Here is a 57,217-nt window from a genome sequence, read left to right on the forward strand (position 1 = left end):
GAACAACAAGTTGGCCGCGCTCAACGCCGCCGCATCCACGCCCTTGACCGTGATCGTCTGGTCGGCACTGATGCTGAGCACGGCATTGCCGCTCGCGTCGTTGACGATACTCACATCCGCAAAATCGTTGACGCCCGTGAAGCCGATCAAGTCGATCTTGTCCGCCACCGCATCGAAGCTGTAAATGACGTTGTTGCCGATCGGCCGGGCGAACACGAAGGTGTCGGCACCGGACGAGCCGGTCAGGTTGTCGTCGGTGGACAAGGCGAAGACCGGTGCGCCTGGGGCATAGATTTCGACGTTGTTGAACACATAGGCGCTTGCGGTGCTGCCGTCGCTGTTGTTCCAGTACATGTTGACATCGAGCACCAACGCACCGGCGAATTCGCTTGGAGTTGTCACGGTCAATGCACCGGGATCACTGGTCTGCACGGTCCAGGTGCCATCGCCATTGTCGGTTCCTGCATTGAACACCCACCCCGAAGGAACACCGCTGATAGTCACCGTCACGGGGCCGCTAATATCGGCCAGTGGAACGTTGAGGGCCAGATTAACGGGTTCGCCGGCAACGCCTGCCGGAAGGTTTGCACTGCTCCCGGCCGCACCAGGATTGCCCGCCAGGTCGGTGTAGCTGTTCGCGGCAACGTCGACTTTTATGCTACCGCCCAGCGTTCTGGTCAGCGTTGCCGTGTAGGTATCGCCGTCAACCTGGGTAAAGTTACTGAAGGTTGCGCGTGGCGTTGCGCTCGTTGTCGTCACTGCTACATCAGACAGGTTGAAACCGCTCACCGTCTCACTGAACTGGAATGTGACCGTCGACGTTGAACCCATCGAACTCCCTAAGGCAGTCCCTGTCACTATCACCGTTGGCGCCACGGTATCAACTGGCGTCTCAACGACGTTCTGCACGTTCACCGTAATCGTCTGCGTGTCGGTTCCGCCATTGCCGTCGGCCACCTGAACGTCCACGACGTAGGCGTTGTCGCCGTCAGTACCACCGACATCCTGGGCATTCTCGTAATCGGGCGCTGAGTTGAACGTCAGCACCCCGCTCGAACTGATCGAGAACTTGCTGAAGTCCGTCCCGACCGTATTCAGGAGCGAGTAGCTCAGTGTTTGCGCCGGCAGATCAGCATCGGTCGCCGTCACTGTCGAGACCGCCGTGGTGTTCTCCGCCACATTGACCGACGCCGTCGTACCACCACCGTTGGAAGTGATCGTCGGTGAGTCGTTGCTGCCGGCGATATTCACGGTGACCGAAGTGAGGGTGCCATCGGCACTGCTCACCGCGAAGCTGTCGGTGTAGGTGGTGCCGGCGGCGAACTCGTTGTGGGCGGAGTTGGCGACGTTGGTGCCGAGGATATTCACGGTGACCGAAGTGAGGGTGCCATCGGCACTGCTCACCGCGAAGCTGTCGGTGTAGGTGGTGCCGGCGGCGAACTCGTTGTGGGCGGAGTTGGCGACATAGGTCCAGGCACCGCCGGTGCCGATGGAGAATTGGCCGTAGCTGCCGGCGGTGTTGGTTTGCGCGACGAAGGTTGCGGCRCTGTCGACGTCGCTGATGGTCAGGGTGCCGGTGGTGGAAATGTCGACGGCGGCATTGGTCTCGCTGAGGTTGGCGGTGTCGGCGGACAGCACGGCCGCATCCTGGCCGTAGCTGCCGRCGGTGTTGGTTTGCGCGACGAAGGTTGCGGCGCTGTCGACGTCGCTGATGGTCAGGGTGCCGGTGGTGGAAATGTCGACGGCGGCATTGGTCTCGCTGAGGTTGGCGRTGTCGGCGGACAGCACGGCCGCATCRTTGGTGCCGAGGATATTCACGGTGACCGAMGTGMGGGTGCCRTCSGCACTGCTCACCGCGAAGCTGTCGGTGTAGGTGGTACCGGCGGCGAACTCGTTGTGGGCGGAGTTGGCGACGTAGGTCCAGGCTCCGCCGGTGCCGATGGAGAACTGGCCGTAGCTGCCGRCGGTGTTGGTTTGCGCGACGAAGGTTGCGGCGCTGTCGACGTCGCTGATGGTCAGGGTGCCGGTGGTGGAAATGTCGACGGCGGCATTGGTCTCGCTGAGGTTGGCGATTGGTGCCGAGGATATTCACGGTGACCGAAGTGAGGGTGCCATCGGCACTGCTCACCGCGAAGCTGTCGGTGTAGGTGGTGCCGGCGGCGAACTCGTTGTGGGCGGAGTTGGCGACGTAGGTCCAGGCTCCGCCGGTGCCGATGGAGAACTGGCCGTAGCTGCCGGCGGTGTTGGACTGCGCCTGGAAGCTTTCCGGGCTGTCGATATCGCTGATGGTCAGACTGCCGCCGGTGGTCAGCGGAGCATTGGTTTCGCTCAGCGTAACGCTGGCCGAGGACAGCACGGCGGCGTCGTTGCTGCCGGTGACGGTGATAGTCACCAGTTGGGCGTCGACACCGCCGAGGCCGTCGCTGACCTGCACGCTGAACACTTCGTTGTGACTCTCGCCAGCCGCCAGCGATTGCACCGCACTGGCGACACCGTCGGTGCCGTTGGCCAGCGTGTACGTCCACTGGCCGGTAGTGTCCACGGCGATCGAGCCGTAGGTGCCTGTGGGCGAGCCATTGATGGTCCAGGTCGCCGTGGCGTCCACTGGCCGGTAGTGTCCACGGCGATCGAGCCGTAGGTGCCTGTGGGCGAGCCATTGATGGTCCAGGTCGCCGTGGCGTCGTGATCGATGTCGGCCGAGTTGAACTGGCCATTCACGCTGAGCGCGCTGTCTTCCTGCACCGCGCCGGCATCATGGCCGGTCGCGAAGCTGAGCACGGGCGCATCATTGCTGCCGGTGATGGTAACGGTCACCAGCTGGGTGTCCACGCCGCCCAGGCCGTCGCTGACCTGCACCGTAAACACGTCCTCATGGCTTTCGCCGGCCTTCAGCGACTGCACCGCACTGGCGACACCATCGGTGCCATTGGCCAGCGTGTACGTCCACTGGCCGGTAGTGTCCACGGCGATCGAGCCGTAGGTGCCTGTGGGCGAGCCATTGATGGTCCAGGTCGCCGTGGCGTAGATTGGCCAGCGTGTACGTCCACTGGCCGGTAGTGTCCACGGCGATCGAGCCGTAGGTGCCTGTGGGCGAGCCATTGATGGTCCAGGTCGCCGTGGCGTCGTGATCGATGTCGGCCGAGCTGAACTGGCCATTCACGCTGAGCGCGGTGTCCTCCTGCACCGCGCCGGCATCATGGCCGGTCGCGAAGCTGAGCACGGGCGCGTCGTTGCTGCCGGTCAGGGTGATCGTCACGTCCTTGGTCACCGTCGCCCCGAAGTCGTCGGTCAGCGTCACCGTGAACACTTCGGTCTTGGTCTGGCCCTCGGCGAGGTACTGCGCCGCGCTGTTGTCCAGCGTATAGGTCCAGCCCACGCTGCCCGCCACGTCGCCGGTGCTCTCGTCGCTGACGTTGGCCACCAGCGTACCCAGCGCACCGGCCGGCGCGCTCACGCTGGCCACATGGGCGTCATCGGCCAGGTCCACGTCGCCAAAGGCGAAGCTGCCGTTGGCCACCGTGGTGCCGTCTTCGGTCACTGCACCGCTTTCGATTTCTGCCGCCGTCACCGTTGGTGCGTCGTTGGTGCCGGTGATGGTGACGCTCACATTCTGCGTTACCGACGAACCATGACCATCGCTGATGGTGACCAGGTAAGTTTCGGTGACTGTCTGTCCCTGGGCCAGGTACTGCGCCGCCGTATTGCTCAGGTTGTACGTCCATTGCACCGAACCGTCGGCCGCGTTCGCGGCTTCGCTTACCGGCGAGAGTATGAATGTACCAAGCTGAGTGGCATTGCCCCCCGCCGGCGCGAACGTCGCCGTGTGCGTGTCGCTCAGGTCGATGTCATTGAAGGTTATCGTGCCGCTGGCCGCCAGCGAGTCGGTTGCGCTCGCAGTGGTGTCGGCGTCTTCGGTCACCGTGCCGGCCTGCGCGCCGAGACCGATCGTCACACCATCATTCTCGCCCGAAAACTGCACTGTCGCGGTGGCCCAGCTGAGCGTTCCGTTGCCCAGACGCATCGCATAGGTAAAGCTGTCCGTCAGGATCTCGCCAGTAGCAAGCGCCTGGAGTTGTGCCTTGAAAGCAGTGGTGAAAGTAGCGGCGTCGTAGCCGACCTTGCCATCCGGGGTGATCCAGATCCTTGCACCATTCAAGCTGGTGTCAGTACTCGTCGCCTCAGCCCTCGCCGTATCCTGGGTCAGCAGGTCGGCCGGAGCATAAACCTTGGTGGCAGTAGAAAGACTGTCCGCGTTGTCGAGTGACCAGAGTGTCTTCGCGTTGCCACCGAGGTCATTGGACATGACGTCCCAATACATGACCCCCAGCAGATTTTCAGTGGTGTTAAGGACGTCATCCTTCGCCTGCGGCGTGCTGGAGAACGAGGTAACGGTTCCGCCGCTGGTAGTTGTAGTGCTAGCCATGTTTTTCTCCCTAGAATGTTACCCTGAGAAAAAAACCGCTGTGGGCCGCTAACAGCCACAAGCCGATTCTTCCTCAACCCACGAACACTTCACTCCACCGGTACCAGCCGGCTGGCCAGCAGCTTCACACCCACCCCCGCCCTGCCATCCTGTTGCTCAACGCGCACGATTTGTCCTTGCGCCTTGAATTTCATCGGGCCGCCGGGAGTGTCGAGTTCGATCTCGAAGTCAATCAAGTTGCCCACCTGCTGCTCGCTATCGGTTTCGAAATACAATCCGGAGGCGCTGATGTCACGGGTGACACCGTTGCCCCCGCCGATCAGTTGCAGCGACAGGGTGACTTGTTCACGGGGCTCAATTCGGTGTGCGTCTTTCATGGCTGCAGTCTAAAAACGACCACTGTGTTTTACATGAGTGCTCTATCCCTTTTTTCTGGGAGTCAATCACCCGGAAAAACAGTGTTTTACGGGACAAATGTCATGGGAGGGGGTGCCTGAAGCGCTATGGAAAAAGCCAGGATCTGCAACGATTGCTATCATGATCAGCTAACACAACCCGCCTAAAGAGGCAGCGAGCCGCATGCCAATTCAAGTCCTGTTAGTTGCTCTACCGCTCGTGGCCTGGGGCCTTGAGCGTCTGGTGGAAAGCGCTCAACCGAAGTTGGCGCTGGCGGGTTCGACGGCGTCGGTGGCGCAATACCTGCTTTCGCTGCACCTGTACACACCAGATGTGGTGGTATTGGACCTGGACAGCGAGGACTGCATCGAGTCGCTGGCCGAACTGCACAGCCGGACCAAAGCCAGGATTCTGGTAGTGACAGGGTCGAGCGACGAGGCACTGCATGACCGTGCGGTGCTGGCGGGCGCACGTGGGGTGGTGGATAAGCGGGAGTCGGCATCCGCCTCAATTTTGCTCAAAGCCATAGAAAAAGTGCATGAAGGCGAACTCTGGATTGACCGCAATGCGACCAGCCGTATCTTCCTTGAACTGGCGCGCAAGAAAGCCGATCGCGATATAGACCCGGAGCAACACAAAATCGCCAGGCTGACACGCCGCGAGCAGCAAACCATTGCATCGCTGGCCAGCGATCCCTCAGCCCCTGGCAAGTTGGTGGCCGAGAAACTGCACATCAGCGAGCACACGCTGCGCAACCATTTGACATCGATCTACAGCAAGCTGGGCCTGACTAACCGCGTAGATCTGTACGCCTACGCACACAAGCATGGGCTTTCCACAGGCGATTGAGGACTCTTGACTGAATGCCTCTTAACCGCGCAGTAATGCGGGCTTTGCGCCGTTGGTATCTGTAGATCGTGGGATTGAAAAGCGAACCACACGTTCCAGTCGACCTGCTCCGACAGCTGTGAAAGCCAAAGCGCTGATAACGCCGGGGAGCAGCACAACGCTTCTGCGGCCCGGGTGAAATCCCGGTACTTGGCGGCAGCAACAAATGACCGCATGGCCTTGAACGATGGCATTTTCATGAGTGCCTGATCAGGCTGGGGAATTCTTGCCATAACAAAAAGTACCTGTTTTCTCAGAAAAAAAGTCGATTCTGCCCATGCTCCTGCGGCGCCCACACTCCACTCCACGAAGCCCTCGCAGCGCCGGTCAAAAGGAAACGAAATGCAGTATCGAACAGGAATGGAAGCTTTCATGCACGGCGTTCGAACGCTCATTCCATTGACTCCCGGAGTGATTCCATTCGGGCTGGTTACCGGAGTGATGGCCATCGAAATGGGAATGTCGCCTGGCATGACGATGGGCATGACGCTGCTGTTTTACTCTGGATCCGCACAGATGGTTGCACTCCAGCTGCTACATAACGGTGTCTTGCCGGTGGCGATTGTGGTTACAGCCTTGATCATCAACTTGCGCTTTATCATGTACAGCGCTTCGTTGGCACCTCGCCTGCATCACCTGCCCCGTCGCTGGACATGGCCAATGTCCTACCTGCTTTCCGATCAGTCTTTCGCGCTCTACAGTCTAAGGTTTTCCTCGGGAGAACCAGATCGATTCGGACATTACTTTTATGCCGGTACTGCTGTGGCCATGTGGCTAACCTGGCAGCTCTCGGTATTGGCCGGGGTCTTTCTGGGCGCAAGTATCCCCGAGTCGTGGTCACTGAGCTTTGCCATTCCCTTGTCTTTTCTGGCGCTTCTCGTTCCCAATCTGCGTAGTGCGGCGAGCCTGGGGGCCGCAGCGGTCGGCGGGTTGATCGCTGTGTTGGCAGTCAATATGCCCTACAACCTTGGATTGGTAATGGCTTCGATAGGTGGAGTCTTTACAGGGTTATTGATCGAGAACATTCGTAGAAGCCCGTTGAACACTATGAGCTCTGACGGCGTCGAGAAGGAGACACGATGAGTGACCTGGCTTTGTGGGGGATGTTTCTGGCAGTAGGCGTGGGAACCTTTGTGATGCGCCTTTCGTTTGTCGAGCTCTATGGTCGATGGCGAATTCCCGACCTGCTGAGTCGAGCCCTGCTCTACGTACCGGCAAGTGTGCTGGCGGCGTTGGTACTCCCCGCCGTGGTGTATCCCAACGGGCACAGTGAATTCGTGCTCGGCAACCCGCAAATCCCCGCCGCCATTGTTGCTGCCTGGGTCGCGTGGAAGACTCGAAATACTGTCCTGACACTGGCGGCAGGCATGGCGGCGCTTTGGGCTTTCAAGTTGATCGGATCATGAAGCGCTGACCCGCCACTCCATATAACCCTCAAAGTAACCTTTAAATGGCAGAATCTCCTTACTTGATCGTTTCGGAGACCAGCATGCTTCGCGCATTTGAACAAAGACTCGACCCCTTCCCGCCCGACGAGATACCACCGCCACCCGAAGGCCTGACTCGGTTCCTTTGGGCGTGCACACGGGGCGCCCGCGGCTATATTCTTGCGTTTGCGCTGCTCAGTGCCGGCGTGTCGATCTACGAAGCCTGGCTGTTTTCCTTCCTCGGCCAGGTCGTGGACCTGCTCTCGACCTGGCAGGCCGGTGGTGATGCGGCTGCGCAGGAGAGTCGCGTGTTGTGGGGCATGGGCATCGTAATGCTTGCCAGCATCGGGCTGGTGGCTCTGCGAACCATGGTTCAGCACCAGATATTGGCGATCAATCTGCCGTTGCGACTGCGTTGGGACTTCCACCGCCTGATGCTCCGGCAAAGCCTTTCGTTCTTTTCCGATGAGTTCTCCGGACGGGTCACCACCAAGGTGATGCAGACTGCACTGGCCGTGCGCGACGTGCTGTTCACCCTTATCGAGATCGCACCCGGAATCGGGGTGTACTTCATCGCGATCATCGCACTGGCCGGCGGCTTCGCACTGAAACTGATGCTGCCCTTCGTTGCCTGGATCGTGTTGTTCGGGCTGGCCATGCTCTACTTCGTCCCCCGCTTGGGGAAAGTCGGACAGGAACAAGCCCATGCGCGGTCGTCGATGACCGGACGTATCTCAGACGCCTACACCAACATCACGACAGTGAAACTGTTCTCCCACTCCAATCGTGAAGCGCACTTCGCGCGCGCGGCCATGGAGGATTTCAAGCAGACCGGCTTCCGCCAGATGCGCCTGGTCAGCCAATTCGAGATCGTCAACCAAGCGTTGGTGGTGGCTTTGATCATGGCAGCAGGCGGTTATGCGCTTTGGCTGTGGCACCTGGGCGAAGTCGGCACAGGTGCCGTGGCGGCGATTACCGCCATGGCGTTGCGTATCAACGGCATGTCGCACTGGATCATGTGGCAGATGGCCTCGCTGTTCGAAGGCATCGGCACCGTACAGGATGGCATGGCAACCCTTACCCGCGGCCCAAAGGTGCAGGATGCGCCAGGCGCGGGAGTCCTGGTGACCTCCGGCGGAGCGGTAACCTTCGACAACGTGAGCTTCAACTACAATGGCGAACGCCAAGTGCTCGATGGCCTGAGCCTGAGCATTCGTCCTGGCGAAAAAATCGGCCTGGTGGGCCGCTCCGGCGCGGGCAAATCCACACTCATCAACTTGCTGCTGCGCTTCTATGACGTCGACAGCGGGCAGATTCGCATTGACGGGCAAGACATTGCGCACGTGACGCAAGACAGCCTGCGCAGCGCCATCGGCATGGTCACCCAGGATACTTCCCTGCTGCACCGTTCCATTGGCGACAACATCGCCTACGGTCGACCCGATGCAAGCGACGCACAAATCCGCAGTGCCGCGGCCAATGCCCAGGCCGATGAGTTCATCAGCCAACTGAGCGACCGGCAAGGGCACACCGGCTACGACACCTTGGTGGGCGAGCGCGGCATCAAGCTTTCGGGCGGCCAGCGCCAGCGCGTCGCCATAGCCCGAGTGATGCTCAAGAACGCCCCTATCCTGCTACTTGACGAAGCGACCAGCGCGCTGGATTCGGAAGTCGAAGTGGCCATTCAGGAAAGCCTCGATGAAATGATGGAGGGAAAAACCGTAATCGCCATCGCCCATCGGTTGTCCACGATTGCGGCAATGGATCGACTTGTTGTCATGGACGATGGACGCATCATCGAACAGGGCACCCACACCGAGTTGCTCGCCAGGAACGGCATCTATGCGCGGCTGTGGCACCATCAGAGTGGCGGGTTCCTGGGTGAAGATCGGGGGATGACCGAGGCTATGGATCAGGTATGAGCGTGAACGGCCGGGGATGATCTCCAAGCGGCAGCTTTGTGTTGTGGATTCAACCGGTCGATGCAAAACAACTAAATTCCGTGCAAGCAGAAGGAGTGTTGCAGATCATTGAGCAGCTGCGACAGACTCACACGACATCACAATGCTTTCACCGCCAAGCCCGAGAGAGCCGCCGCATAACTTCGGAGTTATGCGACATGACTCCTTAATGCTTATTGTATGGTTGATTGCCCTATAAGTACTTTTCCGGTACTCAACTCGTAATGGCTGGCAGAGCGGTTAAGTACTATGCCGCGTATCAGTGCGACGAATATGCCGAGCACACCGCCCCCGAATATCCCGAGAATCAGAATCAGCAACTTATTGGGCTTGATCGGTTGGTTTGGCTTGATAGCCTGCTGATCAACCTTTACCAAAACCAGTTCACTCAGGTCGCGATTGATATGTTCCAGCCGTGTTTTTTCTGCCCTCATATCAACCAGCGTGTTGAGGAATAGATCGTCGTTTTTACGCGATTTAAGTCGTTCAATCTGCCGATTTTGATCCAGAAGCTGAAGCTCTTTTTTGATCTCGGAGATCCGAGGGCTGGCATGGTCATCAGACTTTCGTGCCAACAGGGCATTTCGCTCGGCACCAAGAGCTTCAGTACCCATGAAGTGCAGCGGGAACTGCTCGTTGAAAACTTCCGCACGAAAAACATTGCCCTGACTTACGCCGTTACCTTGCCCCATCGCCGTAGGGGTAGTCGGCTTCACGATCCCCAACTCACGAGCTATGTGAATGGACTCGTTCAGCTGGGTGATACGACTTTCCCGACGGTCGCGCAGCTCTGTACGAACTGCACGCAACTCATCCTGCAGCTGCGCGCGCTTGAGAACGTCACTTTCACTGATTTTAGCAATCGTTGAGTCCTTATCGGCCTCATAACTAGCGCGGGCAATGCCCATCTTGCGTTCCAGGGTGTTGAGACTGTTGTCAATCACACTGTTCAAGTCGTCCTGAATCTGCTTGCGCTCGCTGTTGATGGCTTCTTGCACGATCCCATTAAGAATGAGATGACCTTCGACGGTTTCCGGATAAGTGATTTCCAGTCCGACGAATGTTGTGAGGTTGTCGCCGATCTTAGTACTTGGCTGAATAACCCTGAACGCTTCGCTGTTGAAGCGTTCGAAGGCCTGTTTCAAGTCGCCTGAGTCAATACCGGAGAATTGTTCTTGGTGCTTATCGAAGTAGGATTTATGCACTTCATAGGAGTTAAGTGCAGCACCTACGCGCCTGAGTGATTCCTCGGGATTGAGGGTGTAAACCCCAGTCTGATTGAGTGCGTCAAGGTCTTTAATAGACGGAGGACGAAGAAATGTCTTCGTCCGGTATTGAGGTGTCGCTGTAAAAGCGTAGACCGCTGCCATCGCTGTGACTGCCAAGGCTATGCCTGCGATTAGATACTTTTGACGCCACAGGGTGGTGAATAACTCACCCAAATCAATTGCTTGGGTATTGTACGAAACCGGGATGGGGCGGGATGACGGTAGCGACTCTGCGTGACTCATACAAGCTCCATTGCACAATTTACTCCATTAAAACGGAACTATTCTACACGCCCGATGTCGCGTCCGAGCGTTTATTTGCGCTCAATAACTTTCGAGGATTAATGCTTGGATCCCGCCCCCTTATGCCGTTGGCTATTTAAACAGCGGCCCCCTAGAACTTTTTCCTGTTTATCGGTCTATGTGGATAGGCACATCCACTCGCCAGGCGAGAACCCGCAGGATTCCCGCAGCCGGATGGCCACACGCCCAGAAATCAATCAGAGGTTGTCTTCGCTCATGAAATTCCATGACCCACGGATGGTGCTCTTCGGCCTGTTCGCGTTCGCGGCAGTGGGCTCGGCATCAGCCACACAGATGAAGACCTCAACCCCTGTTTTGGCACCTGAAGTCACGGCAGTTCAGGTTCCCGTCCAGGCTGCTGGCAACCCTTGGCCGACCTTGGCCAGCATGTCCGACAAGCAGACAGGGCCGTTGCTTGCCCATGACGACCGATACTGGCATGACGGCCGTTGGCACTCTCGTAGAGACGATTGGCGCCGGGACGACTGGCATCGAGATAACTGGCGTAGAGAACAAGCTCGCCGGGAAGCCGAACGCCGCCGTGATTGGGAGCGCCACCAGGATCGGGCCATGCGGTACCGTTACGAGGACGATCGCCGCTACTATCGTCGCTAATGCGACGCCCCGCAGGCTAAAAACGTCGATGAGGTACGAGCGATGCGCTTTCGCCCTCCTCGACGTGACGATGACACCGATTTAGCCACCCCATGCGAATGTCCACGAAGCAGGCAAACATGTTATGTTATAACCAATATAAACATGAGCTGCCCGTTGTCACTGGCAGAGCCATCCACTCCCTGCTTGCGATATTCGATGACAACTTCTACCCATGTCCCGCCCATCACAGGCTTGAGCCAACGCCTGCTGTCCATTGATGCCCTGAGGGGATTGGTAATCCTCCTGATGCTGTTGGATCACGTGCGCGAAACGTTCTTTTTGCACCGTCAGGTAACAGACCCGATGGACATCGAATCCACTGAGCCGGCGCTATTTTTCAGCCGCACACTTGCCCATTTGTGTGCGCCGGTTTTCATACTGCTCACCGGGCTTTCCGCTTACCTGTATGACCAAAAACACCAGGGCAAGGGCGATGTGTCAGCCTTTTTATTCAAGCGCGGTCTGTTCCTTGTGCTGCTTGAGTTCACCCTGGTGAATTTCGCCTGGACTTTTCAGTTCCCGCCTACGGCAATCTACATGCAAGTGATCTGGGCCATTGGCATCTGCATGATTGCCCTGGCCGGACTGGTTTGGTTACCCAGGCCCATGCTGTGCTGCCTGGGCCTGGTGATCGTGGCCGGGCACAACCTGCTGGATAATGTTCACTTCGCGGCAGGCTCGCCCATGCATATACCTTGGGCGATTCTGCATGATCGCGGCTGGATCGATTTCTCCGACAGCTTGCGTCTGCGCACCTCTTATCCGGTGCTTCCCTGGATCGGTGTGATTGCCCTTGGATACAGTATCGGCCCCTGGTTTGCCGGCCAGGTCTTGGCCGCGCAGCGTCAACGTAATCTGCTGCTTGCCGGGGCCGGGGCATTGATCGGATTTGTCGCGCTGCGAGCCATCAATGGTTATGGCGAGGCGCATTGGGTCGCCCATGAAGGCATCACGCAAACCCTCATGAGCTTCTTCAACATTACAAAATACCCACCTTCCCTGCTGTTTCTTTCACTGACGCTGGGAGTGGGGCTGTTACTGCTACGTGCCCTGGAACGGGCCCGACAACGCAAGTGGGTCAATGCATTGGCCGTCTTTGGTGCGGCGCCGATGTTCTTCTACTTGCTTCACCTTTACGTACTCAAGGCGCTGTATCTGGTCGGCGTGGCGCTGTTCGGATTGAACCAGGGAGTTTTTTTCGGTTTCGACAGCATTTGGGCTGTGTGGCTGACGGCGGTGTTCTTGGCTCTATCCCTGTATTTACCCGTGCGCTGGTTCGCGGCATTGAAGGCACGCCGTCGCGATATCGGATGGCTCAAATACTTCTGAACAGGATATTTGCTCAATGAAGGGGTCCCTGGAGAGCCCCTTTTTCAAGATGTCCCGTCCTGAAACCCTTAATCAAAGCGGAATGAGGCGCCGTAGGCCGAATCCGGTAAATGGCTAGCGCCATCTTCCCGTAACCGCGAACGGAAAGTACCGCTCTGTGGCCGGGTGCGATACAAGCCACGCTTTTGCAGTTCAGGAATGATCAGCTCAACGAAGTCCTCAAGGCTGCCCGGGCTGATCAGCGGGTTGAGCATGTAGCCGCTGGTGCCGGAAATACGGGCGTGCTCTTCGATCCGGTCGGCCACTTGTTGCGGCGTTCCCACCAGAATCAGGTCACTGCCCCGGGTGACGTTGGCAAAGCGCTGTTTGACATCGCCGGCGGTCAAGGGCTTGCCACTGCCATCGGGACGCATCACATAAGAGGTCATGCCTTCGGTGTGAGTGGACAACGCATCGCTGTCCGCGTAGCGGCTGATGTCGATACCGGTATCCCCGGCATAACTCACCAGTTGCGCCTGCAAGTGATAGTTGCTTTGCAGCTCGTCATATTTGCGCTGGGCTTCGATCTCGGTCCTGGCGGTGACGATGCGCAGCACCGTCAGCGACTTCACATCCTCGGCGTGACGCCCCCGTGCCCTGGCCTGCGTCCATATATCTTCCAGTCCCTGGCGAATCTCCAGCGGGTTGGACTTGGCGATGAAAATCAGTTCGGCGTGCTTGGCCGCAAACTCGCGACCACGGCCTGACCAACCGGCCTGGATCAGCAAAGGTGTACGTTGCGGTGACGGGGACGTCAAATGCGGCCCGGCCACCCGGTAATGCTCGCCAACATGGTTGATCGGTCGCACGCGATCGCCCCTGGCATAGACCTGGCGAGACTTGTCGGCCACCACGGCATCGGTTGCCCAACTGCCTTCCCAGAGCTTGTAGACCACATCGAGAAATTCATCCGCGCGCTCATAGCGATCATCGTGCCTGATCATCTGCTCCAGGCCGAAGTTGCGAGCGGCGCTGGTCAGGTAGGAGGTGACGATGTTCCACCCGACCCGGCCATTGGTCAGGTGATCCAGCGTGCTGAAGCGCCGGGCATGGGTGAAAGGATGCTCGTAACTGGTAGTGACAGTGACGCCGAAGGCGAGGTTTTCCGTCACGGCGGCCAATGCCGGGATGATCATCAACGGATCGTTGGCCGGTGCTTCCACCGCCCACTTCATGGCCGCGTCGGCATTGCCGCCAAACACATCGTAGAAGCCCAGCACATCACCAAAGAACAGCATGTCGAGATGAGCCTGGTCGGCGATGCGTGCCAGATTCGACCAGTAGCCCAGGGAATTGATGGTCAGTCGTTCATCAGCCGGGTGCGTCCAGAGGCTCGGCGCGCCGCCACAGCCAACACTGGCTTGCTCGTATAACGCAAACAACAGAGGTTTCGGATCGGACATCGTAGTACCTGTAAAAAGTCATTAAACGGACGGGTCAGCGCTGATGCTTGAAACCCTTGCCGTAGTGGCGTTCAAGACGGTTCTGAATCAACTCCAGCCCAATGGACAGGAGCCAATAGATAACGGCTGCGGTGGTGAGCATTTCGATGTAGCGGTAGGACGAGCGACCGTACGACTGCGCCAGGAACATCACTTCCCAGACCCCCATCACCGATATCAACGAAGAGTCCTTGAGCATTGAAATGAACTGGCTGGTTGTCGGGGGAATGATCGTGCGCATGGCTTGCGGCAGGACGACGTGCAGGAATGTTGCCGCCGGCTTCAGACCCAGGGCCATCGCCGCTTCGCGCTGCCCGGGTGCGACAGCCATGATGCCGGCACGAAAAATCTCGCTGAGGTAGGCACCATAATTGAGCGACAGCGCAATGATCCCCGCGCTGATGGCGCCCGGAACCACACCCAACTGCGGCAGCCCCAGGTAGATCAGCAGGATCTGGATCAGCAGCGGAGTACCGCGAAAAAAGGACGCATAGAAACTGGCAATGCCGAAAGCCACTGCACTGCGAGACAGGCGTGCCAGTGCCGTCACGAAGCCAAGGAGCAATGAAAACCAGATCGAGCAGAAGCACAAGAACAGTGTCAGCGCGGCGCCCTGCAAGAAACCGTCAGGCCCCAAATGCAGGCCGACCAGGTTGGGCAGCTTCTGCACAATGATCGAGAACTTCAGATCGAAGCTCATGAAAAACATGACGCACAGGGCAAACAGCACTGCCCAGGTCAAATACAGGCGAGTGCGAAAACCAGGTAGCGGGCTGAAACGACGCGTCTGGGTCTCGGGGGCGACAGTCGCCTTGGCCGGGTGTGGATTGAGGGCTGTCATTGGCTGATATCGGCACCGATCCACTTCTGTGAAATCTTGCTTAATGTGCCGTCGGCCTTGAGCTGGGTGACGACCTCAGTGACTTTGGCATTCCATTGCGGATCGCCCTTTTCGATCGCTACCACGTTGGGCTCTGCATACAGGGTGTCGCCGGCAATTTTGAAGCGAGGATCCTGGGCGATGCGTTCGCGAGCGGTGATGAGGTTGGTGACCATGGCATCCAGGCGCACGCCCGTACCCAGGGCCAGATCCTGGAAGGCTACCGTTTCGTTGTCGTACGGCGCGACCTGGACGCTTTCGAATGGATAGCTCAACGGCTTGTCCTCGGCGCCCTCGATCACCAGTTCCTTGTTCAGATAGGCTTCATAGGTCGACGCACTGATCACACCGACTTTTTTACCTGACAGATCCTTGCCCGTGGCAATGTTCTTGTCTTTGGCATTCACCACGATCACGGCCGGTGACTGGTAATACTCGACCGGGAAGTCGAACACTTCGGCCCGTGCCTTGCTCGGGGTCATCGAGCAGACGCAGATGTCATAGCGTCCGTTCCAGTGTCCGGCAGCGATGACATCCCAGGACGGTGTCTGCAGCTTGAGCTTCACCCCTAACCGTTGCGCAACGGCCTTGGCGACATCCACGTCAAACCCGTCCAGTTGGTTCTGTTCATTGAGAAAGGAAAATGGCGGATAGCTTTCCATCAGAACGCCGGTCAGCTCCCCGCTGCCGGTTACGCGATCCAGGGTGGCGCCCGCGAACGCCGTCGAGCAGGTAGCCAGTAATGCCAAGCCAAAAGGTAAAAGCGCCTTAGTGTTCACAGACAAGTGCTCCAATCGATTCAAAATACTGAATAGATTAAAACGCACTATAAAAATACTTTGTACTTCCTTTATGGAATATAAGACTGCGTTCAAGCTATATTGGATCGAGCGGTTCAGGCGCTTGTATCGCTGACCCTTGGTGGCAAGCAACACCCCGACCGATCCGCTCGGGGCGTTGCTCTTTCTTCAGCGATAGCAATCGAGCAGGCGTGCGGCGACTTCCTTCAATTGCGCGTCGGCCAGACGGTTGATCCCGGCAGCACGCTTGCGCCCTCCCCCCGTTGGAAACTGCCGGCAGAAGGCATCCGCCGCCAGCCCGGCCTCTTCCGGTACCCGCAGGCTGAACGCCCAGTCACCGTCCGCCCTGGCGCTGAGCAAGCCGATCGCCTTGCGCGGTGCACCGGCCGCCAGCTGGTTGGCCAACACGCCACTGACCCTTCGCGCCCAGGGTTGCTCGGGCAGGCGGTACAGCCGCGCGCCCCGGCCCTCGTGCCAGGGTTCAAGGCCTGCGGCAGCAGCCATGTCGGCGGCGTGGCCGATGCGCAGGGTGGTGAAGCTTGTGCTGTGGCGGATGAAATCCAGCGGGTCGTGGTAAGGCAGCAGCTCGGCGGCCAGCGCCAGCGGCTCGAAGTGCAGGTCCGACAGACTGTCGCCATAGGCGTTGTAGTTGAGCAGCAGGCCTAGCTCCTCCAGGGCCTGCACCTCATCGTTGGCCAGGCCATGCTGCTTCGCCAGCGCCCGCGCCGGCCCGGCCAGGCCGTCACCAAAGGCGGCGGCCACCGCCCAACGGTGATGACGCCCGTCCAGGTAGGTGTTGACCAGCAGGCTGGTGCACACCTGGGCGACCGTGTCGATGAAGGACTCAAATGCCGGGTGCCGAGGCAGTTCGCCGGCAAAGTGGTGGTCGAAGTAGCGTACCCGGACGCCGGCGTCGAGCAGGCGCCGGGTGGCCTCGCGGTTCTGCTCGTGGGCCACGTCCAGCACCGTGACCCGCTCGCCGGGTCCGGCCTGGACTCGGCGCAACAGTTCGATGTCGCGCTTGACCCCGCTGACCAGGTGCACCTGCGGACCCAGTTCTCCCGCCAGGCGCAACTGCTGCAGGGCGCACAGACCGTCGGCATCGCCGTTGAAGGCGCAGTGATCGATTGTGTTCATCTGCCGTCCTCCTCAGTGCATGACTTCGCCGCCGTTGGCATCGAGCTGCGCGCCATTGATCGCACTGGCGTAGTCCGATGCCAGAAACAACGCAGCGCGGGCGCACTCCTCGTCGCTTCGCATGCGACCGCCAGGGATGCCGGCACTGAACTCGACGCGCACCTGTTCTTCGCTGACACCCCGGGCGGCAGCCGTTTGTCGTACCAGGGCCTGCACCGGCTCGCCCCACATCCAGCCACAGGCCAGGGCGTTGACCCGCAGACCATGGGCCGCCTGCTCACTGGCCAGGTAGCGCACGCTGGCCGCCAGGGCGCTTTTCGACGCGGCATAGGCCGCCCCACCCTGATACGGCTTGCGCACCCCCAGGGTGTTGATCATCACAATCGCCCCCGCACCCTGCGCGCGCATGGGCGCCAGCACCGCGCGGCTCATGTTCAGCGAGCCCAGCAGGTTGACCTCCAGCGCCTCGCGAAGCGGGTCGTTGTCTGCCTCGTCCACCGCCTGGAATCCGCCATGGGAAAAGGCGCTGTTGATCAACGCATCGATACGGCCGAATTGCTCGAGGGTGGCTTCGGCGAAACGCTTGCAGGCCTGCACATCAGTGATGTCGGTGGCCACGCACAGCACTTGGCAATGCCCGGCGACCGCCTTGATGCGTTGTTGCGCCTCAAGCAGGCGGCCCCTGTCGCGGGCGCCGATGGCCACGGCCCGCGCCCCTTCCCGCGCGGCCTCCAGGGCCAGTTTGATACCCAGCCCGGGGCCGATGCCCGAAACCATCACGACTTTGTCTTTAAGCAGCATGGGATGAATCCTCTTATTGTTTTGGGGCAGGCTCAGGCTTGCAGATGCCGGGCGCGGTACTCGGCGTAGTCACGTTGCAGCAGCATGTCGCTGAGGCCGAACTGGTCAGGACTGTAGTGATGGGCAGCGCGTTTTTCCCGGCCGTTGGCGGACAACCATTGGTCCATGGCCGCCCGGACCTTTGGCGTGCATTCAAGGCCGGCGAAGCGATAGATGCGTTCGACCACTGCCTGGGGCGCGGCCAGGGTGTCTTCGAACTGCACATCGAGAAAGCGCTCGGCCGGCATGCGTTCGCGCACCGCCATGGCATGGCGCAAGGCCCGCGCCATGCGCCGGTTCCACTGCTCGCCGACGGCGAGGGCATCGGCCTGGTCGCTGTACAGCTGCCACAGGGTATGGATGAAGCTGGCCAGCGAGGGAATGGTCCTGGCCGGTTCGCGATGAGTGAGCACCACCTGCGCCCCGGGGAACACGTCGAACAACAACTCCAGGGTATGCAGGTGCTGCGGGCTCTTGAGCAACCAACGCCGGCCGGGGGCGATGCCACGGCGTGCCTGCTGCCATTGCAGGAACTGCAAGGTGCGCTTGAGGTAACGGTAGACTTGGGTCTGGTCCTGACGGTCGAGCCAGGCGGTGTAGCTGGGGACGTTGACGTAGGAGTCCATGGCGCAGAGGAACGAGTGCTCCATCAACATGAACTCTTCGTCGGGCTGCTCGGCGTCCAGTGGGTGGATGGCCAGCAACTGCGGAAGGAACTCGATCATCGCCGCCACTTCAGCGCGCGCCAGGCCCAGGCGCTGCAACGGTTGCTCCAGGGTCTCCCCGCTCAGTGGTGCCGGGTAGCGGGTTTCCCACCACTGTGCCTTGCTGAACTGCGGGTCCACCGCCAGGGTGCGTTGCAGCAATGTGGTGCCGGTGCGTGGCAGGCCGACGATCACCAACGGATCGTTGATTTGCAGTTCGAGGATTTCCGGGAAGCGTCGACAATGGTCTTCGATCACCAGACGGTTCACCAGTTGCGCCAGCAGTTTCTCGCGCAACAGTGCACGCCCCCGGGACGACAACCGTGCTTCTTTTTCCAGAGCGTCAGCCAGCACCACCAGGCCCTGGCGAAAATCACCCGGGCCGAAATCCTCAAGGCCACCTGCGCGAGCGCTGGCTTCGGCCAGCAGCAGCTCCGGAGAAAAATCGTTGCCGCTCATAGTGCCAGCTCCTTGAGGTCATTGAGTTTGACCACGCGGGTGGTCGGGTGAACCGGTTGCGTGGCGCCGACCCAGCGCAGGCACAGGGTGCCGTGGGGATGGCCGGCGGTTTCCAGCCAGTTGGCCAGGCCCGGGTCACGGTGGCTGAGGACCATGCGCAGGCTGCCGTCCGCCGCAAGCTGTGCCGAGTGCTTGTTCAGGCAGATGCGGTGGTAGCGGTAGTCGAGCGACTCCATCCAGTAGTTGTTGATCTGCAGGTTCCAGAAGTCGCAGGCCGGCACCTGATCGACTTCGATCAATAGCGCTTCGTCGTCGGCCAGCGCCCAGCAGGAGTGGTAATAGAAGATGTTGGGGTCGCCGCCCACGGACTGGCACAGCGCCTGGTCGGCAGGCGGCAGCTGGTTGCTGTGCTGCTGGTAACCCTGGGCCCAGTCGGCGAACAAGCGCGCAGTGTTCTCGACGAAACTGCCGACCCGCTGCAGGCTTTGTTGCAGGCCCGCGGCATCCAGCGGCACGGGTGCCTGGCTGGCCTGCAGGCGCTCGATGCGCAGTTGCGCCGGTTGCTCGCTGCTGCGATCGAGAAAGGTCTGGCGCACGATCAGCGCATTGCTCTGCGGCTCAAGGGGCAGCCAGTTGCCGCTGGCCGGCGGGCGCTGGCTGAGGATGATTTCGAAATTGCCCTCGGCATCCAGTTGCAGTTGCCCGGCGTCGATAAAGCCGGTCTGGATCATCTTGCCGTCCGTCTCGTAACCGCCCCTCTGCGAACCGAAGCTCAGGTAGGCGACACTGCCGCGCTGGCCGCTGACCCGGTATTCGTGCTCGCCGTTCAGGCGCGCATAGCGGTACAGGTTGTCGGGGTTGTCGGCGCCGATCTTGGCGGTTTCATGGGAAGGGGTGATGAACCCGGGGAAGTCGGGGTCGGCGAATTCCAGGTGCATCTCCAGGGCGATGCGCAGCAAGCGGGTGAGGTAGCGAAAGCCTTCGGCGCGGGTCTGCTCGTCGGCCGGGGCTTCGGCACGCAGTATCTGTTCGCCGCTGCGGCGCAACTGCTCGCAAAACCGGGTCCAGGTCTCACCGCTGATGACCTCCTGTTGGGGGGTGTCTGTAGCCATGTCAGTCTCCTCTGCCGGCGGAGGGCCCGCCGCTGTAGACGACCTTAGGGAGAAGCGCGGCAACGGTTCTTCGTCCATGCGGACTAAACGCCCGATCTAGTCCGGGCGGACGAGGAGCCGACGGGTACAAGCGGTGAGGATCGCGCCTGAGCCCAGGGCTCACTGGCGCCACCGTCCGTGGCGCGCAGTCATCCTCACAGGAGCCACCCATGAGCGCAGAAAAAAACCTGGTCCGTTCGCTGACCGTGGACATCGCCGCCCCGGCCGAACTGGTCTGGGCAATCCTCATCGACCTGCCCGCCTACCCGCAGTGGAACCCCTACACGGTCAAGGTCGAGTCGAGCCTGGTGCTCGGCGATCCGGTCAACCTGTTCCTGCCCAATCCGGGGCGCCCGGGTGAACTGCTGCACGTGATCGAGTACCTGGCGGACTTCGAGCCCCACCGGCTGCTCGCCTGGGAGATGTATGCCAACGCCGGCAATCCCGACGCGGCCCGTCGCGAGCAACACATCGAGCACACCGGAGCGGCCAGTTGCCGCTACCACACCACCGACCAGTTCCTCGGCGCCACCGCCGACCAGGTCATGACCGACCATGGCGCTTGGGTCAAGCAAGGGTTCGATGCCGTTGCCCATGCCCTCAAGGTCCGTGCCGAGACGCTGTACGCGTCCGTCGCGTGATCTTCAACCGCCGGCGCTTCTTCGTCCGAGCAGACGAAGAGGCACCGGCGGTGCTTTACCTACCGTGGTGTTCAGCCGGCACCCATCCCGGCAGAACACGAGGAGGTATCCGATGTTGACTCATCTGCAATGGCTGGAAGCGGAAAGCATCCAGATCATCCGCGAAGTGGTGGCCGAGTGTGAGAACCCGGTGATGCTCTACTCCATCGGCAAGGACAGCGCGGTCATGCTGCACCTGGCAATGAAAGCCTTCGCCCCGGGCAAGCCGCCCTTCCCCCTGCTGCACGTGGACACCACCTGGAAGTTTCGCGAAATGATCGCCTTTCGCGACCAGACCGCCGAACGCCTGGGCCTGGAACTGCTGGTGCACATCAACCCCGAAGGCGTGGAAAAGGCCATCGATCCCTTCATCCACGGCTCGGCCGTGCACACCGATGTGTGGAAGACCCAGGGCCTGAAGCAGGCCCTGGACCACTACGGTTTCGATGCCGCGTTCGGCGGTGCCCGGCGCGACGAAGAAAAGTCGCGGGCCAAGGAGCGGGTGTTTTCCCTGCGCTCCGAGCAGCACCGCTGGGACCCCAAGCAGCAACGCCCGGAGCTCTGGCGCCTGTACAACACCCGCAAGCGCAAAGGTGAAAGCCTGCGGGTGTTCCCCCTGTCGAACTGGACCGAGCTGGATATCTGGCAATACATCTACCTGGAACAGATCCCCATCGTGCCTTTGTACTTCGCCAAGGAGCGCCCGGTGGTGCGCCGTGACGGCACGCTGATCATGGTCGACGACGAGCGCTTGCCGCTGCTGCCGGGAGAAACCCCGGAACTGCGCAAGGTGCGCTTCCGCACCCTGGGCTGCTACCCGTTGACCGGCGCCATCGACAGTGACGCCGACAACCTGCCGGCGATCATCGGCGAGATGCTGGTCAGCCGCACCTCGGAACGCCAGGGCCGCCTGATCGACAGCGATTCGGCGGGCTCCATGGAGAAGAAGAAACAAGAGGGGTATTTCTGATGAACGCGATCACCGATGCACGCAATGGCGACCTGACGCCCTACTTGCAACAACAGCAGAACAAGCAACTGCTGCGCTTCATCACCTGTGGCAGTGTCGACGACGGCAAGAGCACCCTGATCGGCCGCCTGCTGTACGAATCCAAGGTGCTGTTCGAGGACCAGTTGGGCCAGCTCGAAGCCGACTCGAAAAAGCTCGGTACCCAGGGTGACGAACTGGATTTCGCCCTGCTGGTGGACGGCCTGAGCGCCGAGCGCGAGCAAGGCATCACCATCGATGTGGCTTACCGTTTTTTTGCCACCGACAAGCGCAAGTTCATCGTCGCCGACACACCCGGCCACGAACAGTACACCCGCAACATGGTCACCGGCGCGTCCACCGCCGACCTGGCGGTGATCCTCATCGACGCCCGCCAGGGCTTGCTGACCCAGACCCGCCGACACAGTTACCTGGTGTCGCTGCTGGGTATTCGCAAGGTGGTGGTGGCGATCAACAAGCTCGACTTGGTGGACTATTCCCAGGCATTGTTCGAGCGCATCGAAGCCGAGTATCGCGCCTTCGCCGCGCAGATCGGCCTGCTGGATATCCAGTGCATCCCGCTGTCGGCACTGCGCGGTGACAACATGCTCCAGGCCAGCCCCAACACGCCCTGGTACCAGGGCCCGAGTCTGCTCGCCTACCTTGAAGACGTACCGCTGGAGCAGGACCGGCAGAGCAATGCGGCGTTCCGTTTGCCGGTGCAGTGGGTGAACCGGCCGAACCTGGATTTTCGTGGCTATTGCGGCAACGTCGTGGCCGGCAGCGTGAGCGTCGGCGAGCGTATCCGCGTGCTGCCCTCGGGCCAGCAGAGCGAGATCACCGGTATCCTGGGCAGCGCCGGGGAGCAGCAGCAAGCCCTGTGCGGCCAGGCCGTGACCCTGACCCTCAAGGACGAGATCGACATCAGCCGCGGCGATGTGATCGCCCTGGCCGACGCCCCGCCGGCGGTGGCCGACCAGTTCGAAGCGACCCTGGTCTGGATGGACGAACAGCCCCTGTTGCCGGGCCGCCCGTACCTGATGAAAATCGGTTACCGCACCGTTGGCATGAGCTGCGCCAACCTCAAGCACCGGGTCGATGTGAACAGCCTCGAGCATCTGGCGGCCAAGACCCTGGAACTGAATGGCATTGGCGTGTGCAACCTGCACCTGGACCGGCCGATCGCCTTCGATGCCTATGCCGACAACCGCGACACCGGAGGCTTTATCGTCATCGACCGCCTGAGTAATCGCACGGTCGGCGCCGGCATGCTGCACTTCGCCTTGCGCCGTGCGCAGAACGTGCACTGGCAGGCCATCGACGTCAACCGCGAGGCCCACGCCGCGCTCAAGGGCCAATCGCCGCGAGTGCTGTGGTTTACCGGTTTGTCCGGCGCGGGCAAGTCGACCATCGCCAACCTGGTCGAACGCAAGCTGCATGCCCTGGGCCGGCACACCTACCTGCTCGACGGTGATAACGTGCGCCACGGTCTGAACCGCGACCTGGGTTTTACCGAAGCCGACCGGGTGGAAAACATCCGACGGGTTTCGGAGGTGGCCAGGCTGATGCTCGATGCCGGGCTGATCACCCTGGTCTCGTTCATCTCGCCGTTCCGTGCCGAGCGTGACATGGCCCGCAGTCTGGCAGGCGACGGCAACTTCCTCGAGATCTTCATCGATGCGCCGCTGGCCCTGGCCGAGCAGCGCGACCCCAAGGGCCTGTACCTCAAGGCCCGGCGCGGTGAGCTGAAAAACTTCACTGGCATCGACTCACCCTACGAGCCGCCGGTGGCGCCGGACATCCACATCGACACCCAGTTCGAGTCCGCCGAGGCCGCCGCCGAACGCATCGTCGAAGCCCTGCTGGCGCTGTAACGGCTGCCGGGCGCAGCCTGCCCCTTGGGCATGCGCTGCGCCCCTAGGCCAAACGGACGATTTTGCTGTCGTAACCCCGGTCGATACTCGCCCATGACAACACGCAGCCAAAGAGGCGCGCATGACCCTGCCCTTTTCCACCTGCCCGGACCTGCACGCCAGCATCGACATCCCCTCTGCCGAGCTCAGCAGCCTGCTCGGGCTGGTCTACCACGGCACGCTGGAGCCAACGCCCTGGGCCAGTTTGCTCGAAGCCCTGCGCCAGCGCTTCGCCGTCAGCTTCTTCACCCTGGTGCTGCGCAACCCCGACCATGAACGCCCCGGGCTGATCGTCAATGCCTCGGTGCATGGCGCGCTGTTGCCCGGCGAGCCCTCCTACAGCGAGCACTTCTATTCGATCTGCCCGTTCCTCGACTGGCCCGCGGACCAGGTGGCCAGTGCCGACCAGGTGCTGGGCACAGAGGCCTGGCTGGCCCATGATTTCTACCGCAACTACCTGCAGCCCCTGGACCTGCGCGATGTGCTGGTGGCCAACATGCGCACCGCCGCCGGCATGCACTGCGCGCTGTTCGCCTGCCGCGACCACGCCAGCGAAGCCTTCACCCCGGCGCAGCTCAACCTGATCCGCCTGTTGTTGCCGCACCTGCAACAGGCGGTGGACCTGCACTCGGCGGTGGATCAACTGGATGCCGAACGCCAGCTCTACGCGGCCACCATCGACCGCCTGATGGTGGGCACGGCCATCCTCGACGAGAACGGCCGGATGATGCGCTGCAACCGTGCCGCCCAGCGCCTGTTCGACAGCCATGACGGCCTGGAGTGCAAGCACGACAAGCTCTGTGCCTTCGCCAACCATGAGAACCGCACACTGCAGCAGGCCATCCAGGCGGTGCTGAAACAGCGCCCGCGGGGCCTCGACGACCTGCAAGTCCTGACCCTGTCGCGGCCCAGCGGCGAGATGCCGCTGAACTTGCTGCTGCGCCCGATTGCCATGAACTACCAGACCCACAACAGCGCCCGACGCCCCGCAGTGGTGGTATTCATCCGCGATCCCGCCGACTCGCCCCAAGCCTCCCGAGACCTGCTGCGCAGCCTGTTTCAGCTGACCCGCACGGAAACCGAAGTGGCCATGCTGGTCATGGACGGCCAGACCCTCGACGAGACGGCCGAGGCACTCGGAGTTTCGCGCAACACCGTGCGCGCCCACCTGCGCGGAGTGTTCGCCAAGACCGGCGCCACGCGCCAGGCGCAACTGGTCAAGACCTTGCTCAATAGCGTGGCGTCGTTGGGATAGCGGTCATATCGCAGCCGTATCAACCCGTTGCACCGAAAGCCGCGCTGACGGGTGAAAATGGCGACATGCGCTCCGTCCCGGACTGTATAGACAGAAGACTGGACGGCCTAGGGGAATTGGTTAATCCGATTGCGACTAAGCCATAGTGCTTATGGTGATTAGCCTTGGTGGAAAGTTGCGTCACAGCAGCAATACTCCGTTCTGCTGCGAAAACCATTCGCAGAATGGCGTGGGGCAATAAGTCATGAACTCTAGCGTCTGCGAAGCGAAAGAATCTCGATTTTCGTTAATCAAGCGATGTCTCCACCAGCCGCTATTGCACTTTCTGATCGCAGGCTTTGCACTCTTTGTGTTGTACGGAGGTTTACACCGTTCAACCCTTGATCAAGATCCGCAACGCATCGAAATCACCCCCGAAGTTGTTCAGCGGATCGCGATTTCCTGGCTGGCACGATGGCAACGACCCGCATCGGAGCAACAGTTGCAGGGTCTGATTGAGGAATATGTGAAAGAGGAAATCCTCTATCGCGAAGCACTGAAACTTGGCCTGGATAAAGACGACACTATTATTCGCCGCCGACTGGCGCAAAAAATGGACTTCCTCGCCGAGGATATAGCGTCACTTCGCGAACCGGCACCCGGTGTACTTGAGACTTGGTACAACCAGCATCAGGACCAATATGCCCCGCCGCCACTTTTGACCTTCCATCATTTGTTTTTCGCCTTCGACAAACGTGGCGCGGATGCGCAAGCGCAGGCTCAGTCCGCACTCAGTGGGCTATCTGACAAAAACAGTGGTGAAGGCGATGCCTTCATGTTCAAAAACGCCTATACAGAACAATCCCGGGATCAGGTGGCGCGGGTCTTTGGTTCAACGTTCGCCACTTCATTGTTCAAACAAACGCCGGGGGGGTGGGCGGGGCCTGTGGAGTCGGGTTTTGGCTGGCATCTGGTGTGGATTGATGCACTGACCAAATCACCTCCTCCGCCCTTCGAAACCGTGGCCCGGCAGGTCAAGTCCGATTGGTTGTCCGAACAGCGCAGTGCATCGAAACGCGCGAGTTTCGATGCACTGAAAGCACGCTATGAGGTCGTAGTGATGATGCCTGCTTCTTCCGGTGCGATTGCCGCCACACAGACGCAGCGGTCGCGATGAGGCGCGCAGTCTGGCTGATGTTGGTGCTCTGGCTCATGGGGCTGCCGGCCATGGCCCATGAGTCGCGCCCTGCTTACCTGGAACTCAACGAAACGGCCGTCGGGCGCTATGACGCATTGTGGCGCACGCCGCTGCTTTCAGGCATGCGATTGCCGATTGCGCTCCGGTTTGCCGAAGGTATTCGTACTGTCGTTGAGCCCGTGGAAAGCGAACTGAACGATTCACTGATCGAGCGTCGCGTCATTGATGCCGGTCCCGCAGGGCTGGTCGGGCAACGTATTGAATTCATCGGTCTGCAAGCGAGCATCACCGATGTGCTGGTGCGTGTCTCGCGCCTGGATGGCAGCCTGACGACCACCCTCGTCCACCCTGCGCAACCCTGGATAGAGATCGCTGCCACGCCGGGAGCGTTTTCGGTGGCCGGTGCATTTCTGGTCCATGGCATCCAGCACATCCTGGGAGGCTTCGATCACCTGCTGTTCGTCTTCGGTCTCCTGTTGCTGGTGAGTAATGGCTGGATGCTGGTGAAGACCATCACCGCATTCACCCTCGCCCATTCCGTCACTCTGGCACTCGCTACACTGGGTGCGGTGCGGCTGCCCGGCCCTCCTGTGGAAGCGACGATCGCGCTGAGCATTCTGTTGCTGGCAGTGGAAATCGCCCGCAAGAACCGTGACGAAACCAGTTTCACACTCCAGTGGCCATGGGTGGTGGCGTTCTGTTTTGGCTTGTTGCATGGCTTCGGTTTTGCCGGTGCGCTGGCGCAAATCGGATTGCCGCAGCGCGACCTGCCGCTGGCGCTGTTCACCTTCAATGTCGGCGTCGAGATCGGCCAGTTGATGTTCGTCGCCGTCGTGTTGAGCCTGCGCGAACTGCTGCTGCGCTGTCGATTGCCACAGCCTGCAGTCCTGTATGCCCGACCAATTGCTTCTTACGGGTTGGGCACGCTGGCTGCCTTCTGGTTTTTCGAAAGAGTCTCGAGTTTCCTGTCCTGAGTTGCACCCTGTCATTGCCGTATTCCGGAGACGTGGAATATGAAAAACCCTACACACTTCACCGCACCAACACTGCTCGGTTGCGCCGTGTTTACTGTCAGCACGCTGGCATTGGCAGAGGGCAACCCGGATCGCGAGGTTTACTTTGGCCAGACGCACTCGCACAGCTCCTGGTCAATTGATGCCTACCTGATCGGCAACCACCAGGTCGATCCCGAGCAGACGTACCAATTCTCACTGGGGATGCCGATCAAGCATCCAATGGGGTTTGAAGTACAACTCAAGGGTCGCCCGCTGGATTTCCATGGCGTGACCGACCACTCGGAATACGTGGGCGTAATCGCCCTGGCCAACGATCCGAAGTCAGACTTCAGCAAGCAGCCCATCGCGCAAAAGCTGATTGTCAAAACCCCGGAAGATTTCAACCGGGTGTTCAAATGGATCGCCGGCAGCTTGAGCCACCCGATCAAGGAGCTGATCGATCCGAAGGTCGCCGGCAATATCTGGCAGCAGAGCATCGCCATCGCCGACAAGTACTACAAGCCCGGCAAGTTCACCACGTTTGTCGCCTATGAATGGACCTCGGCCCCCAACAATCAAAACATGCACCGCAATGTGTTTTTTCGCGACTCGAAGAAGGTGCCGGACCTGCCCTTCACAGCCCTCGATTCGGACAAACCGGAGGATTTGTGGGGCTGGATGGACGATCAACGCAAAAAAGGCAACGAGGTGCTGGCGATCTCCCACAACGCCAATCTCAGCAACGGCCTGATGTTCCCAGTGGACGTAGATGACCGTGGCCGCCCCATCGATGCCGCCTGGGCCGAGACGCGGATGCGCAATGAATCCCTCACCGAAATTCACCAGGTAAAGGGCACCTCGGAAACCCACCCCGAACTGTCGCCGACAGACGAATTTGCCAATTATGAAATCATGAATTTCCTGCTCGGCATCGACAACAGCACGTCGAAAATCAATGGCAGTTACGTAAGGCAAGCCTGGCAAAACGGCATGGCTTTGCAGCAAGCCCGTGGATACAACCCCTACAAAATGGGCGTGGTCGGCGCCAGCGACTCGCACAATGGGGTGATTCCTTATTCCCAAAGCTACAACTTCGGCTCCCACGGCTTTACCGACAGCACCCCGGCGGCGCGTCTTTCCGGCAAACAGAACTCGGGGTTGATTGCCTTGCAAACCAGCACTTCCGGTCTGGCCGGTGTCTGGGCCGAAGAAAACACCCGCGAAGCGATCTTCGATGCCATGAAGCGCAAAGAAGTCTATGGCACCAGCGGCGTGCGCATCCCCGTGCGCATGTTTGGTGGCTGGGGCTTCGACAGCGGTTTGTGGAATGAAAAAGACTGGGTGCATGCGGCCTACGCCAAGGGCGTTCCCATGGGCGGCGACTTGCCGGCAAAACAGGGCAAACAGGCGCCGTCCTTCGTGGTGTGGGCGGTCAAGGATGTCGACGATGGCAACCTCGACCGAATCCAGATCATCAAGGGCTGGACCAAAAACGGCCAGACCTTCGAGAAGATCTACGACGTCGCCTGGTCCGGTGATCGCCAACCGGACCAGGCCACCGGCAAAATCCCACCGGTGGGTTCCACGGTCGATGTTTCCAAGGCGACTTACACCAATACCATTGGTGCCACCGAGCTGAAAAAAGTCTGGGTCGATCCGGATTTCGATCCGGCCCAGCACGCGTTCTACTACGCCCGCGTGCTCCAGATTCCGACCCCGCGCTGGAGCACCTATGACGCGGCCAAGTTGCAAGTGCCGCCACCGGCCGATGTCTCGGCCACCGTCCAGGAGCGTGCGTGGACTTCGCCGATCTGGTACACGCCGACCGTTGAGGACAGCAAGCTTGTCGCTGCTGGCAAAACCATCGACCAGCTGAAAAGCGAAGGCGCCAAAGCGCTCACTAACGAGCAGTTGCAAGCCTACGTGGTGGGTAAGACCATCAAGGTGCGCAATACCGTCACGGGCCAGACGTTCGAGATCGTCTATGGAACAGGAGGCCAACGCCTGGTCACCAGCGTCGATGGCAAGCCGCCTACGCAAGGGGAATACCTGAACCTGCTGCATGACGGCCAGTTTGGCGTGCCGGCCAAATATGAAATCAAGGACGGGCATCTGGTGACAACACTCGGCGGTACGCCCTTCGAGGCCACAGTATTCGAGCAAAACGGTAAATACATGGCGGTTCGCAGCAATGAGTTTGGCTATGTGAATTATGAAGTTGAGGAGGTCAAGTAGCGTCGGGGCTGGACGCCCCGTTGCAGCAAGATCAATACCCTCACGAACCGTTCATTAGCGGACAACACAGGCTGTCCGCCAGCCGAGGAAATCTCAAGCACACCAGGCCGGGTTCTCTATCAATAGCGCCATGCCCTGCCCGCCGCCAACACAGGCCGCGGCGACGCCGTAACGCAGATTGTGCTCACGCAGTTGTCGGGCCAGGGTCAGCACCAGACGCAAGCCGCTGGCGGCCAAGGGGTGGCCAAGCGCCAACGAACCGCCCTGGACGTTCATACGCGAAGGGTCCAGTTCCAGTTCCTGAGCCACCGCCAAGACCTGGGCGGCCTGGGCTTCGTTGATTTCAAAGCGACCGATCTGCTCCAGGTTCAGGCCGCTGCGTTGCAACAGCAGGCGAATCGCCGGTGCCGGACCGATGCCCATGAACTCCGGCGCCACCCCGACCACCGCGCTGGCCCGCAGCAAGGCCAAGGGTGTATCCCGACAGGCCGAAGCGCGCCCGACCAGGGCAGCCGCCGCGCCATCAACCACCGCACAACTGTTGCCGGCGGTTTGCACCCCGTCTTCGTGCACGCTGCGCAACCGGGCCAACGCCGCGATGTCACCGGGTCGTGGGTGGCTGTCCTGACTCACCGTGGCGACACCGCGTGACAGGCGGATGCCCCGTGGCTGATAGCCTTGCAGTTCGAACACCTGATGCCCCACGGCAACGATCTCGGGTGCCAGCCACCCCGCTTGTTGTGCCGCAAACGCCTGCTGATGACTGGCACAGGCGTAGGCGTCCACCGCTTCGCGACTCAGCCCATAACGCCGCGCCAGGTTGTCGGCGGTGGTGATCATGTCCACCCCGGGGGCCGGGTCGTACAAGGCTTCCCAGAGAAAATCCTTGAACTGCACTTGCGCGCCAAGGCGGAAGCCACCTCGATGGGTATAGGCCGCAATCGGATTGCGCGACATCGATTCGGTGGCCACGCACAGAGCCAATTGCACGCCGTCATCCAATTGCCTGGCGGCCTGGCGCAGCAGTTCGAAACCGGTGGCGCAGATGCGCTGCACCCCCAGTGCCGGTACCGACTGCGCCACGCCGCTGTAGAGGCCAATGTGCCGTGGCAGCAGGTAGGCATCGAAGCTGGCCTGGGCCATGGAGCCCGCCAGCACGCTGTCGACCGCCAGCGGATCGACTTGCGCGCGCGCCAGTACTTCGCGCCCGACCTTGATGCCCAGGTCGATCGGCGACACCTCGGCCAACGCCCCGCCGAGGTCCACCCACGGCGTGCGCACCGCATCGAAAATCGCCGCATCGGTAAAGGCCGAGTACTGCCCGCCGGTGTTCAGGACTTCGCTCACGACTTCGCCCCGGCACGCAGGATGGCCGGATCGAGCCCGCGATACAGCGCCTCGACCTGCTCCGCGCGCCACTGCAATACCGCACGCTGATTGATCGAGCCCTTGTCGGTGATTTCACCCCGGTCGATAGACGCCGGCTCGTCGAGCAAGGCGATCCATTCCAGGCGACTGGCATTGCCCGTGGCGTCGCGATTGAGTCGCTGCAACCAGCCGGCAAACCATTCGCGCACCGGCGCGCTGGCCAACACCTCGGTGTCACTGGCACTGGCCGCCAACCCTGATAGCCGTCGACATTCGAACATCCGCGCAAACACCAACGCGCCCAGGCATTCGCGATCCGGCGCGGTCACCACCAGGTCCTGGACATAGGGCGAACCTTCGAGCACCGCACGACTGCGCAAGAGCCCGACGCTGACAAACACGCCGGATGACAATTTGAAATCTTCGGCGATACGCCCGTCGAACATCAGCCCCAATTGCGGATCACGCGGGTCGGCGAGCTTGAGCGCATCGCCGGAACAGTAGAAGCCCTGCGGGTCGAACGCATCGAGCGTCTGCTGCGGTGACCGCCAGTAGCCGGGCATGATGTGCGGCCCACGAAAGCGCCCTTCCAGCTTGCCGTCCACCGGCACCAGGCGCACCTCGCAACCGGGCGCCGGCAAGCCGACATAACCGGCCATGGACAACGGCCCGGTGGTGAAGGTGCAGGACGGTGAAGCCTCGGTCATGCCGAGCCCGGCCATCATGCGGATACGCTCGCCGCAGTGCTGTTCGCTGATCCGGTCGAGGCGGTCCCAGACGCTTTGCGACAGACCGGCCGCAGCAAAGAAAAACAGGCTGATGCGCTTGAAAAAGATCTCCCGCAACTCCGCGTCCTGCTCCAGTGCCGAGGCCAGTTCCTCCCAGCCCTTGGGCACGGTCAGGTAGGCGGTGGGCGACACTTCCTTGAGGTTACGCAGGGTCTGCGCGAAACCCTGCGCCGTGGGCTTGCCGTCGTCCAGGTAAAAGCTGCCACCGTTGTAGAGCACGATGCCGACGTTATGGCTGCCGCCGAAGGTGTGGTTCCATGGCAGCCAGTCCACCAGCACCGGCGGTTCTTCGCCGAACACCGGAAACGTCTGCAACAGCATCTGTTGGTTAGAGCACAGCATGCGCTGGGTGGTGATCACCGCCTTGGGCAGTTTGGTCGAGCCAGAGGTGAACAGGAACTTGGCGATGCTGTCCGGCCCCGTGCCGGCAAACGCGGCTTCGGCCTCGGCCCCGCCCGGCTGCTCAAGCAGGCTGGCAAAGCTGACCTGGTTACGCCCGGCGATTTGGCCACGGACGGTGATCAATGGCGTTTGGGCCGGCAGCACCGCCTCGATGGCGCGTTGGTAGGCCGCGGCGTCACTGACAAACACCAGGCCGGGCTGCAGCAGCTCGCAGACGTGACGCAGCTTGGCGAAATCCTGGGACAACAGCGAATAGGCCGGCGATACCGGGCAGTAGGGAATGCCCGCGTACAGGGCACCGAACGCCAGTTGCAAATGTTCGATGTCGTTGCCCGAAAGCAGCACCAACGGTTTCTCTGCGCACAGCCCGTAACTCAATAAGCGCTGGGCAATGGCGCGAACGCTGTCGAGCATCTCGGCATAGCTGACCCGGCGCCACTCACCGTCGGCCTGGCGGGCGGCAATGAAAGTCTGCTCGGGACGCACCCGGGCCCAATGCACCAGACGGTCAAGCAGGCGCGGCGGATACTCGGCCAATGGCTCCAGGGAACGCATGTGCAATGCGCCCTGCCGCTCTGTCACCTCGACCGCGGCGCGACCGATGGACACGTGGCGGTAGCGCGGCGCGCCGGCCTCGGTGTGGGGTTGCGATCTGAATTCGGAACTCACGTGCTTGTTCTCCATCAAGGCACGCTACCACCAAGCCGCACGAATGGGTATGGTGGTAGCTGCAGCCTTTTTTATTGTTATTTCTGCGGTTCAGATCGGGTAATGCCGTGGTCCATGCTGCAAGGTGACCCAGCGCAACTGAGTGAAATGCTCGATGGATGCCTTGCCGCCAAAGCTGCCGTAGCCGCTGGACTTGACCCCGCCGAAGGGCATTTGCGCTTCGTCGTGCACGGTCGGGCCATTGATATGGCAGATGCCCGACTCGACCCGTTGGGCCAGCGCCAGGGCACGCCCGGTATCACGGCTGAAGATCGCCGCCGACAACCCGAACTCGGAATCGTTGGCCAGACGCAACAACGCTTCATCGCCATCACCACGCAACAACACCGCTACCGGGCCGAAGGACTCTTCGCGGTACAGGCGCATGCTCTCGTTGACACCATCGAGCAGGGTCGGCTGCAAAATGCTGCCTTCCAGTTGCCCGCCAATCACCAGCCGCGCGCCCTTGGCGACGGCATCATCGATCAGCGACTTGATGCGCGTGCCGGCACTGGCATCGACCAGCGAACCGAGCACTGAATCCGTCGCCGCAGGATCACCGGCGCGCAAGGTCTCGACCTTGGCCGCCAGTTTGGCGACGAAGGCATCGGCAACCTTGGCATCGACGATCAGCCGTTCAGTGGACATGCAGATCTGGCCCTGATTGAAATACGCGCCAAAGGCTGCCGCCGCCACCGCTGCATCCAGGTCGGCATCATCGAGCACCAGCAACGGCGCCTTGCCGCCCAGCTCCAGCAGCGCCGGTTTGAGGTGACGCGCCGAGAGCTCACCAACGATGCGCCCGACATGGGTCGAACCGGTGAAGTTGACCCGCCGCACCGCCGGGTTGGCGATCAGCCGCTCGACAATCGCCGGGGCATCGGCCGGGGCATTACTGATGACGTTGACCACGCCATCGCCCAATCCGGCATCCTGCAAGACCAGGCCGATCAGGCGGTGTGCCGCCGGGCTCAGCTCCGAAGCCTTGAGCACCACGGTATTGCCGCACGCCAGCGGCATGGCGATGGCGCGGGTGGCGAGAATCACCGGGGCGTTCCACGGGGCAATGCCCAACACCACACCGCAGGGTTGGCGCAGGGCCATGGCAAAACTGCCCGGCACATCCGAAGGGATGACTTCGCCATTGATCTGGGTGGTCATCGACGCCGCTTCACGCAGCATGTTGGCCGCCAGCCGCACGTTGAAACCGTACCAGTTGGCCATGGCCCCGGTTTCGCCAGCCGCAGCAATGAACTCGTCGCTGCGCGCCTGCAACTGCTCGGCGGCCTTGAGCAAACGGGTGCGACGTTCATTGGGCGCCAGGGCGGCCCAGGCGGGAAACGCTGCCTGGGCCGCAGCCACCGCGGCATCGGCATCTTCCAGGGTGGCGGCGGCTACCCGCGATACCACTTCACCGGTCACCGGGTTGCGGCGTTCGAAGGTCCGACCGTCGCGGGCAGGCAGCGACTGGCCGCCAATCAGCAGGGGCACGTCCAGCATGGTGATTCCTCTTTATTGTCTTTATCGGGAATACAGTCGAGCGATACAGAGCGCCGGGGCAGACATGCACCCGGCGATCAGTCTCAGCGCTTGTAGGCCTGCAGACCGGGCTTGATGCTCTTGTCGTCGAGGAACTGCTTCATGCCCTGTTCGCGACCACCTTCGGTGTCGAGCAGGCGCGACTGGTCGAGCTTGGCGTACAGGTAGTCCTCGTTCTGCTCCCAGGTCAGCTCGCGGCAGCGCTTGAAGCCATGCTTGGCCGCACGCAGCACCACCGGGTTTTTCTCCAGCAGGTTGCGCGCCAGATCCACGGTGACTTCACGCAGTTGCGCCAGGGGCACGCTTTCGTTGACCAGGCCCATCTCGGCGGCTTTCTGCCCACCGAAGGTCTTGCCGGTCATGATGTAGTACAGCGATTGACGGTGGCCCACGGTGTCGGCCATGGCCTTGCTCACCAGGTTGCCCGGCGGGATGCCCCAGTTGATTTCCGAGAGGCCGAAGGTTGCTTCATCGGCGCAGATCGCCAGGTCACAGGCCACCAGCGGACTGAAGCCGCCACCGAAGCACCAGCCGTTGACCATGGCGATGGTTGGCTTGGCGTACATGCGCAACAGTTTCCATTGCCATTGCGAGGCTTCGCGGCGGATTTTTTCCTGGAGGATCTCCGGGCCCGCGTCCACTTCGCGAAAGTACTCCTTGAGGTCCATGCCCGCGGTCCAGGCGTCACCGGCACCGGTCAGCACCAACACGCCGGCCGCCGGGTCCTGCTCCAGGGTTTCCAGCACATCGATCATTTCCCGGTTGAGCGTCGGGCTCATGGCGTTGCGTTTTTCCGGGCGATTGAGGATGACCCAGGCGATGCCTTCTTCGATCTCGACCTTGACGGTTGTCCAGCGACCTTCGTAATTGCTCATGGCGATGCTCTCTTGTTCTTGGCTTGAAGATGACTGGAAATTAAAGGAGCGATTTAGTTATGTCAATTAACTATTAATCTAATTAACCATTTTTTTATCTACCCGCAAATATCCTTCCACCCCATCGCGGTGAACGACGGGCATAGCTATCAGCGGCCAACCCCGGCAAACTAGATACACTTGTTAACCTCCACCTCTTCAGGATTCACCCGCAATGGCCAAGCCCTCTCCCCTCGCCGACCAGAGCGAGTCCCCGTCCGCCACCGCCGAGCTGCAGGCACCGCTGGATTCGGCACTGGATGACCTGATCGGCTACGCGATGCGGCGCGCCCAACTCAAGCTGTTCCAGAACCTGATCGGTCGCCTGTCAGCCCACGACCTGCGCCCCGCGCAGTTCTCGGCCCTGGCGATCATCGACCAGAATCCGGGGCTGATGCAGGCCGACCTGGCCCGGGCCCTGGCCATCGAGCCGCCGCAGGTGGTGCCGCTGCTCAATAAACTGGAAAGCCGCGCGCTGGCGGTGCGGGTGCGTTGCAAGCCGGACAAACGCTCCTACGGGATCTTCCTGAGCAAGACCGGCGAAACTTTGCTCAAGGAGCTCAAGCAAATCGCCGCGCAAAGCGATTTCGACTCCACGTCAGCGCTGACCGGCGGGGAACGCGAAGAACTGCTGCGCCTGCTCAAGAAGGTTTATCAGGACTGAACGCGTTATGCCGGCACACCCCCGAGGGGTGGCCGGCCAGGAACATCGAGCAACTTGGCGTTACCAGATAGGCAAGGTGTAGAGCACCTGGAACCGGGTCTGGTTTTCGTCACGAAAGGCCGTACCGCTCGGGAAGTCGTTGCGATAGATCGCCTTGCGCGCCAACAGCCCGACGTTTTTCAGCGGACCGCTCTGAATCACATAACCCAGTTCCATCTGGAATTCGCGCTCTTTGCGGTCCTCGGCGTTGAAGGCGGCCAGCTCAATGTTGTCGCCGCGCACGTAACGCAACCTTCCCTTCAAGCCGGGCACCCCGGACGCGACGAAGTCGTAGTCATAGATCGCTTGCCAGGTGCGCTCCTTGGCGTTGAGAAAATCCGAAGCCATGGTCTGTTCGCTCATGCCCATCAACTCCGTGCCGGAGATGTAGGGCGTCGCCGTGTCGCCGCTGGAATGCATGTAGCCGAGGCTCACACGGTGCCCGCCGAGGCGGTAGCCGAACAATGCCGAGAGGTTGCGGTTGTCCACCTCACCCGCTTTGGCGGCGCCATCCTCACGGCTGAAAAAACTGCGCAAGTCACTGGTGAACACACCGTCGCCGAGCGGCAGGTTGTGCAGCAGCGCCAGGGTGTCCTGTTGGTACAACTCGGCCACCTCCGCATGGTAGGCGCGCAGACTGAGTTCTTTGTTGACCTGATAATCGCCCCCCACGTACGCCAGATGCGAGGTCGTGGCGGCGCCGTTGAATCGCCGGTTTGGCGTGGCGATACTCATGGCCTGATAGTCCGTGGAATCGCGCTTGTTGATGCGGTCGATGTAGCCGGTGTTGAGGGTCAGGCCATCGAAATCTTTGGAACTGAGGGTCGTGCCGCGAAAGGTCTGTGGCAACAGTCGCGATGGGCTGGCGAAAGCGAACGGCAGGAAAATCGAGACATCGCCGCTCTTCACCGTGGATTGGGCAAATCTTAGTTTGGCTGTCGGGGCGAGCCGTGAATATTCATCCGCCGCGCGCTTGTCGCTGGCCGACACCGGCAACAACTCGGTGCCGCTGCGATGCGGCGCGGAGTCGAGCTTGACCCCCAGCAACCCGCGAACGTCCAGACCGAAACCCACAACCCCTTCGGTAAACCCCGACTCCATGCCAAGGATGAACCCCTGGGCCCACTCCCGCGCAGCAGACTTGGCCCCGCCATCCTTGTAGTCACGGTCCATGTAGTAATTGCGCAGGGTCAAGTTTGCGTGACTGTCCTCGATAAACCCCTCGGCCCGCAGCTCAGAGGGCAGAACGCTGACGCCTAGCAGTGCCACGACCCACCCTGGATGGACACTGCAGACGCAGGGAAGTGACGCTACGGAACCGCTGTTCATAGGGCGTTTTGGCATGTTCGATGTCCACTTTTTATTGTTGTTCGTGGGTGCCGGATCCGCACGGGACTGCCGGCTTCACGACCAGAGAATGGAAACAGCCAAGGGTCGCCGTCAATCGCAGATGACCGATAATCGAACATTAATATTATTATCTATTTTCACATAACCATCTGAATGCATTCTTAATAGACTGTTTTTAAACACTTTATTTGTGTTTTTTACAATTTTCAGGACGGTGTTCTTTTTTTAGTTATCTTTGTTATCTTAATCACCAGCGGTCAGCGACGGCACCCCAAACACATGGCGGGCTCGACTGCATAACAAAAACAACAATGAGGTTCACCCATGGACAGTCCATCGCGTCGCTCGACGCTGACAATCGCTTTGTGCTTTATCGTTGCGCTGATCGAGGGGTTCGATCTGCAGGCTGCCGGCACCGCTGCCGCGGGATTGCGCCAGAGCTTTGCCCTGGACCCGAAGATGATGGGCTGGGTGTTCAGCGCCGGGATCATCGGCCTGCTGCCGGGTGCGTTTTTTGGCGGCTGGGTGGCCGATCGTATCGGCCGCAAGAAAATCCTCGTCGGCGCCGTGCTGCTGTTTGGTGTCTTCTCGCTCTGCACCGCCTATGTCGAGAACTACTCCAGCCTGCTGCTGGTGCGCTTCATGACCGGCCTGGGCCTGGGTGCCGCCCTGCCCAACCTGATTGCCTTGTGTGCCGAGGCCGTGAGCGAGCGCCATCGCGGTACCGCCATCAGCGTCATGTACTGCGGCGTGCCCTTGGGCGGCGCGCTGGCGGCCGTGGTGGCGATGTTTTCCAGTGAGCACTGGCAAACCACCTTCATCATCGGCGGTCTGACGCCCTTGCTCGTAGTGCCGCTGATGGCCCTGCTGCTGCCCGAATCCACCGCGTTCCGCCAGCAACACATCACGACCAGCAGCTCACGCTCGTCTACCGCTCAGGCGCTGTTCGGCGAAGGACGCGCACGCTGCACGCTGGCCTTGTGGTTGAGCTACTTCTTCACCCTGACCGTGATGTACATGCTGCTCAACTGGCTGCCTTCACTGTTGCTGGAACAGGGCTTCACCAAGCCCCAGGCAGGCATGGTGCAGATGCTGTTCAACATCGGCGGCGCCATTGGTTCGCTGCTCGGCGGGGTGATGCTGGACCGCTGCAACGGCCTGAAAGTGGTCCTGTTCGTGTACGCCGGGGTGTTGGCGGCGCTGGCCGGGGTCGGCCTGTCGGTGGGTATCGTGCCAATGGCCATCGCCGGGTTTGCCGTCGGGTTGTTCGTCATGGCCGCACAGCTGGTGCTGTATGCATTGGCGCCCCCTTCCTACCCGACATCGGTGCGCGCCACCGGAGTCGGCGCGGCCGTGGCCATCGGCCGGCTCGGCTCGGTGGCAGGCCCCCTGGCCGCCGGCCAGATCCTCGCCGCCGGTGCCGGCACCACGGGCGTGCTGCTGGCAACGTCACCAGGGCTGGTGATCGCCGCGCTGTCGATCCTGACCGTGATCGCCCGCAACGGAGCGACCACCGAGTCTCAACCGCAAGCGGCAAACTGAGCTCCGTAACCTGGGTCGCAGAAATGAAAATGCCCGGCAATTGGCCGGGCATTTTTTTGACCACCGAATCAGCCTCAATCGATGCGCATCAATGACTAATCAGTACAAGGGAGACGGTTAAGCACCTTGCGCAGATAGCTCGCCGATGCGGGGCACAAATGCTTGAATTGAACGGTCTGGGTGATCACCTCAGGTGCCTCGTCCCTGCCAAGCAGTTCGTACCCATTGGCAGCGAAAAAACCAGCAGCGCCCTGGGTCAGCAGGTGCAACCGGATTACACCTTGAGAGAGCGCCAAGCGTTCCAGTTCAGACAACACCGCTTTACCCAGCCCCTCCCCACGATGCGTCTCACAAACGACTATCGAGCGCAGCAACAGATCGGAACCCGCACCTTCGAGCCCTCCATAAGCCACCCATTGCCCATCCACTTCAAACCGGTAAAACTGTCGATCCGGTTCGCTGACATCACTGAAGGGCAGCCCTGCCTGGCTTAATGATTTGCGCAGATGGTCCATTTCATTCAGCGCTACTTTTCTTGTCTCCATGGTCCACCCTTGTTTGGCTCGCTGACATCCAATGCTAGCAGGCTCAATGAAGTGGCCAGGCAGCTCAATAGCCGCCCTCACGAAAGACCGCGCGCCGTTACTTCTTCCGAACCCACGAACATCTCAGCAAACGGAGTCACCTACATGGACGTTATCAATCAGTTGCAGCCCGAAGAGTGTGCAGGCATGGAGGATATCCGACGCGAAATCGATGCCCTTGACCAGGTTGTCATCAAGTTGTTGGGCAAGCGCTTTCACTACGTACTGGCTGCCTCGAAGTACAAGACCTCAGTGACTTCGGTGCGTGCTCCGGAGCGTTTCAAGGCCATGTTGGCGACACGACGCGAGTGGGCCGAGGCTGAGGGCCTGAGCCCTGATGTAATCGAGAAGATGTACAGTGACCTGGTGAACCACTTCATTGCAGAAGAAATGAAACACTGGGCGGCTCATCAATCCGACACCTGACTCTAAAGTCCGGGCTGTTCGCCATGGGTCGGTCGCGAGCCCGGCGACGGCAGAATTGAAGGGGGCAATAGAGCGCTCGAACGAGCGCCCTGTTCAAACTAACGACGACGCGCTACCTGGCGCCGTTATCGGGCACCGTTACCGGGCACCGTTACCGGGCGCCGTTACCGGGCGCCGTAGACGTCAAAGTCGAAGTACTTGTTGTTGATCCGCGCGTAAGTACCGTTGGCGAGAATGGTTGCCAGGGCTTTGTTCAAGTCTTCGCGCAACGCGACATCCTCCTTGCGCAGACCAAGGCCATCACCGACGCCGAAGAAGCCCGGGGCATCCAGAGTGGCACCGGCAAATTCATAGTCCTTACCCGCCGCTGTCTTCAAGAAACCGTAACTGGCTTGAATGGCACCCTGCAACGAGGCATCAAGTCGCCCCACGACCAGGTCGGCGTATACCTGATCCTGATTTTGATAGGAAAGAACGTCCACGCCTTTGGCACCCCAAACCGCTTTGGCGTAGTGCTCCTGGGTCGAACCCTGCTCCACACCAATGCGCTTGCCCTTGAGCGATTCGAGGGTCGGCTGTAATCCCGATCCACGTTTGGCCACTAACCGTGCCGGAGCATTGGAGACCTTGTCGGTAAACGCAATCTGCTCCAGGCGTTTGGGTGTGATGGTCATCGACGACGCCACCGCATCGAACTTGCGCGCCAGCAGTCCCGGGATCATCCCGTCCCAACTGCTTTCCACCCAGACGCATCGGGCTTTCAGTTCGGCGCACAACGCCTCGGCGATGTCGACCCCAAAGCCGGTCAGCGTGCCATCCTGGTTCTTGTATTCCAGCGGTGGATACGTCGGGTCCACCCCCAATTTCAACACTTTGCCAGACCAGTCGGCCGCCCCCGCCAGGCTCGAGGCCGTCAGGAACACCAGGGAAACGGCTGCAATCATCTTGTTCATTTTTATTCCTCTTCAGGCCGCAGATTTTTTACCGGCACAACGGGCGAAAATGCGCTGTCTCAACACAGAAAACGTTCGACCAACTTGACCCAATAGCTGGCGCCCACCGGCAGGCAGTCGTCATTAAAGTCGTAGCCGGGGTTGTGCAGCAGGCACCCGCCCTCTCCCTCGCCATTGCCGATCACCAGATAGCTGCCGGGGCATTTTTCCAGGACAAAAGCAAAGTCCTCGCTGGCCGTGAACGGTCGCAAGTCATCGATCAGGTGTTCCTCTCCCAGCCAGTCGCGGGCGACTTCATGGGCAAATGCTGTCTGTTCGGGATCGTTGATCAACACCGGATGGCAATGCTGGTAATCGATGTCGACCCGGGCGCCAAAACTCTCGGCCTGGCCCTTGACCAATTCAGTGATTCTGACCTCCAGCAAGTGGCGAATCCCGGGGGTCAGAGCGCGTACGCTCAGGCTCAGGTCGGCGCTGGACGGGATGACATTCGAGGCGCTCCCGGCATGCAGGGAGCCCACCGTGATAATCGCCATCTCCTGCGGGTTGACGTTGCGCGAGACGATACTTTGCAGGGCCATCACGATCGAGGCAGCGACCACCACCGGGTCGACGGCTTTGTGCGGCACCGCGCCATGGCCACCGTTGCCGATGATTTTGATGTTCACCGTGTCGGCGGACGCCATGAATGGTCCGCTGTAAAAACCCAAATGCCCGACGGGATAACCCGGCACGTTATGCATGGCGAAGATCGCGTCGCACGGAAACCGTTCGAGCAGCCCGTCCTCCAGCATTTTCCTGGCACCGCCCAGCCCTTCTTCCGCCGGTTGGAAAATCAGGTGCACGGTGCCTTTGAACGCCCGTGTCCGGGCCAGATACTGACCGGCTGCCAGCAGGACTGCTGTATGACCGTCGTGACCGCAGGCATGCATGGCACCGTCGAGCCGGCTGGCATAGGGCAAACCGGTGGTTTCCTGTATCGGCAACGCATCCATGTCAGCGCGCAAGCCAATGGACCGACCCTCGCCATTTTCCAGGGTGGCAACGACCCCGGTCTTGCCCACCCCGGTGCTGACCTCAAAGCCCCACTGAGTCAAACACGTTGCAACCAGTTCACTGGTGGCGAATTCTTCAAAACCCAGTTCAGGGTGCGCGTGAATGCTCTGGCGTATCGCGATCATTTCATCTTGCATCGCGGCAATACCAGGCAGGACCAGGCCGGCATCCATGGGTGTTCTCCTTCGACAGGGGCTGTGCAGCAGCGAATGCGCTGTTGGGGTCGATCTTAGGGAACGGACGCTGGGCTGGGGAGGCGCAGTTTGGTTATGATGACAACCATGAGTTGTCACCAGGGTGAGCAGATGAAACTGCATCAATTGCAGGCGCTGATTGCCAGCGCCGAAACCGGCAGTATCCGCGCGGCCGCTCGTTCGCTGCAGATTTCCCAGGCCGCTGTGACCAAAGCGTTGCGCGAATTGGAAACCAGCCAGCAGCTACCGCTGTTTACCCGAACCGCCAGCGGTCTGAACTTCACCGAATACGGCAAAGTGCTGCTGACTCACGCCCGGCTGGTGATCAAGCAACTGGAGCACGCACAGACCGAGCTTGATCACATGCGTGGCAAGGCTCAAGGCCGGCTCTGCGTCGGGATCACCCCATGGGTCGCCCTGACCTTCCTGCCCGAAGTCGTGTCGGTGTTTCGCGAACGTATGCCACAAATCAAGCTGGAACTGTTCGAAAGCCTGATGGCCGTTGCCCAACCGCTGCTGCGCGACGGCAGCATGGACTTCGCGATTGGCCAACTCCATCCCACACAATCGAGTCAGGAGTTCGCCTGCGAAACCTTGCTCGATTACCAGACCTCGGTGTTGGTCCGCGAAGGTCACGCCCGACAGCATGCGCGATCGATCCACGAGTTACTGGAAGAAAACTGGACCCTGAACTACGCGCCGGACGGGCACGATGGGCTGATGCAGGAACTGTTCTGGAAACACGGCGCGCAAATTGATGAGAATCGAATCGTGCGTGCTCATTCACTGGCCATTTTGCAGATGATGGTCGAGCGGGCCGACATGTGCACCTGGGGGCCGTCCATCGTAAGCACAGCCCCGCCATTTCTGGGGCGTGTGGTATCACTGGGGCTGACTGAGCAGTTCGAGCCCCGACAGCTGAGCATCGTGACTCGCCGCAATGGCGCACTGAGCAATCCGGCGGTCTGCTTCACCGAATGCCTGTTACAGGTCATTCGGCGCCATGCGCGCTCGGCCAAAAAGGAAGACCGCGCGCTGTTTGAAACCTTACGGCTGCGGCTGTGAGGTGACCCGACAGTTTTATGTCTGATACGTCAGGACGTCTTTGGGCCGAATCTGGCCGCAGGTACCGGCGACAAGCGTTCTCTTCTGACTGATTCCTGCACGTGGCGACAGGCGGCTCTCGGCCAAAAATGGCCGGTGGTCGTTGCATTACGATTGTCGCCTGCGTTTGGCTAAGCTTAATAAATCAGGGCGAACTGAAACCTTGAGTGATAGCGGCCATCAACGGATCTGGATCGGCCTCAAGGCGGCACTCCCAAGGGAGACGACTATGTACGCAGTTATAAGAACCTACCTGGGTACTGGAGCAAAGGAGCTTTTCGGGCTGTTGGAACAGCGTAATGCCGACGTCGAAGCGACCCTGCGGACAGTACCTGGCCTCGTCAGCTACACACTGTTGAATACGGGTGATGGTGGCACGTCGGTGACTGTTTGCACGGACAAGGCCGGCAGCGATGCGAGCCTGAAAGTCGCGCGTGAATGGATTCAGAAAAATGCATCGAATATTCACTCGAACCCACCGATCGTAACGGAAGGTCCGGTCATTGTGCAGATCAACTAGCGTCCGGTCCGCATGATGGTGAGTGCTATACTTTTTTTCAGATTGCACGAGGTGTGCAACGTTCCCCCCCACAGTACAGCTACCGACTGCTGCCGGACATCGGAGGTCTACAGCAAACCCGAAACGGGAGGTGTGGCATGAATCGACACTATTACATCAGTGACAATCTCAACGATCTTGAAAACGTTGAATATGAACTGGAAGCCAGCGGCATCAATTCCGAACAGATCCATGTACTCAGTGAAAAAGTTGCTGATGTAGAAGAACATCACCTCCACGAGATCAGTTCGCTAATGGAACAGGATGCTGTTCATTCTGGTGAGATTGGTGCGGTGATCGGCGTGCCACTCGCGGCACTTGTCCTGGGCGGCGCCTATTGGATGGGCTGGACCGAATCCCCCGCAGGCTGGATGCCCTTTATTTTCCTTGCCATTGTTGTATTGGGCTTCTGCATCTGGGAAGGCGGCTTTTTTGGGTTCCAGGTGCCGAACACTCACTTCCGCAATTTCAAACAGGCAGTAAAAGAAGGTAAACATATCTTCTTCGTGGATGTTGAACCGAATCAGGAATCGGTACTGGACCAGGTAATCAAACAGCATCCGAAGCTGAAGATTGCCGGCACCGGAACTGCAGCCCCCCACTGGACAGTGGCCTGGCAGCACAAATGGCATCAGTTCAAGCGAGTGATATCGGGTTAGCCAGGAGACTCAAGGCCATCCGACAGCTGCTTACTGGCCAAAGAAAATGACCCGGCTGAGGAAAACATAGTCTGCCTCGGTGGCCATCAGCCCGATGAGCACCAGTAAACACAAGGGTGGCACCAGTATGGCGTAGACCATGGCCAGGCGCTCCCATGCCATATGCATGAAGATGGAGACAATCAATCCTGCCTTCAACAACATGAACGTGATAATCAGGGACCAGCGAAGGTAACCATGGAAGTGGAAATAGTCGACCAGGTACGACAGCGTGCTGAGGACGAACAGCAGCCCCCAGATCTTAAGGTACAAACTGATCGGATGTTGCTGACCCTGAGCATGTGCCATCACCCGTGCTCCTCTACCATAAATAGAAGAATGCAAAAATAAATACCCACACCAGATCCACGAAGTGCCAGTAAAGCCCGGCTATCTCGACGTTCTGATAATTTCCGGAGCGCTCATAATCTCCGCGCCATACTTTCAGCGCCACAATGCTGAGATAGAGAGCGCCGATCGATACATGCAGTCCGTGAAAACCGGTAATCATGAAAAAGCTGGCGCCAAATTGCGCCGCTCCCATGGGGTTGCCCCAGGGGCGCACCCCTTCTGCGATGAGTTTGCTCCATTCAAATGCCTGCATGCCGACGAAAGTCACCCCCAGGGCAGCGGTCGCCAGCATCAGGGCCGTGGTTTTCGCGCGGTTACGGCGATAGGCGAAATTGACGGCCATGGCCATGGTACCGCTGCTGCTGATCAGCACAAAGGTCATGATGGCAATCAGGATGAGCGGAATTTCCTTGCCACCGATCGTCAACGCGAACACCTCACTGGGGTTCGGCCAGGCGCTGGTGATGGTCATGCGTACCGACATGTAGCCGGTCAGGAAACAGGTGAATATAAACGTGTCGCTGAGCAGGAATATCCACATCATCGCCTTGCCCCAGGGCACCTGCTTGAAGGCCTCCTTATCCGAGGCCCAGTCGCTGGCGATGCCCTGCCATCCCGGTGCAGGGGGCGAGCCTGGCGGATTGGATAAACTGGTCTCGGCTTGGGCTTGGGCTTGTGAGTGCAATGCCATGGCTGTTCACCTCAGGCCGCAGAATCTGGCGATGGCTTCATAGGTTTGCGGCGTGCTGGCCAGCAGCGCGAATAGCACGAACCAAAGGCCCAGCAAGTAATGCCAATAAATGGCACAGAGCTCTACGCTGGCGCCAAGTTGCGCCAGTGGCACATGACGCAAGAATCTGGCGACGATCCAGCACCAGGCGATCAGCCCGCCCAGCAGGTGGAGCCCATGCAGGCCCGTCAACAGGTAGAAGAAACTGTTGGCTGGATTGCTGGCGACAAAGTAGCCCCAGGCGACAAATTGCTGCCAGACCCAGAATTGCCCCGCCAGAAAGGCAATGGCAAAGACACCCCCCAACGCAAAACCAATGACCGTTGCGCCCAGCCGAGCCTTGCGGGCGGCCATGCGCGAGCACTGCAGTGCGATGCAACTGATTACCAGAAAAGCCGAATTCAGCCAGAGCGGCCGGAGATTGCCTAACGGCGCCAAAGGCTCTGTCAGGGGTAGCCAGTCGACCATTTGAGAACGGGCGACAAAGGCGATCAGGAAAAGGAAGAATAACGAACTCACCACCACCAGAAACAAGCGCAGGCCTACCCTTGCGGTTTGCCGTCTAACGGCATCCTCGGCGGCCTGATTACCCTCAGGGTCGCGGCTCCAACTGCCGCCGGGATCAGCGCCGCCGGCGTTTCTCAATAGCAGCCTGTTCATGTCTTGATGTCCGCCCTGGTTCCGGCACTGAACTGCCGCATGTGCTCCAACTCCTCGGCGGAGACCGTTTGCGGCACGAAATCCTGCTCTATCCCCGGCACGCTGTAGTCATAGGCCCAGCGATGCACGACCGGCAATTTTTCTCCCCAGTTACCGTGTTTCGGCGGGGTGTCCGGCGTTTGCCATTCCAGGCTGGCCGAACCCCAGGGATTACTGCCTGCCGGCTTGCCCTTGAATGCACTCCAGGCCATGTTGAACAGGAACAGCAACTGGGAAACGCCGACAGTCAACGCGACCACCGTAATGAAGGCATTCAAGTCTTGCGCGGACTGCGGGATGAACGCGTAGTTTTCATAGGCGTAGTAGCGACGTGGCATGCCCTGGAATCCCAGGTAGTGCATGGGGAAAAAGATGGCGTAGGTACCCAGAAAAGTAATCCAGAAATGCAGCTTGCCCAGGGTGTCGTTCCACATGCGCCCGGTGACTTTCGGGAACCAGTGATAAATGCCGCCGAACACCACCAGTACCGGTGCAACGCCCATGACCATATGAAAATGGGCCACGACGAAATAGGTGTCCGAGAGCGGGATGTCCACGATCACATTGCCGAGAAACAACCCGGTCAGGCCGCCGACCAGGAAGGTGACGATAAAGGCCAGGGCAAACAGCATCGGCACGGTCAAATGGATGTCGCCGCGCCACAGGGTCAGTACCCAGTTATAGACTTTCAGCGCGGTCGGCACCGCGATGATCAAGGTGGTGACGGCGAAGAAAAAACCAAAGTACGGGTTCATTCCGCTGACGTACATGTGGTGTGCCCAGACCACAAAGCTGAGTACGCCAATCGCAATAATGGCCCACACCATCATTCGGTAGCCGAAGATATTTTTACGCGCATGGGTACTGATCAAGTCGGAGACCAGGCCAAACGCCGGGAGAGCAACGATGTAGACCTCCGGGTGGCCGAAGAACCAGAACAGGTGCTGGAACAATATCGGGCTGCCACCCTGGTGATCGAGCTGCTGCCCCAGCGAGATCATCGCCGGCATGAAGAAGCTGGTGCCCAACAGCTTGTCAAACAGCATCATGACCGCACTGACAAATAACGCCGGGAAGGCCAGCAAGGCCATGATCGAGGCCATGAAGATGCCCCATACCGAGAGCGGCATGCGAAACAGGGTCATGCCGTGCGTGCGCGCCTGCAACACCGTGGTGACGTAGTTCAAGCCGCCCATGGTGGCCGCGACAATGAAAATCGCCAGTGAGACGAGCATCAGGACAATGCCCCACTCGACCCCCGGTGTCCCCTGGGTAATGGACTGAGGCGGATAAAGCGTCCAGCCGGAACCTGTGGGGCCGCCGGGGACAAAAAAACTGCTGAGCAACACAACTACCGCCACCAGGTAAAACCAGTAGCTGAGCATGTTGACGTAGGGGAAGACCATGTCGCGGGCGCCCACCATCAGCGGGATCAGATAGTTGCCGAAGCCCCCCAGAAACAAGGCCGTGAGCAAGTAAATGACCATGATCATGCCGTGCATGGTCATCGCCTGATAGTAAGTACTGGCGTCCATGAACGCCAAACTGCCGGGGAAGCCTATCTGCATGCGCATCAAGCCGGACAACACCAGAGCGATAAGACCCACGAAGATGGCCGTCAACGAATATTGAATGGCTATGACCTTGTGGTCCTGACTCCAGATGTATTTGGTCAGGAAACTTTTGGGCTCGTGCAGTGCTTCTGTTTCGGCTTGCTCCGCATAGGCCATCACGTCATCCTCCTGCCGAAGTTTCAGTGTATTGCTGGCTGCTTTACGGCGACTTCCCTGGCTGCGCGTTGTTCGCATCAGCGTCAGCATTCGCTTTGGATTTGATGAAAGCGATCAGTGCATTGAGCTCCTCGTCACTCGCAGCCAAGGTTGGCATGACGGCGGCATAGCCCTTGACGATTTTGGCATTGGGATGAAGAACCGAATCCTTGAGATAGTCCTCATCGACCTTTACGCTCGTATCGTCGGCAAGGGTTTCCGTCTTGCCATACAGGCCCTGCCAGCCGGGGCCGACGCCCTTGTTGCCATCGACACTATGGCAGGCCAGACAGCCGAGCGACCCGGCCAGCCGCTGCCCCTGCGCCACCAGGTCTTCACCCGGGCTCGACGCTTCGCCGGTCGAAGGTTCACCGTCTTGCCCCGCAGCACCCAGTGATTTGATCAGGGCGATGACGGCACCCAGTTCATCGTCCTTGAGAGTATAGGCCACCATGACCGGCGGGTAGCCCTGTACCAGTCGGGCCTTCGGATCGAGAATCGACTCTTTCAGGTAGGCCTCGTCGACCTGCACACTGGTGCCATCGGCAAGCTGTTCCGTGCGGCCGTACAGCCCCTTCCATCCCGGGCCGAGACTGGCACCGCCATCCTGGCTATGGCAGGCCTTGCAGCCGAGTTGCTCGACCAACTGCCGGCCTTTTTCCAGCACGCTGTCTCGACCGGGTTTGGCAGTTGCCGTCAATGTCTGCGCAAACGTCGGTTGGCCTTTGAGCCATTGATCGAAGACGCCCTGCTCTTCCACGATCATATGGCCGCGCATGTTGTAATGACCTACGCCACAGAATTCAGCGCAAAGGACTTCGTACTTTCCGGTTTTAGTTGGCGTAAACCAAAAGTACGACACCATTCCCGGCACCATATCCATCTTGCTGCGAATTTGCGGTACATAGAAATCGTGCAGGACATCTTTAGCCCGCAACAAGACTTTCACCGGCCGATCGAGCGGAAGGCGAACTTCATTATTCATGACCAGCACATCGTCCTGCCCCGCAGGATCCTTGGGATCAACGCCGAGGGGATTGGCGGAGTCGACAAACTTGATATCCGACTTACCCAACTTCCCGTCCTGGCCGGGAAAACGAAAGGCCCACTGCCACTGCTGGGCGACCACTTCAAGGTCGTAAGCCTCTTTCGGCACCCGGATGAAATCGTTGTAGACAACCAGGCCTGGGGCCAACATCCCGGCGATACCTACTGAAGTGATGATAATCAACCACAGTTCCAGCTTTTTATTTTCTGGCTGGTAGGCCGCCCTGGCACCCTCCTTGTGCCGATACCGCATCACCGCGACCGCCATGAATACCGTGATGGCAATGAAAAATATGCCGCTGATGATCAGCGTGATGAACAGGGTGGTGTCTATGGACCCCCAGTTGGAAGCTGCCGGTGTCGCATGCCAAGGCGCAAGTATGTGGAATAGCACTGATGCAATAACGATTAGTATCAGGACAATTGCTATTACCATTTCCTCTTCATCCTATTCCTGTTGTTCATTGGGTATGCAAAAGCATCGCCGCTGACTTCCAAGCAGGGCAGGCAAATGCCACCCGTCCGGGCGGCAAAGTCAGTAAGAAGTATAGAGCCCATCGGATGTACCGTGAGGTTGGCAGGCGAGGCCCGGCGACCGGCTATACTGAATTTCTGATGACGAACAGCAGAGATTGGCCAGAAGCGGCGCCAAAAATCGAACCCTGCCATTGAGTAGTCATCAAACATGAGTGATGGCATTGAGCAGGGACGATAGCTACAGAGTCCAGCAATCCAAATGGGAGGTTTCGTCATGAGTGCGCTGACGATCGAAGGCTGGTGCAAAACCGGCAACGCCCAAAAGTCCACCCCGATGGGGGAAGTCCATTTCTACGTCGACGGACCTCTCCACCTCCGTCTTGAGGAGGCCGAAGAGCGCTTGCAGAAGACCCACGAGCGTGAAGCCATGGTCGATGTCGATATGGACTCGATGGAGTTGATCATGCCCGAGGGATATGCCCCCTTGTCCGACTGCCAGATGCGTGTCTATCTGCAACACGAACGCGGACAGTTCCATCTGGTTGGACACCGAGCGAGTGACGGCAGCCTGATCTACACCAACGCAGTGTTGATTGATCAACTGCTTGAGTAGCGGTTACGTGATTCCCGGTATCGGAGTTTCTCCGCGGGATAATGTGCGGTACCGAAAACTCACGGGTCTTTTAAACACAATTCAGTGTGTTGCTTCGACCGGTTGAAACCCCAGACAGAAGCGGCCCTTCCCGTCCCGTTAAATCCACCTCGCCGCAGGGGCAAGTAGCCCCTGGCAAAAGCGATCGGTGAAACAGGGCCGCGATTCTCTCCATAAATGGGGTACTACACCCACCCGACCAGGTGTTTGCCACCAAAATTGAGGGATATTCCCCCCTTCCCCGTTCTCTCGCTTGAAGACCTCGCAATCAGCCTGTTAATTCATTTGAGTTTTTTCTTCGCCCTATTGAAATGGCTCATTAGTTGCACCACCCCTGATACCCGCAACAGCTGTCGTCCCGGACATCACGGAGGCGGCGGGGCTCGCCGGATCAGGCATGACGCGAGGGGTGAAAAAATGAATCGAGCGACACCACCATGCAGTTCCATCGCCTTGTTGCCCAGGTCCAGCCTGTGGTGCGTATTCCACGCAAACGTGAGGACGGGTGATGGCTTCCACTAATAGATCAATCGCTCGAATCACCAAGCGACCAATGGCCCTTTATAAGCAGCTCGCTGAGTTAGGCCTGATGTTTATTGCGTTGGTGATGACGCTGGCGTTGTCCGTTGTACTGGCGATGGAGTTCACCCTTGGAGTGTTTTGACAAGTTATTGCTCCTACGACGAGCGCCCGTTTTACCAGGCACCCATGTAAATGAAGCGACTATGGGAGGTGTGTCATGTGGAATCAGCCTCTGATGATGGTGGCGATCTACTTTGCCATCACCCTCTGCTTCGGCTGGTTGTGGTCCGCAGCTACCTTGTATTGGTTTTGACCCAATGGAAAAAATGAGTCACCACCTGATTTTATAAACACACATGGCCGGCAGCCATGCGTCGGCCAGGTGGAAACCGAAGGTCAAGCGGTCAAATGGCCCATGGGGGCGCAGGGGAAAACTTTGACTCGATCCATTGTTTGAACGCGACAACCACCGCGCCCGGAAACCTGGCCGATGGCCTGACCAGATAGACCCCACCGGCGGTATCCAATTGCCAGTCCGGAAGGACCTGCAACAGCCTCCCGGCAGCAATATCGCGCCTCATCAACCAGTCACCTGCCCCCAATATTCCGGCATCGGCGCGGGCCGCTGCCAGTAATGACTCGCTGTCATTGGCCGTCAGGTTTCCTTTGGGAGAAACCGTCTGCAGCTCATTGCCGCGATGGAGTCTCCACTGGGGAAAAGACGCCAGGCCGCTGAAGCGAAGGCAGTTGTGCCGGATCAGGTCCTGTGGCGTTTCGGGCATGCCGTGTTGCCTGATGTAAGCAGGCGAGGCACAGAGTATCCGGCGATGGTCACTCAGTTTCCTGGCGATCAACCGGCTGTCTTCCAACTCTCCGATTCGGATCGCCGCATCAAAACCTTCATCGATGATGTCGACCAGACGCTCGCTGTAGTCTGCGAGGATCGAGACATGCGGATGAGCCTCGAGAAACTCCGGCAGCATCGGGCCAAGCCAACGCCTGCCCATGGCTGCCGGCAATGCAAGGCGCAAAGTACCGCGGATTTCGCTGGCGCCCTCGGACGCCTGCTGCTGCGCTTCATTCATCAATTCGATGGCCGAGCGAAGGCGCTGCTCCAGCCTGGCACCTGTTTCAGTAATTCGAACCTGGCGGGTGGAGCGCTCCACGAGCCGAACGCCAAGGCGCTTTTCCATTGCGGCGAGGCGTTTCGAGACGACGGTTGGGTGTCGCTGCAATAGCCGGCCAGCCCCGACAAATGAGCCTTGCGAGGCCACGGCCAGAAACGCAGCGATTTCATCACTGTGCTGATTGTTCAGAACATCAAGATTCATGGTTTTAGAATGATCGCCCCCGATGAACGCCCCGACTCCAGGTCGGCATGCGCCAATGCTGCGTCCGCCAGAGAGTAGCTTGCCCGGACCGAAGGTTTGATAATACCCGCACCGATGGCCGCCAACACATCCTGCGCTCGTTCCTGGTACTCGGAGGCACTCGCGGTATGGGCTGCCAACGAAGGACGTGTGAGGAACAGCGAGCCTTTGGCATTGAGTGTCGACAACTCCACGGCTGACGGCGCACCTGATGAAGCGCCAAACGACACCATCAGCCCCCGTGGTCGCAAGCTATCCAGGGATGCCTGGAAAGAAACACGCCCTATCGGGTCATAGACGACGTCGACCATTTTACCGTCGGTGATTCGAGCGACCTGGGAGGCCAGGCTGGCAGCATCGAACACCAGGACTTCATTGCACCCCGACGCCAGGGCTTTCTCGACACTGGCCTGCTTTGAAACCACGCCAATCACGGTGGCACCCAAGTGCTTGGCCCACGGCACCATGATTTCCCCCAGCCCTCCCGCCACACCGTAGAGCACAATGGTGGTGCCGGGCCCTACGGGATAGGTGGCTTTCAACAGGTACTGCGCAGTGATGCCCTTGAACATGACGGCTGCGGCATCTTCAAATGACAGCGAATCCGGAATTTTGACCAGCCGCTCCGCCGGATAAAGCCGGGCCGAAGCGTAGGAGCCGATCGGACCGGTGGCATAAGCCACGCGATCCCCTGTTCGTACGTTGCTGACACCCGCACCCACAGCGGCAACACGCCCCGCGCCTTCCAGCCCAAGCCCGGACGGCAAGGGAATGGGCACCGCTCCCTTGCGCTGGGTAACGTCGAGAAAGTTGACACCCACAGCCTCTTGCTCAAGCCATACCTCGCCCTGGCCTGGTGATTGTTCGCTCAGTGCCTCCAGGTTCAGTACTTCAGGGTTGCCGAACTGGTTAAACCGGATCGCAGATACCATGGTCATTTCTCCATCAGTCAGAAGCCGTAATCAAATGAGTGGTCTCAGTGTGAGAACTGATCTGCTGATGAACAAGACTGGGAAATTGCAGGACATTAATGCACTGATTGCAGCAATGTAATCGCCGATAGCGGACTATGCTCTGGGGACATCAACGTCAGTCGGGCTGGGTCTGGCTCTGCGACATGTCGGCGCAGCAGATCCAGTTCACAACGGTAATCAATTCTCCGGTCGGTTCGACAACGCTTCATTCATGCCATGAAGGGAAACATGACTTGGCGTTTCTATTTTTCAGTTGACTGAGCACGACTAAATCGTGGAGTGAACCCACCATGTCCCTGGACCGTAAACTGTTTGTTGGCGTCGCACTGACATACCTGCTACTCAGCGGTTGCACCTCCCAAGTCACTGAACGCGAGCAATATTCGGGCTTCCTGTCCAACTACAACAACCTGCAAGAAGTGACCACCGCCACGGGTGAGAAGGCAATGCGCTGGGTGAGCCCGTCGTGGAACCCGAATGCGTATGACACCATCGCGTTCAGAACGCTGGAGTTTTATCCCTCGCCCAAACCCAACGAACAGGTCAATCAACAAACGCTGGCCGACTTGCAGGACTTCATGTCCAGGAAGGCCAAAATCGTACTGGGCCAGAAATACCAGAGGGTGTCTAACGCCGCCGCCGCACCAGCCAGGTCACGCCCCCTGATTCTTCGTGCGGCAATCACTGGCGTCAGCGCCTCGAACGAAGGCATGAAGTGGTATGAAGTGATGCCGATTGCGGCCGTTGTCGGAGCGACACAGGCAGCTACCGGTCACCGGGATCAAGACACTAACCTATTCATTGAAGCCGAGTTCATTGACGCAAGAACCAATCAAACAATGGCCAAAGTGGTGCGTAAGGTATTCGGCAACCCGTTAGAGAACGAAAGTCAGAAAATCACCACCAAGGACTTTAAAGACGCTATCGAAAAACTGAATACCGATCTCTGGACGTTCATCCACAGCTGACCGCTAATAAACTTTCAGCTTCTTTCTCCCCTTGCGCCCTGCCAGCCGATGCGCGCCCCTGTATATGTTGAGGCGGCGATCCGACTTGCCCGCGAACACGACGACACACTGGCTGCTTTGGGCCGGCAGTTGACGTTGATGACAGGCAACAATCGGCCAACAGCGGCCCCTGACCACCGTGGGGAGTATAATTTCACCACGGTGGACTTATTCCCCCTTGGAATTTAACTAAGTTACTCGTAACTGATGATTCCGAGTTGCTTTGCCATAAACAGTTCGTTCCGCTCAACGATCTCCTCGATCACTTTCCCCTCTTTGTTAAACCGAAAATACGTCAGAGCGGTCCAAGTCAAGCTCTTGCCTTCTACGTTAAAGCCGTGCCATGTATTCGAGCCAGTAGCACAGTGCGTCAACGCGACTACAACAACGTCATCCGTGACAACTTCCTTGCTGAACGTAGTTTCAATTGTTTTATATCGTTCGAGAACATTTTCGCTCAAGGCTCGCTTAAAGTTTTCCAAACCACCTATCGGAGCATCGCAGTCCGGTCGATGCACAACCACATTGACATCGAAATACTCGGAAACCCGCTCAACATCCTTACCATCCACGCAGTATTTAAAGTAGTTCTTCACCGAATCTAGATTTTTGACACCCATACGACACTTACTCCTCTCAGATTGATAACAAGCAATACATCCCAAAGCTTTATAAAAGGCCGCCCCGCTCAAAAGGAGCCGTATACCAGAAGCGTTACATCAATTCGAATAAGACCTTTTGCACACTTCACGAGTGATTAACTGGAACGACCCAGCGCGCCAGGTACATTCTAGGAGGGGTTATGGTATTCGTAAATCTAGAATATATTAGACCTGATATCGAATATTGGAATACCACATGAGTCTGGAACGGTTGGAAAAATGGGCAACAGTCAGGCATTTCCGCCTGGCGATTGCGTTGTTTGAATATGGCAGTGTTTTGCACGCCGCACGCTCGCTGAACCTCTCACAGCCTACAGCGAGCAAGCTACTACAGGATCTGGAAGAGGCTGTAGGGGCTCAGCTCTACACCCGAAATCGTAGGGGGGTTACGCCTACGGAGCTTGGTCGGGACTTTGTACAGCGCAGCCGGATGATCCTTGCCCAACTGGATCATGTATCCCAAGCAATCGACGCGCTTGGAAAAGGGCATGCCGGGCGTGTTGCTATAGGAAGCGTGTTAACAGGGTCAAGTTATCTTGTGCCAGCAGCCATCGCACGACTCTGGGCAAGCCGACCAAGCATCCGCATCAAAATCATCGATGGTGTAAGCGGAGAACTAATACCTCGGCTCATCTCGGGCGAATTGGACTTCTTGATTGGGAGACTTTCCGATGTCAGCTCAAGCGTCGTTGTCGCTCAGGAGGCACTTATTAGCGAAAACGCCGTCATCGTTGCGCGCCGTGACCACCCTCTTGCCCAGCAAACAGAGGTTAAACTGGAAGAGCTCGCGCGCGAAGCATGGATACTGCCCCCAATAGAAACTACTTTACGGAAGCAGTTCGATAATATCTTTCATCGAAATGACATCAATCCACCACATGCAACGATAGAAACCGCATCATTCTTTAATATACTTTGGTTATTAAAACAGACCGATTTTCTTGGGATATTACCACAATCAGTTATTTCTGACCCAGCACACAGTAAGGAACTAATCCGCCTCCCGGCTTTTGAACCTCTAATTCTGGAACAAATTGGTGTTTCCCGACTAGCAGACGCTACATTGTCACCTGCCGCTTCCGCTTTATTGGACTCACTAAGAGAGATTATGCACAACACCCAAAAAATGGGCGGATACCTTCCGTGAGAGAAGGAGTTCTAATCGTTGCAATAGCCCATCGAATTGACGGGCAGCCTTGAGAACAGGCAGCAATCGGCCAGAAGCGGACGTATTGACACTTGTTACTCTCATTGGAAGTTGTCAACCGACCACGACGCTGGGAAGCTACAGTGACGTTTACCATAAGGACATGCTGAAAATGAACGCGCGAAAAATTTTAATCACAGGTGCTGCGGGCCGAATCGGCAGCGCTTTTTGGAAAGCGTATTACGATAAATCGGATTTGCGTTTAGCCGACATAGATGTATCAACACTTCCGCAATCGGCACAACGTTTCGCTCTCGACATCAGCGTTCAAGCCAGTTGCCTTGAAGCTTGCGAAGGCATACATACAGTGATTCATCTAGCTGCTGACCCTCGCCCAGACGCCGATTTCATGACCTCCCTGCTCCCTGTGAATATTGTGGGCACCTACAACATGCTATTCGCCGCAAAGGCTCAAGGCTGCGAGCGCTTTATATTTGCGAGCAGCGCTCAGGCTATCGAAGGTTATCCAGAGGATGTTCAGATACATGAATGTATGGCACCTAAGCCAGGCAATCTATACGGGGTCAGCAAAGCGTTCGGGGAAGCTCTGGCTTCGATGTATGCAAACGATGGTCAAATGACAACAATCGCAGTCCGTATTGCAAACGTAGCTATATTTCACCAAGGGGAAAACCACAGTCACAGGGATGTAGCTGCTTTTATTAGTGTCAGGGATGTTGTTGCACTACTTAAAAATTGCGTCGAGGCCGAGCTGAGCGGATTTCATGTTATCCACGGGGTCTCAGATAACAGATATAAGCGACTTTCTATCGAGAAGACCAGAAAAGTTGTGGGATACGCCCCCCTTGATGATGGATTTGAGATTCTGGAAGGACACGCTCAACCTGACTGAACTACTTCATTATCAGCTGTCTCTTCGACTGTCCGTTTCGGGTCGAAAGTGACCACTCTGCGACAGGGAGTCTCCCGGGCCATCAAGCTACAAAATCAAGTGCGATTCAGATAGCCCTGGCGGGATTGGAAATTCTTTTTTGCACCTGCGTCCTGGACAGGTTTTGCTCGATGATGGTCAAGATGACCGCGCAGCAGATGAGCTAATGCGCGCATACATGGGAGCTGGCCCAGAGATTTTCGCTGCGGAAGACGCCCGCTACCTGACTTTTCGCAAAATACGTGCTGATCTTGACGTACCATAACTATTGGCCCACCTGTTTTACGTCCAGGGTCCCTAGACACCCTGACGTGAGCGCCATGGGACGAATGCGGCCATCCGGCAAACGGTCATTCAACGTAGACAAAACCAGGGGCGATTCAGAAGATGTCCCGACCAACCTCGCTCACCCCGCAGCCCTGCCATACTGTTCAACATGACCAGTGCAACTTTCCGCTTCTTTGATGAGCTCAACGATTTCCTGCCGGCCGAACGGCGGCGGCAACCCTTCACCTGCCAGTGCGCGCAAGGGGCGACGGTCAAGCACATGATCGAGGCGCTCGGGGTGCCGCACACCGAGGTCGAACTGGTGCTGCTCAACGGCGAGTCGGTGGGCCTGGAGC

At 59.2% G+C, this 57,217-nt stretch carries 52 protein-coding genes and 3 pseudogenes (2 of these 55 only partly in view); 25 read left to right on the forward strand and 30 right to left on the reverse strand.

Annotated features, from left to right (window positions below; translation table 11 throughout):
- From ASD95_RS29545 to ASD95_RS04825, 6 genes and pseudogenes are all read right to left on the reverse strand, one after another.
- Positions 1-1,788 carry the 5' portion of a beta strand repeat-containing protein gene (locus ASD95_RS29545; RefSeq protein WP_236709711.1) on the reverse strand. Its footprint begins 1,200 nt before the window's first position, so the window shows 1,788 of its 2,988 coding nt (coding positions 1-1,788); the start codon lies at positions 1,786-1,788; its stop codon lies beyond the left edge, outside the window.
- A gap of 24 nt (positions 1,789-1,812) precedes the next feature.
- A pseudogene (locus tag ASD95_RS29550) lies at positions 1,813-2,088 on the reverse strand (VCBS domain-containing protein); the annotation flags it as partial.
- 34 nt (positions 2,089-2,122) lie between these two features.
- A pseudogene (locus ASD95_RS29555) lies at positions 2,123-2,605 on the reverse strand (VCBS domain-containing protein); the annotation flags it as partial.
- Positions 2,606-2,652: 47 nt separating this feature from the next.
- Positions 2,653-2,964: pseudogene (locus tag ASD95_RS29560) on the reverse strand (VCBS domain-containing protein); the annotation flags it as partial.
- On the reverse strand, positions 2,870-4,156 hold the full coding sequence (locus ASD95_RS29565; protein WP_236709712.1) for a VCBS domain-containing protein: 1,287 nt from the start codon (positions 4,154-4,156) through the stop codon (positions 2,870-2,872). The pseudogene ASD95_RS29560 and the gene ASD95_RS29565, both read right to left, overlap by 95 nt.
- Positions 4,157-4,512: 356 nt before the next feature.
- Entirely contained in the window at positions 4,513-4,800 is a 288-nt protein-coding gene (locus tag ASD95_RS04825) for a PilZ domain-containing protein (protein WP_056722837.1), read from the reverse strand.
- 202 nt (positions 4,801-5,002) lie between these two features.
- Between ASD95_RS04825 and ASD95_RS04830 the strand changes: the two genes are divergently transcribed.
- From ASD95_RS04830 to ASD95_RS04845, 4 genes are all read left to right on the forward strand, one after another.
- Positions 5,003-5,668 carry a LuxR C-terminal-related transcriptional regulator gene (locus ASD95_RS04830; protein ID WP_056722842.1) on the forward strand — a complete coding sequence of 222 codons (666 nt, stop codon included), beginning with the start codon at positions 5,003-5,005 and terminating at the stop codon, positions 5,666-5,668.
- A 381-nt stretch (positions 5,669-6,049) separates the two neighbouring features.
- Complete coding sequence (locus ASD95_RS04835) at positions 6,050-6,790, forward strand: AzlC family ABC transporter permease (protein ID WP_056722844.1); 741 nt, start codon at positions 6,050-6,052, stop codon at positions 6,788-6,790.
- Complete coding sequence (locus tag ASD95_RS04840) at positions 6,787-7,113, forward strand: AzlD domain-containing protein (RefSeq protein WP_056722846.1); 327 nt, start codon at positions 6,787-6,789, stop codon at positions 7,111-7,113. The genes ASD95_RS04835 and ASD95_RS04840 overlap by 4 nt, the downstream gene beginning before the upstream one ends.
- An 83-nt stretch (positions 7,114-7,196) precedes the next feature.
- Positions 7,197-9,056, forward strand: a complete 1,860-nt coding sequence (locus ASD95_RS04845; RefSeq protein WP_056722851.1) for an ABC transporter ATP-binding protein — start codon at positions 7,197-7,199, stop codon at positions 9,054-9,056.
- A gap of 212 nt (positions 9,057-9,268) precedes the next feature.
- Here the strand turns inward: ASD95_RS04845 and ASD95_RS04850 are convergent, their stop codons facing one another.
- Positions 9,269-10,606, reverse strand: a complete 1,338-nt coding sequence (locus tag ASD95_RS04850; RefSeq protein WP_082562908.1) for a Wzz/FepE/Etk N-terminal domain-containing protein — start codon at positions 10,604-10,606, stop codon at positions 9,269-9,271.
- Positions 10,607-10,882: 276 nt separating this feature from the next.
- On the opposite strand from ASD95_RS04850, the gene ASD95_RS28315 reads away from it, so the two are divergent.
- Positions 10,883-11,281, forward strand: coding sequence for a hypothetical protein (locus ASD95_RS28315; RefSeq protein WP_082562911.1), 399 nt, complete (start codon positions 10,883-10,885; stop codon positions 11,279-11,281).
- Between the two features lie 198 nt (positions 11,282-11,479).
- A complete protein-coding gene (locus ASD95_RS04860) occupies positions 11,480-12,652 on the forward strand; it encodes a DUF1624 domain-containing protein (RefSeq protein ID WP_056722855.1) in 1,173 nt (390 codons plus the stop codon).
- A gap of 68 nt (positions 12,653-12,720) precedes the next feature.
- On the opposite strand, the gene ASD95_RS04865 is transcribed toward ASD95_RS04860, so the two are convergent.
- From ASD95_RS04865 to ASD95_RS04895, 7 genes are all read right to left on the reverse strand, one after another.
- The gene (locus ASD95_RS04865; RefSeq protein ID WP_056722857.1) at positions 12,721-14,094 is read right to left on the reverse strand and encodes an LLM class flavin-dependent oxidoreductase; all 1,374 of its coding nucleotides are present in this window, start codon (positions 14,092-14,094) and stop codon (positions 12,721-12,723) included.
- 34 nt (positions 14,095-14,128) lie between these two features.
- Positions 14,129-14,974 carry an amino acid ABC transporter permease gene (locus tag ASD95_RS04870; RefSeq protein WP_056722859.1) on the reverse strand — a complete coding sequence of 282 codons (846 nt, stop codon included), beginning with the start codon at positions 14,972-14,974 and terminating at the stop codon, positions 14,129-14,131.
- On the reverse strand, positions 14,971-15,792 hold the full coding sequence (locus ASD95_RS04875) for an ABC transporter substrate-binding protein (protein WP_056722861.1): 822 nt from the start codon (positions 15,790-15,792) through the stop codon (positions 14,971-14,973). The genes ASD95_RS04870 and ASD95_RS04875 overlap by 4 nt, the downstream gene beginning before the upstream one ends.
- Before the next feature lie 189 nt (positions 15,793-15,981).
- Complete coding sequence (locus ASD95_RS04880; RefSeq protein WP_056722863.1) at positions 15,982-16,950, reverse strand: DHH family phosphoesterase; 969 nt, start codon at positions 16,948-16,950, stop codon at positions 15,982-15,984.
- A 12-nt stretch (positions 16,951-16,962) separates the two neighbouring features.
- Entirely contained in the window at positions 16,963-17,751 is a 789-nt protein-coding gene (locus ASD95_RS04885) for an SDR family oxidoreductase (protein WP_056722865.1), read from the reverse strand.
- 32 nt (positions 17,752-17,783) lie between these two features.
- Positions 17,784-18,953, reverse strand: a complete 1,170-nt coding sequence (locus tag ASD95_RS04890; RefSeq protein WP_056722866.1) for a sulfotransferase family protein — start codon at positions 18,951-18,953, stop codon at positions 17,784-17,786.
- The gene (locus ASD95_RS04895; protein WP_056722867.1) at positions 18,950-20,065 is read right to left on the reverse strand and encodes a DUF1214 domain-containing protein; all 1,116 of its coding nucleotides are present in this window, start codon (positions 20,063-20,065) and stop codon (positions 18,950-18,952) included. The genes ASD95_RS04890 and ASD95_RS04895 overlap by 4 nt, the downstream gene beginning before the upstream one ends.
- A gap of 209 nt (positions 20,066-20,274) precedes the next feature.
- Between ASD95_RS04895 and ASD95_RS04900 the strand changes: the two genes are divergently transcribed.
- From ASD95_RS04900 to ASD95_RS04930, 7 genes are all read left to right on the forward strand, one after another.
- On the forward strand, positions 20,275-20,745 hold the full coding sequence (locus ASD95_RS04900; protein ID WP_056722868.1) for an SRPBCC domain-containing protein: 471 nt from the start codon (positions 20,275-20,277) through the stop codon (positions 20,743-20,745).
- A complete protein-coding gene (gene cysD / locus ASD95_RS04905) occupies positions 20,699-21,754 on the forward strand; it encodes a sulfate adenylyltransferase subunit CysD (RefSeq protein ID WP_269083126.1) in 1,056 nt (351 codons plus the stop codon). Before ASD95_RS04900 ends, cysD begins: the two co-directional genes overlap by 47 nt.
- A complete protein-coding gene (gene cysN, locus ASD95_RS04910) occupies positions 21,754-23,646 on the forward strand; it encodes a sulfate adenylyltransferase subunit CysN (protein WP_056722883.1) in 1,893 nt (630 codons plus the stop codon). The genes cysD and cysN overlap by 1 nt, the downstream gene beginning before the upstream one ends.
- Before the next feature lie 121 nt (positions 23,647-23,767).
- On the forward strand, positions 23,768-24,940 hold the full coding sequence (locus tag ASD95_RS04915; RefSeq protein WP_056722886.1) for a helix-turn-helix transcriptional regulator: 1,173 nt from the start codon (positions 23,768-23,770) through the stop codon (positions 24,938-24,940).
- 244 nt (positions 24,941-25,184) lie between these two features.
- Positions 25,185-26,096: a peptidyl-prolyl cis-trans isomerase gene (locus ASD95_RS04920; protein WP_056722888.1), complete on the forward strand. Its 912-nt coding sequence runs from the start codon at positions 25,185-25,187 to the stop codon at positions 26,094-26,096.
- A complete protein-coding gene (locus ASD95_RS04925; protein WP_056722890.1) occupies positions 26,093-27,091 on the forward strand; it encodes a HupE/UreJ family protein in 999 nt (332 codons plus the stop codon). The genes ASD95_RS04920 and ASD95_RS04925 overlap by 4 nt, the downstream gene beginning before the upstream one ends.
- A gap of 39 nt (positions 27,092-27,130) precedes the next feature.
- Positions 27,131-29,347, forward strand: coding sequence for a DUF3604 domain-containing protein (locus ASD95_RS04930; RefSeq protein ID WP_056722892.1), 2,217 nt, complete (start codon positions 27,131-27,133; stop codon positions 29,345-29,347).
- Positions 29,348-29,440: 93 nt separating this feature from the next.
- Here the strand turns inward: ASD95_RS04930 and ASD95_RS04935 are convergent, their stop codons facing one another.
- The 4 genes from ASD95_RS04935 to ASD95_RS04950 all read right to left on the reverse strand — a co-directional run bounded on the left by ASD95_RS04935 (position 29,441) and on the right by ASD95_RS04950 (position 35,027).
- A complete protein-coding gene (locus ASD95_RS04935) occupies positions 29,441-30,682 on the reverse strand; it encodes a thiolase family protein (protein ID WP_056723137.1) in 1,242 nt (413 codons plus the stop codon).
- 8 nt (positions 30,683-30,690) lie between these two features.
- Complete coding sequence (locus ASD95_RS04940; protein ID WP_056722894.1) at positions 30,691-32,574, reverse strand: feruloyl-CoA synthase; 1,884 nt, start codon at positions 32,572-32,574, stop codon at positions 30,691-30,693.
- Between the two features lie 90 nt (positions 32,575-32,664).
- Positions 32,665-34,113, reverse strand: a complete 1,449-nt coding sequence (locus tag ASD95_RS04945) for an aldehyde dehydrogenase (protein ID WP_056722897.1) — start codon at positions 34,111-34,113, stop codon at positions 32,665-32,667.
- An 83-nt stretch (positions 34,114-34,196) separates the two neighbouring features.
- On the reverse strand, positions 34,197-35,027 hold the full coding sequence (locus tag ASD95_RS04950; protein WP_056722899.1) for a p-hydroxycinnamoyl CoA hydratase/lyase: 831 nt from the start codon (positions 35,025-35,027) through the stop codon (positions 34,197-34,199).
- Positions 35,028-35,241: 214 nt separating this feature from the next.
- Here ASD95_RS04950 and ASD95_RS04955 point away from each other — a divergent pair, with 214 nt between their 5' ends.
- Positions 35,242-35,730: a MarR family winged helix-turn-helix transcriptional regulator gene (locus tag ASD95_RS04955; RefSeq protein WP_056722902.1), complete on the forward strand. Its 489-nt coding sequence runs from the start codon at positions 35,242-35,244 to the stop codon at positions 35,728-35,730.
- 60 nt (positions 35,731-35,790) lie between these two features.
- Here the strand turns inward: ASD95_RS04955 and ASD95_RS04960 are convergent, their stop codons facing one another.
- On the reverse strand, positions 35,791-37,098 hold the full coding sequence (locus tag ASD95_RS04960) for an OprD family porin (protein ID WP_223542105.1): 1,308 nt from the start codon (positions 37,096-37,098) through the stop codon (positions 35,791-35,793).
- Between the two features lie 345 nt (positions 37,099-37,443).
- Between ASD95_RS04960 and mhpT the strand changes: the two genes are divergently transcribed.
- Positions 37,444-38,661 carry a 3-(3-hydroxy-phenyl)propionate transporter MhpT gene (mhpT, locus tag ASD95_RS04965; protein ID WP_056722906.1) on the forward strand — a complete coding sequence of 406 codons (1,218 nt, stop codon included), beginning with the start codon at positions 37,444-37,446 and terminating at the stop codon, positions 38,659-38,661.
- 95 nt (positions 38,662-38,756) lie between these two features.
- Here mhpT and arsN2 read toward each other — a convergent pair whose 3' ends face one another.
- Positions 38,757-39,206 carry an arsenic resistance N-acetyltransferase ArsN2 gene (gene arsN2, locus ASD95_RS28320; protein WP_082562909.1) on the reverse strand — a complete coding sequence of 150 codons (450 nt, stop codon included), beginning with the start codon at positions 39,204-39,206 and terminating at the stop codon, positions 38,757-38,759.
- Between the two features lie 144 nt (positions 39,207-39,350).
- Between arsN2 and ASD95_RS04975 the strand changes: the two genes are divergently transcribed.
- The gene (locus ASD95_RS04975) at positions 39,351-39,671 is read left to right on the forward strand and encodes an isochorismate lyase (protein ID WP_056722908.1); all 321 of its coding nucleotides are present in this window, start codon (positions 39,351-39,353) and stop codon (positions 39,669-39,671) included.
- Positions 39,672-39,835: 164 nt separating this feature from the next.
- Here ASD95_RS04975 and ASD95_RS04980 read toward each other — a convergent pair whose 3' ends face one another.
- Both ASD95_RS04980 and ASD95_RS04985 read right to left on the reverse strand, forming a co-directional pair.
- Positions 39,836-40,624: an ABC transporter substrate-binding protein gene (locus ASD95_RS04980; RefSeq protein WP_056722910.1), complete on the reverse strand. Its 789-nt coding sequence runs from the start codon at positions 40,622-40,624 to the stop codon at positions 39,836-39,838.
- 59 nt (positions 40,625-40,683) lie between these two features.
- Positions 40,684-41,853: a M20 aminoacylase family protein gene (locus tag ASD95_RS04985; protein ID WP_056722912.1), complete on the reverse strand. Its 1,170-nt coding sequence runs from the start codon at positions 41,851-41,853 to the stop codon at positions 40,684-40,686.
- Between the two features lie 132 nt (positions 41,854-41,985).
- Between ASD95_RS04985 and ASD95_RS04990 the strand changes: the two genes are divergently transcribed.
- The 3 genes from ASD95_RS04990 (at position 41,986) to ASD95_RS05000 (ending at position 44,196) form a co-directional block, all read left to right on the forward strand.
- Positions 41,986-42,939 carry a LysR substrate-binding domain-containing protein gene (locus tag ASD95_RS04990; RefSeq protein WP_056722914.1) on the forward strand — a complete coding sequence of 318 codons (954 nt, stop codon included), beginning with the start codon at positions 41,986-41,988 and terminating at the stop codon, positions 42,937-42,939.
- A 268-nt stretch (positions 42,940-43,207) separates the two neighbouring features.
- Entirely contained in the window at positions 43,208-43,498 is a 291-nt protein-coding gene (locus ASD95_RS04995) for a hypothetical protein (protein ID WP_056722915.1), read from the forward strand.
- Positions 43,499-43,635: 137 nt separating this feature from the next.
- Complete coding sequence (locus ASD95_RS05000) at positions 43,636-44,196, forward strand: hypothetical protein (protein WP_056722916.1); 561 nt, start codon at positions 43,636-43,638, stop codon at positions 44,194-44,196.
- A 30-nt stretch (positions 44,197-44,226) separates the two neighbouring features.
- Here the strand turns inward: ASD95_RS05000 and ASD95_RS05005 are convergent, their stop codons facing one another.
- The 5 genes from ASD95_RS05005 to ASD95_RS05025 are packed head-to-tail and all read right to left on the reverse strand — an operon-like array spanning position 44,227 to position 49,267.
- Positions 44,227-44,544 (reverse strand): cytochrome C oxidase subunit IV family protein, encoded by a 318-nt coding sequence (locus tag ASD95_RS05005; protein ID WP_008053359.1) that lies wholly within the window; start codon positions 44,542-44,544, stop codon positions 44,227-44,229.
- 13 nt (positions 44,545-44,557) lie between these two features.
- Positions 44,558-45,277, reverse strand: a complete 720-nt coding sequence (locus ASD95_RS05010) for a heme-copper oxidase subunit III family protein (protein WP_056722917.1) — start codon at positions 45,275-45,277, stop codon at positions 44,558-44,560.
- Positions 45,278-45,283: 6 nt separating this feature from the next.
- Positions 45,284-45,976: a cytochrome c oxidase subunit 3 gene (locus ASD95_RS05015; protein ID WP_056722919.1), complete on the reverse strand. Its 693-nt coding sequence runs from the start codon at positions 45,974-45,976 to the stop codon at positions 45,284-45,286.
- Positions 45,973-47,745 carry a cytochrome c oxidase subunit I gene (gene ctaD / locus ASD95_RS05020; protein WP_056722925.1) on the reverse strand — a complete coding sequence of 591 codons (1,773 nt, stop codon included), beginning with the start codon at positions 47,743-47,745 and terminating at the stop codon, positions 45,973-45,975. The genes ASD95_RS05015 and ctaD overlap by 4 nt, the downstream gene beginning before the upstream one ends.
- 43 nt (positions 47,746-47,788) lie before the next feature.
- Positions 47,789-49,267 (reverse strand): c-type cytochrome, encoded by a 1,479-nt coding sequence (locus ASD95_RS05025; RefSeq protein WP_056722927.1) that lies wholly within the window; start codon positions 49,265-49,267, stop codon positions 47,789-47,791.
- A 315-nt stretch (positions 49,268-49,582) separates the two neighbouring features.
- Between ASD95_RS05025 and ASD95_RS05030 the strand changes: the two genes are divergently transcribed.
- Positions 49,583-49,921 (forward strand): hypothetical protein, encoded by a 339-nt coding sequence (locus ASD95_RS05030; protein ID WP_056723139.1) that lies wholly within the window; start codon positions 49,583-49,585, stop codon positions 49,919-49,921.
- Positions 49,922-50,468: 547 nt separating this feature from the next.
- Positions 50,469-50,624 carry a hypothetical protein gene (locus tag ASD95_RS29405; RefSeq protein WP_177336460.1) on the forward strand — a complete coding sequence of 52 codons (156 nt, stop codon included), beginning with the start codon at positions 50,469-50,471 and terminating at the stop codon, positions 50,622-50,624.
- A 262-nt stretch (positions 50,625-50,886) separates the two neighbouring features.
- On the opposite strand, the gene ASD95_RS05035 is transcribed toward ASD95_RS29405, so the two are convergent.
- Positions 50,887-51,813 carry a LysR family transcriptional regulator gene (locus ASD95_RS05035; RefSeq protein ID WP_056722929.1) on the reverse strand — a complete coding sequence of 309 codons (927 nt, stop codon included), beginning with the start codon at positions 51,811-51,813 and terminating at the stop codon, positions 50,887-50,889.
- Positions 51,810-52,784, reverse strand: a complete 975-nt coding sequence (locus ASD95_RS05040) for a quinone oxidoreductase family protein (protein ID WP_056722931.1) — start codon at positions 52,782-52,784, stop codon at positions 51,810-51,812. Before ASD95_RS05040 ends, ASD95_RS05035 begins: the two co-directional genes overlap by 4 nt.
- Positions 52,785-53,116: 332 nt before the next feature.
- Between ASD95_RS05040 and ASD95_RS05045 the strand changes: the two genes are divergently transcribed.
- Positions 53,117-53,794, forward strand: a complete 678-nt coding sequence (locus tag ASD95_RS05045; RefSeq protein WP_056722933.1) for a DUF3313 domain-containing protein — start codon at positions 53,117-53,119, stop codon at positions 53,792-53,794.
- A gap of 233 nt (positions 53,795-54,027) precedes the next feature.
- On the opposite strand, the gene ASD95_RS05050 is transcribed toward ASD95_RS05045, so the two are convergent.
- Positions 54,028-54,453 (reverse strand): ester cyclase, encoded by a 426-nt coding sequence (locus ASD95_RS05050; protein ID WP_056722935.1) that lies wholly within the window; start codon positions 54,451-54,453, stop codon positions 54,028-54,030.
- 238 nt (positions 54,454-54,691) lie between these two features.
- On the opposite strand from ASD95_RS05050, the gene ASD95_RS05055 reads away from it, so the two are divergent.
- From ASD95_RS05055 to ASD95_RS05065, 3 genes are all read left to right on the forward strand, one after another.
- Positions 54,692-55,642 (forward strand): LysR family transcriptional regulator, encoded by a 951-nt coding sequence (locus tag ASD95_RS05055; RefSeq protein ID WP_056722936.1) that lies wholly within the window; start codon positions 54,692-54,694, stop codon positions 55,640-55,642.
- A 172-nt stretch (positions 55,643-55,814) separates the two neighbouring features.
- Positions 55,815-56,555 (forward strand): NAD-dependent epimerase/dehydratase family protein, encoded by a 741-nt coding sequence (locus tag ASD95_RS05060; protein WP_056722938.1) that lies wholly within the window; start codon positions 55,815-55,817, stop codon positions 56,553-56,555.
- A 475-nt stretch (positions 56,556-57,030) separates the two neighbouring features.
- Positions 57,031-57,217: the 5' end (the start) of a Mut7-C RNAse domain-containing protein gene (locus ASD95_RS05065; protein ID WP_056722940.1), read on the forward strand. The gene runs 554 nt beyond the window's last position; the window shows 187 of its 741 coding nt (coding positions 1-187); its start codon is at positions 57,031-57,033; its stop codon lies off the right edge, out of view.

Source organism: Pseudomonas sp. Root71 (genome assembly GCF_001429045.1).
GTDB classification, from domain to species: domain Bacteria; phylum Pseudomonadota; class Gammaproteobacteria; order Pseudomonadales; family Pseudomonadaceae; genus Aquipseudomonas; species Aquipseudomonas monachiensis.

Bases quoted from the DNA above. Each gene is read 5' to 3' on its own strand.
- ASD95_RS04825 (WP_056722837.1), bottom strand. From the start codon at position 4,800: ATGAAAGACGCACACCGAATTGAGCCCCGTGAACAAGTCACCCTGTCG.
- ASD95_RS04830 (WP_056722842.1), top strand. From the start codon at position 5,003: ATGCCAATTCAAGTCCTGTTAGTTGCTCTACCGCTCGTGGCCTGGGGC.
- ASD95_RS04835 (WP_056722844.1), top strand. From the start codon at position 6,050: ATGCAGTATCGAACAGGAATGGAAGCTTTCATGCACGGCGTTCGAACG.
- ASD95_RS04840 (WP_056722846.1), top strand. From the start codon at position 6,787: ATGAGTGACCTGGCTTTGTGGGGGATGTTTCTGGCAGTAGGCGTGGGA.
- ASD95_RS04845 (WP_056722851.1), top strand. From the start codon at position 7,197: ATGCTTCGCGCATTTGAACAAAGACTCGACCCCTTCCCGCCCGACGAG.
- ASD95_RS04850 (WP_082562908.1), bottom strand. From the start codon at position 10,606: ATGAGTCACGCAGAGTCGCTACCGTCATCCCGCCCCATCCCGGTTTCG.
- ASD95_RS28315 (WP_082562911.1), top strand. From the start codon at position 10,883: ATGAAATTCCATGACCCACGGATGGTGCTCTTCGGCCTGTTCGCGTTC.
- ASD95_RS04860 (WP_056722855.1), top strand. From the start codon at position 11,480: ATGACAACTTCTACCCATGTCCCGCCCATCACAGGCTTGAGCCAACGC.
- ASD95_RS04865 (WP_056722857.1), bottom strand. From the start codon at position 14,094: ATGTCCGATCCGAAACCTCTGTTGTTTGCGTTATACGAGCAAGCCAGT.
- ASD95_RS04870 (WP_056722859.1), bottom strand. From the start codon at position 14,974: ATGACAGCCCTCAATCCACACCCGGCCAAGGCGACTGTCGCCCCCGAG.
- ASD95_RS04880 (WP_056722863.1), bottom strand. From the start codon at position 16,950: ATGAACACAATCGATCACTGCGCCTTCAACGGCGATGCCGACGGTCTG.
- ASD95_RS04885 (WP_056722865.1), bottom strand. From the start codon at position 17,751: ATGCTGCTTAAAGACAAAGTCGTGATGGTTTCGGGCATCGGCCCCGGG.
- ASD95_RS04890 (WP_056722866.1), bottom strand. From the start codon at position 18,953: ATGAGCGGCAACGATTTTTCTCCGGAGCTGCTGCTGGCCGAAGCCAGC.
- ASD95_RS04895 (WP_056722867.1), bottom strand. From the start codon at position 20,065: ATGGCTACAGACACCCCCCAACAGGAGGTCATCAGCGGTGAGACCTGG.
- ASD95_RS04900 (WP_056722868.1), top strand. From the start codon at position 20,275: ATGAGCGCAGAAAAAAACCTGGTCCGTTCGCTGACCGTGGACATCGCC.
- cysD (WP_269083126.1), top strand. From the start codon at position 20,699: ATGCCCTCAAGGTCCGTGCCGAGACGCTGTACGCGTCCGTCGCGTGAT.
- cysN (WP_056722883.1), top strand. From the start codon at position 21,754: ATGAACGCGATCACCGATGCACGCAATGGCGACCTGACGCCCTACTTG.
- ASD95_RS04915 (WP_056722886.1), top strand. From the start codon at position 23,768: ATGACCCTGCCCTTTTCCACCTGCCCGGACCTGCACGCCAGCATCGAC.
- ASD95_RS04920 (WP_056722888.1), top strand. From the start codon at position 25,185: ATGAACTCTAGCGTCTGCGAAGCGAAAGAATCTCGATTTTCGTTAATC.
- ASD95_RS04925 (WP_056722890.1), top strand. From the start codon at position 26,093: ATGAGGCGCGCAGTCTGGCTGATGTTGGTGCTCTGGCTCATGGGGCTG.
- ASD95_RS04930 (WP_056722892.1), top strand. From the start codon at position 27,131: ATGAAAAACCCTACACACTTCACCGCACCAACACTGCTCGGTTGCGCC.
- ASD95_RS04945 (WP_056722897.1), bottom strand. From the start codon at position 34,113: ATGCTGGACGTGCCCCTGCTGATTGGCGGCCAGTCGCTGCCTGCCCGC.
- ASD95_RS04950 (WP_056722899.1), bottom strand. From the start codon at position 35,027: ATGAGCAATTACGAAGGTCGCTGGACAACCGTCAAGGTCGAGATCGAA.
- ASD95_RS04955 (WP_056722902.1), top strand. From the start codon at position 35,242: ATGGCCAAGCCCTCTCCCCTCGCCGACCAGAGCGAGTCCCCGTCCGCC.
- ASD95_RS04960 (WP_223542105.1), bottom strand. From the start codon at position 37,098: ATGAACAGCGGTTCCGTAGCGTCACTTCCCTGCGTCTGCAGTGTCCAT.
- mhpT (WP_056722906.1), top strand. From the start codon at position 37,444: ATGGACAGTCCATCGCGTCGCTCGACGCTGACAATCGCTTTGTGCTTT.
- arsN2 (WP_082562909.1), bottom strand. From the start codon at position 39,206: ATGGAGACAAGAAAAGTAGCGCTGAATGAAATGGACCATCTGCGCAAA.
- ASD95_RS04975 (WP_056722908.1), top strand. From the start codon at position 39,351: ATGGACGTTATCAATCAGTTGCAGCCCGAAGAGTGTGCAGGCATGGAG.
- ASD95_RS04980 (WP_056722910.1), bottom strand. From the start codon at position 40,624: ATGAACAAGATGATTGCAGCCGTTTCCCTGGTGTTCCTGACGGCCTCG.
- ASD95_RS04985 (WP_056722912.1), bottom strand. From the start codon at position 41,853: ATGGATGCCGGCCTGGTCCTGCCTGGTATTGCCGCGATGCAAGATGAA.
- ASD95_RS04990 (WP_056722914.1), top strand. From the start codon at position 41,986: ATGAAACTGCATCAATTGCAGGCGCTGATTGCCAGCGCCGAAACCGGC.
- ASD95_RS04995 (WP_056722915.1), top strand. From the start codon at position 43,208: ATGTACGCAGTTATAAGAACCTACCTGGGTACTGGAGCAAAGGAGCTT.
- ASD95_RS05000 (WP_056722916.1), top strand. From the start codon at position 43,636: ATGAATCGACACTATTACATCAGTGACAATCTCAACGATCTTGAAAAC.
- ASD95_RS05005 (WP_008053359.1), bottom strand. From the start codon at position 44,544: ATGGCACATGCTCAGGGTCAGCAACATCCGATCAGTTTGTACCTTAAG.
- ASD95_RS05010 (WP_056722917.1), bottom strand. From the start codon at position 45,277: ATGGCATTGCACTCACAAGCCCAAGCCCAAGCCGAGACCAGTTTATCC.
- ASD95_RS05015 (WP_056722919.1), bottom strand. From the start codon at position 45,976: ATGAACAGGCTGCTATTGAGAAACGCCGGCGGCGCTGATCCCGGCGGC.
- ctaD (WP_056722925.1), bottom strand. From the start codon at position 47,745: ATGGCCTATGCGGAGCAAGCCGAAACAGAAGCACTGCACGAGCCCAAA.
- ASD95_RS05025 (WP_056722927.1), bottom strand. From the start codon at position 49,267: ATGGTAATAGCAATTGTCCTGATACTAATCGTTATTGCATCAGTGCTA.
- ASD95_RS05030 (WP_056723139.1), top strand. From the start codon at position 49,583: ATGAGTGCGCTGACGATCGAAGGCTGGTGCAAAACCGGCAACGCCCAA.
- ASD95_RS29405 (WP_177336460.1), top strand. From the start codon at position 50,469: ATGGCTTCCACTAATAGATCAATCGCTCGAATCACCAAGCGACCAATG.
- ASD95_RS05035 (WP_056722929.1), bottom strand. From the start codon at position 51,813: ATGAATCTTGATGTTCTGAACAATCAGCACAGTGATGAAATCGCTGCG.
- ASD95_RS05040 (WP_056722931.1), bottom strand. From the start codon at position 52,784: ATGGTATCTGCGATCCGGTTTAACCAGTTCGGCAACCCTGAAGTACTG.
- ASD95_RS05045 (WP_056722933.1), top strand. From the start codon at position 53,117: ATGTCCCTGGACCGTAAACTGTTTGTTGGCGTCGCACTGACATACCTG.
- ASD95_RS05050 (WP_056722935.1), bottom strand. From the start codon at position 54,453: ATGGGTGTCAAAAATCTAGATTCGGTGAAGAACTACTTTAAATACTGC.
- ASD95_RS05055 (WP_056722936.1), top strand. From the start codon at position 54,692: ATGAGTCTGGAACGGTTGGAAAAATGGGCAACAGTCAGGCATTTCCGC.
- ASD95_RS05060 (WP_056722938.1), top strand. From the start codon at position 55,815: ATGAACGCGCGAAAAATTTTAATCACAGGTGCTGCGGGCCGAATCGGC.